Consider the following 57,475-nt stretch of genomic DNA (forward strand, 5'->3'; position numbering starts at 1 on the left):
GCGATCCCCAGCCGCACGTCGGGTTCGGCCACGGGCCGCACCACTGCCTCGGGGCGTCCCTGGCCCGGGTCGAACTGCGCGCGGTCTTCGGCTCACTCTTCACGCGCTTCCCCGCGCTGGCGCTCGCGGTGCCGTACGAGGAGCTGAAGGCGCACACCGACAGGCTGGCCGGAGGGCTCCAGGCGCTGCCCGTCACCTGGTGAACGTCAGGAGGTGACAGCGGTCCGCCTCCCCGGCCGGTCGACGTGGAACGGGATGCTCGTGTCCCCGTCTCGCGCCCGGCCCCGGTATCGGGCGAAGCCCGATGAACCGGAAGACGGCCGCGCGCAGCCGGGGGCGCGGGCGAAGCCCCGTGAGCCGGACGACGGCCGCGCGCGGCCGGGGGCGCGGGTAACCGCACGTCGACAGCGACGGCGAGCAGGGCCGGGCCGCCCATCAAGCGGGCTCGGCCACGCGCCCAGCGGTTCGGCGCCGGCTTCCGTGCCGGCTTCCGTGTCGACTCCAGTGTCAGCGTCGCTGGCGGCGTCGGCTTCAGCTCCGATTTCCGTGCAAGGGTTCGGTGCCGGCTCCAGCGTCGGTTTCGCCGCCGGTTTCGGTGTCGGCTGCCAGCCGGTACGCGCGATCGCGCAGCCGCAGCACCACCGTCGCCAGCAGCGCCGCGACCAGCGAGCCGGTCAGGACCGCCAGCTTCACCTGGGCGTCGCGGGCCGTGCCGAGGCCGAACGCCAGCTCGCCGATGAGCAGGGCCACCGTGAACCCGATGCCGGACAGGATCGCCAGCCCGCCGACGTCCACCCACGCCAGCCCCTCGTTGATGTCCGCACGGGTGAAGCGGGCGGTCAGCCAGGTGGCCGCCATGATCCCCAGCGGCTTGCCCACGACGAGCCCGACGACGACGCCCAACGACACCGGGTCGGCGAGCAGGTTCGTCACACCGTCCAGCCCTCCGAGCGGCACCCCCGCGGACAGGAACGCGAACAGCGGCACGGCCACCCCGGCCGAGATCGGGCGGAACCGGTGCTCGAAGTGCTCGGCGAGCCCAGGCCCCGCCTCCGGACCACCCGCCTTCTCACTGCGCAGGACCGGGACGGCGAAGCCGAGCAGCACCCCGGCCACCGTCGCGTGCACACCCGAGGCGTGGACCAGTCCCCAGGTCAGCGTGGCCAGCGGGAGCAGCAGCCACCACGAGCGCACCCGCCGCTGCACCAGCACGGCGAAGACACCCAGCGGCACCAGCGCCGCCAGGAGCGGCAGCACCGACAGATGCGACGTGTAGAACACCGCGATGATCACAATGGCCAGCAGGTCGTCCACGACGGCCAGCGTGAGCAGGAACGTGCGCAGCGTGGCGGGCAGCCGCCGCCCCACCACGGCGAGCACCGCCAGTGCGAACGCGATGTCGGTGGCCGTCGGAGTCGCCCACCCCCGCGCCTCGCCGTCCATGAGGGAGTTGACCAGCAGATAGAGCAGCGCCGGGACGATCACACCACCGACGGCCGCCGCGACGGGAACGACGGCCCGACGAGGATCGCGCAGGTCCCCGGCCACGAACTCGCGCTTGAGTTCCAGGCCGGCGACGAAGAAGAAGATCGCCAGCAGCCCGTCCGAGGCCCACTTGGCGAGGCTGAGGTCCAAATGCCATGCGGCCGGCCCGATCGTCGCCGAGCGCAGCCCCTCGTACGCCTCCGACCAGGGCGAGTTGGCGCAGACGAGCGCCGCGACGGCGGCGATCAGGAGCAGTGCGCCGCCGATCGTCTCCTTGCGCAGGATGTCGGCGATGCGACGGGTCTCAGCCCGGGAAGCGGGACCAAGGACAGACAGGCGGCGGGTCGGGGCCATGACGCTCCGTTTCCGGGTTCGATTCGACGACCGCCGACCAGACTTCCCGGCACCCCACACCCATCCTACGAGCGCATCGGACCGAGTCATCAGCCGCGCCATTAGCGCGCACCCCTGCTGCGGCTTCCGTCCCTGGCCCTAAGCCGTCCCAGGTATTCTTCTCGGCCGTTCCCACAGATCTCCTCGGCCGTTCCCACAGATCTCCTCGGTCGTCCCACGGGTTCGCCCTCGGTGAGCGCCTGCTCATCGGTGCCGGAGACGAAGGTTCTCGATCTACGCCTTGTTTCTACCGGCCGCTCCGTGTCCGGCCACTCCCTGTCCAAGCCCTCTCGGTGTCCGGCCACTCCCCGTCCAAGCCCTCTCCTCCCTATCCGTATCCGCCCTCCGTGTCTGCCCCCTCCAACTCCAGGCCCTCTCTGTGTCCGGCCCTCTCTGTGTCCGGCCCTCCATGTCCAGGACCTCCGTGTCCGGCCACTCCCCGTCCAAGCCTTCTCCGCCCTCTCTGTGTCCGACCTTTCCTGTCAGGCGCGGGAGGCGTCAGAAGGGTGGTTCGTCACGTTCGCCTCCGAGCAGCGATCCGTACGCCCCGGCCTTGGGAGCGGGCGTCCCCGTCCCGCCGGCCGGCTTCGGCGGCGTGGCTGCTCCCGTCTCCCGCTGGGGAGACTCCTGCGGAAGTGGCGGCTCGGTGGCCGGGGCCATGGTGGGGGTCTCGGGGAGGTCGTCGAGGTACCGGTAGGACGTCGGGCTGGGCTGACTGCGGGGATGCGGACTACAGGCGGGGATGATGATCTTCGGAAGAGGACTCGGGTACCGGTGCCCCAGCGGGCTGGTCCAGACGACCATGTGAGGGCCCGCAGTGCTGACGCGCCAGCCGCCGTGGTGCCGGGCGCGATGGTCGTGGCGGCAGGCCAGGTGCAGGTTCTCCGCGTTCGTAGGCCCCTGCTCCGCCCACGGGAGGATGTGGTCCTGGTCGGTTCGGGTGGCAGGCGTGCGGCAGCCGGGCCAGGAGCAGACCCGGCCCCGTATCTGCACATAGCGTCGTAAGGCCGCTCCGGCTTGACGCCGGCGCTCCGAATCGGCCCCGCCGCCCGCCGTCCCCTCGGCTCGCCTGTCCGCCATACCGTTCATGTGCCGGCCCGCGGTGACCCCCTCGCCAGTGGCCAGGAGGGAGGCGGCGTGGGCGGACAACTCGGCGACCACCGGCGCCCACGCTCCGAGGACGCGGGCGGGCCGGGCGGCCAGCATCCGCAGGTGACTGAGGGTGATCTGTAGTTCGACGAGGCCGCCACGCCGCCGGTCACGGGCGGGGCGGTTCCGGCCCGGGGCGTGAGGACGGGCCCGGACGAGCCCGGTCAACGCCAGGTGGCCGTTGTCGTAGCAGATGGCGTACCGCCACTGCCCACCGAGCATGCCCTCGACGATGCACCGGGCCAAACCAGGGTGGACGACTCCCCAGCCGGGCAGATGGGCGGGATGCTCATCCAGGCTGAGCAGCGTGGTGAGCTCCAGCCGGATCTCCCGCACCGTCCACCCTCCGGTGCCCATCCGGACATCGGCATCCCCCTGTACCTGAGCGTGGGCATGCTGGAGCCCCACCCGGTCGGCCCCAGCTTCACCGGGCGCTGGCCTGGCAGGTCCAGCTTCATCGGGCGTCGGCCTGTCGGGTCCAACCTTGTCGGGTGCTGACCTGCAGGGCCCGGCCCTACCAGTCCCAGCTTGACCCGGCCCTGACCCGTTGGGCCCCACCTTGTCGGGCACGAGCGTGTCGGGCACGAGCGTGTCGGGTGCTGACCTGTCCAGCTCAGCTTGGTCGGGCACGAGCGCGTCGAGCTCAGCCTCGTCGGGCACGAGCGTGTCGAACGCCGGCCCGTCGGGCGCTGGCTTGCCGGGCGCTGACCTGTCCAGCTCAGCCTTGTCAGGCCCAACCTTGTCGAGTGCTGACCTGTCCAGCTCAACTTGGTCGGGCACGAGCGTGTCGAGCTCAGCCTCGTCGGGCACGAGCGCGTCGAACGCCGGCCCGTCGGGCGCTGGCTTGCCGGGCACTCGCTTGTCGGATTCGGCCTCACCTTGCCCGGTTTCATGATCGGGCGTACAAGGCGCTGTTTCCTCCGACCCTGCCGAGTGCGGCTCCATGGAGTGCGAGCCGCTCGCGGACGACAGTCCGCCGGGCCCATTCCCCGGGTGGCTACACGGCTCCGTGTCTTGGTCTCGCTCGGCCGCGCCGCTATCGGCCTCGGCCGAACCGTCAGCACCATTAGCACCACCACCATCAGCGCCGCCTGTGCTGTCGGCACCGCCGGTGCCGCCGGCGCCGTCCGCGCCGCTGGCCCCGCTGATGCGACGGCCATCCCGCTGATCGAGGTCAGCGTCAGGACGCATGCCATCACCGGGGTGGTCAAGGTCGTCACCGCTGCTCCTGGTGCCCCCGTTACCCCTGGTGCCCTCGCTGCTACCGGCCCCGTCATGGCCATCGACGTGGTTGTCATCGCCAGGAAGGTCGGGATCAGCACCCGGGCGCACTCCGCCACCGTCTCCGGGGCGGTCAGGGCCGTCACCGCCGCCATCGCTGCCGCGCTCGCCGCTGTTGTCACCACCGGAGCCGTTGTCGTCATCGCCTTCCCGGGAGGGAAGGGTGTCGTGGAAGGGATGGCAGAGGACATGGGTGACGATCTCCTCATCCGACATCCCCTCGAACGTGCCGTCCAGGCTTCCGAGGAAGAGGTCCACCCGGATGTGATCGATCGGACGGCGGTCACCGGCCCGCTTGCACGCTCGGGCCAATTCGTCGATTCGGTCGCACCCGGCCGCCGCCCGGTCCAGCGGCAGGTCCAGCCCGGACACGGTCGCGGTGCCGTCCTCGTTGCGGGTCCCCACCACTCGGCGGCGGCGTACCGCCTCGGTGTACCGGCGTTCGGCCCAGGCGGGGTCGATCGCCAACGCAAGGCGCTGGATCCGCTCGATCAACTCTCCCACCGTCCAGGACGACGCCTGGGGCACCAGCTGGTCGCATACCAGAGCGGCCTGCTCGTCGGTCAACCCGACGGTCCAGCGGACGAACGCCACCGCGCGGGGTTCGTCGAGGGTCCCGGCCAGCATCGCCTCGCCCAGGATCGGCAACCGCCGATGAATGTTCCAAGCAAGCTCGAAGGTTGAATCGGCGCGGCGGCGTGACCACACCAGCGCCGCCCGCGCCTCATCCGGGCCGAACTCATCCGGCACCTCCAGCCTCACCACGTCGTCGCCCGAGAACGAGTCCCGCAGTCCCACCTCCAGCAAGGCCCGCAAGAACCACGCCCGGTCATGGCAGACCTGCCGGTAGGCCGCCTTGAGCACCTCCACCGTGTCGAACCCGGACACACGCTCCACGTTCACCTCGGCGAGCAGCCCGGCCAGCTCGGCACCCGGAGGTGTCATCGTGAGCCCGTCCGGTATCGGAATCGCAGCTCGCCTCGGCGCGAACGAGCCGACCCCGCTCACCCCGTGAGAAGAGGAGGAACGGGCACGATCAGAAGCAGACGGCACACGCGGCGACGAGGGCGCACCAGGCATCCGAGCCGCGGACGGCATGGACTGCCCAGGCCGTCCCTGAGTCCTGGATGACGCGGAGTGCGCCCGGAACAAGGCGGACGCGGACGGGCCTGGCATTGCCGGGAACCTCCTTCGCAGGCCGGAGACGAAAGCACTATGGGCTCCCGGTCGCCCGGACCGGGACTTACTCACACAGACTCGGCTACTTCATCAACCGGCACAGAGGCCACAGACCAGAACGCCAACCAAGCTCATCCGTAACAACTACTTCAGAGATTAACCGAACACGCTCTCGAAAACAAGCCTGACCAGCGCAAATGTGGAGTCACAACCTAACGCGCTGCCTCCAGAATCGTGAGAGCGGAGCACTGGCTGCGTACAGGTCGCCCCCGGCGGCGTGCCACTCGGCGGCACAGGTCGTGCACTATGGCGAGCGACTCGGCGGCACAGGTCGTGCGCTACCGCGAGCGACTCGGCGACCGGCATGTACAACCGGCGGGCATGCTGGGGCACCGACGCCCACACCGGCAGCGCCACCGAGAACGACACCGGACAGCAGGCGGCCGGCAACGGGCAGCGCTGGCACCCTGGCAGCGGGACAGTACAAACAACGGCTCTGTCCCGTAATCATTCGCGCTGGGCAGGCCCCTGGCAGCGGCGGACAGGCGGCTCCGGCCGGGCTTTTCAGCACGACGTTCGCCTTGGACGGCCCGGGCGAGCCCCGAAATTGCCCATCTCGGGCTGGCGAACGGGAGGCTGGGGCGCAGAGCACCACAGAAGACCGGGGGAAGATGCCGCAGAGATGAAGAAAGCCCAGATCGGCTGTGCCGACCTGGGCTTTCATCTGGTGCGCCGCCAGGGACTCGAACCCCGGACCCGCTGATTAAGAGTCAGCTGCTCTAACCAACTGAGCTAGCGGCGCCCGCGATGTCCGTAACCTTAGCAGTCCCGCGAAGGTCGCGCACATCGCTCGAACGATGATCGGGATGTCGTGGCTCAGCTTCGCCAGGCGCCACTGGAGAAGGGCACCGGCTCGCCGCGCAGACCCGGCCCGTCGCCCCACTTGGTGACGACGTACTGGATCGGGATGTGACCCTGGTCGCCGCTGATGGTCAGCGTGTCCTGGTTCCAGGTGGTGCCGGTGAGCTCGGCGAAGGTCTTGCCGTCGATGTCGAGCATGACGCCGCTGTCCGACGGAACGCCCGGGCCCCGGTCGCCGATGAAGAACTTGGCCATCTTGCCCTTGTAGAAGATGTAGCCCTCGGTGCCGAGCGGCCAGCTCGGGCTGGCGAACAACCCCTGCTGCATGGGCTTGCCAATGGCCGGCAGACCGGTGTCGCCCTGGCGACCCGAGCAGTCGTCCCAGAAGTAGGAGCCGGTGGTGCTGCCCTGGAGCAGGACCTCTTCGTTCGCCGGGATGGCGAGGGCGAGGGAGGGCTGGCCCGCCGGCAGGGCGGCGGTCACGTTCGCGGCCTCCTTGACCGGCTGCTCGACGGGCGCGGGCACGGCGGCCACAAGGGACGCGGTGACGGCCACCGCACCGACGAGCGTCGCCGCGGTGGTGAGGCGTCGGTTGCCCGGCAGGTCAAACAGAGTCTTCATCAGGGCTGGGGATCTTTCGTGAGACGACAGAAAATGGCCATGCGTCATCTAGGGACCTGCATGCGGCAGACCGCGAAGACGGGCCACGTGTCCGGGCAAGAGAAGTCGATCACCCGGAGGCGTGTGCGCTGAAGCTATGGCGATCGGCCGGAAGGCCGTCGTGAGTCAGACGTGTGATCCGAGATGCCTTGGCTCGGAGGTCGGTGTGGGATCACCCACGGTGATCTCCTCTCCAAGTCCAATCCAGCCACCGGTCGGCGGCAAATAGGACACTACAGGACGAGTCAGGACAGAGCAAAGCATGAGTCGCATAGCGCCCAGAAGATCTACCTCTGACCCCGTTTACCCCAAGAGCGTCTACGGCTCGCCGCCCCACCTTTGTGATGTTGACGGTGCGTAACGAAGGTGCGCCATCCGCGCACGGCAAAGCGCGGGGGCCGTACGGCAAGAGACCACAAAGAAAATCACCAGGGACGGCGCGGTAGAGCAACCCACCTCAAAAGCGGAACCGCCGAGCGAGGTGAAGACCGCCGGTTTACCAAAGCAAAGGCTGTTTGCCAGGGACGACCAGGACGAGGCCCGGCGCCCTGACCGCTGCGGTGTCCATCAGTGTCCGCAACGTTCACCGGCGTGGAGAGAGCGGAGCGGAAGGGAACAAGGACCGCAGCGAAGGTCCAGCCGAGGGACTTCACCAGGGAGGGCCGGAGGTTCCTTACGGCGCAGTGGCCCACCCGGCCAAGGACACCCTACGAGCGAGGGACGGCAAAGACGACTCCGGACTCGGTGAGCAGCACGATGCCGGGATGGTCCGGCACCTGCGCGGTGTACCGCTGGACCGGGACGAGGCCCGCTGTCCAGCCTGTACGGCTCACGACCCGGCTGGCGCGCTATCCATTGACGTTCCTGCCCCACACGCGAGGGACGGCAAGGGGGTCCGGACTCGCCCAGCGCGGCCGGGCCAAAGGCCCGCTCGCGGCGACGCGACAACGATGGCGGGAGGGCGGGACGGCGACGGCGGGAGGGAGTGGCAAGGGAACGGCCAAAGCCACGGCAGCAACGGCGACGGCGGCAAGGGGACCGCGGGACGACGGCCACGGCGGGGGCAAGGGGAGGGAGGGATGGCAAGGGGGATGGTGGGAGGGCGGCAACGGCGACGACGGCAAAGGGACGGCGACGGCGGGAGGGAGTGGCAAGGGGACGGCCACGTCCATGGCGCGAGGGCGGGTGGGAGTGGCAAGGGGACGGCCACGTCCACAGCGGCGATGGCCGGCGAGGGGACGGACGGGAGGAGAACGGGTAGAGAACACTGGAAATGCCGGAGCCGGGCAGTCCCCCAACTGCCCGGCTCCGGATTAAAGCGGTTCCGCCAGGAATGCCCTCCCCAAAGGCACCGGCGGGTCCCCCGCTTTCCGGACACGGTTCCCCCATCCGCGTCCTTTATCGAGAAAGTCTGTCGTCCTCTCCCTGAGGACTTGCTTCAACACTACAAGGGGCCCTGTCATGAACTCGTCATAGGCAGGTTGATTTCCGGCCTACATCCGGGCAGGCCTTGGCCGCCCGTGCTACCTCCCGAGGTCCAGTTTGACCTCGGTGCCTTTCTGCAGCGACCGGCTCACCGTGCAGTGGCGCTCGTGGACCCGCCGGGCGACGGCCTCGAAGACCTCGCCGGAGTCCCCCGGGGGCAGCTCCACGTCGTACGTCACGGTGACCGAGCGCAGCAGCGTCGGGCTCTCCTTCTCGGCGGAGACCTCGACGGCCAGCCGTACGAGCCGGTGGCCGCGCTTGGCGGTGAGCGGCTCGACGGTCATGATGTTGCACCCGCCGACGGCGGCCAGCAGCAGCTCCACCGGGCTGAACAGGCCGTCACCGGAGCCCATCGTGATCTCGGCGCCGCGCTCGTTGCGGGCGACGAACCCGTTGTCGGTCCGCTCGACGCGTACAGAGCCCATGACCTCACCCTACTGGCAGCGCCAGCCGTACGAGCGTCCCGCCGCCGGGGGCGGCACTGGCCGACACGCTGCCGCCGTGGCTGTCCACGACCTGGCCCACGATGGCCAGGCCCAGCCCCGATCCGGGCAGCGCCCGCGCGGAGGGCGCGCGGTAGAAGCGGTCGAAGATGTGCGGCAGGTCATCCGGGGAGATGCCGGGGCCGTGGTCGCGCACCGTCAGCACGCCGCCCCGCAGCGACACCTCGACCAGGCCGCCGGACGGGCTGTACTTGGCCGCGTTGTCGAGCAGGTTGGCGACGGCCCGGGCGAGCCGGTCGGGCACGCCCCGCACCACCGTCGGCTCCGCCGAGACCGAGTATGCGGTCGACGGCCAGTGCCTGGCCGCCCTGGCGACCTCCCGCTCCACGAGCTCGTCGAGGCGGACGTTCTCCACGAGTACGGCGGGCTCCTCGTCGCGGGCCAGCTCGACCACGTTGGAGACGAGCGCCGTGAGCTCCTCCAGGCCGCTCATCACGGCCCGGCTCACCTCGTCGTGTACCTCCTGCGGCAGGTCGCCTCTCATCAGCAGCTCGATGTTGGTCCGCAGCGCGGTGAGCGGGGTGCGCAGCTCGTGGGAGGCGTCGGCGACGAGGCGCTTCTGCGACTTCGCGGAGCGTTCCAGGGCGTCGAGCATGGTGTTGAAGCTGCGGGCGAGGCTGCTGAGCTCGTCGTCCCCCGTCACGTCGATCCTGGTGGTCAGGTCGCGGGTGGTCGCCACCCGTCCCGCCGCGTCCTTGAGCGCGTTGACCGGACGCAGTGCCGCGCGGGCGGCCAGCCAGCCGAGCGCCCCCGACAGCACCAGGCCGCCGAGTGCCACGGCGAAGAACGGCCAGCCCAGGTCGTCCACGTCGGCGAGGGCGGCAAGCACGCCGTTGGGAGGCGGGTCGCCGTAGCCTCCGTAGCTCTCGTACGTCCCGTAATGGTCGATCGCCCAGTCGACCCGGCGGCAGGTGATGACGTAGGCGGCCACGATCACGACGATCACGCTCACCGCGCCGGCCAGCGCGGAGGCCATCGCGAGCCGCCAGCCAAGCTTCATGGAGCCTCCCCGGCGGCGGGCTCCCTGAGCGCGTACCCGAGGCCGTGGACGGTGTGGATCAGCCGCGGCTCGCCCCCCGCCTCGGTCTTCTTACGCAGGTAACCGATGTAGACCTCCAGCGGGTTGGACCCGGGCCGGAAGTTGTAGCCCCAGATGCGTTCGAGGATGAGCTGCCGGGTCAGCACCTGGCCGCCGTTGCGGATCAGGAGGTCGAGCAGGGCATATTCGGTCCTGGTCAGGTCGATGAGCCGCCGGCCGCGGCGGGCCTGCCTGCTGTCGGGCAGCAGGACCAGGTCGGCGAACCCGGCCTCCGGGGGTGGTGCGGTGCGGCGCAGCAGGGCGCGCACCCGGGCGAACAGCTCCTCCAGCGCGAACGGCTTCACCAGGTAGTCGTCGGCGCCCGCGTCGAGACCGGCCACCTTGTCGCCGATGCCGTCCAGGGCCGTCAGCATGAGGACGGGCAGCCGGTTGCCGTCGCCGCGGAGGGCGCGGCAGACCTCGATGCCGTTCATGCCCGGCATGAGCACGTCGAGCACCACGAGGTCGGGCGCCGCTCCGTCGATGGCGTCGAGGGCGCCCATACCGTCCCCGGCGGTCGCCACGCCGTACCCCTCCACGCGCAGCGCTCGCGCGATCGCGTCACGGACCTCGGGTTCGTCATCGACGACCAGCACCTGTGTCTTGACCACGCCATCATTGTGACGTGCGGAGATGAGAAGTTGCTTAGCGTTTGTCCTGATACTCAGGCGTCGGGGTGTTTGGACAGATACTCGACGTACACCGGCCGGAGCGCGTCGCCGAGCTCGCCCTCACCCGCCCCGATCGCGTCGCTGAGCAACGCCGAGACTCTGCTGAGGTCGTTCGCGGTCTCGTCACTGTTGCCGCTGGCGGCCTCGGCCGCCGGGATGACCTTCAGCAGATCCCACAGGAATCCCAGGTCGCCGTGCCGTACGGCGTAGCGCACGGCACGGTCGTGAAGCTCCTTCGCGGGGAGCGACTCGAGCTCTTCCACGTCCATCCGACCTCACCCCCAACTCGTCGGTTTCCCCCAGGTTTGCCGCTCATACCCCCGAAGTGGAAGAAAGACCGCCAAACCCGGACAGGCTTTTTGCCACCTCCCGGCATCGGCGCAGCTCCTTCCCGCCATCGGCGCGGATCGCCCATTCCGGCCACACGTGAACCGCGCACTCTTTGCCGCGCCGTGGAAGGATTCTTGAGGTGAAGGTCCTACTCAAGATCATCGTGGTGGCCGCGGCCCTGTGGGCGTCCACCAAGCTGGTGGACGGCATCACCGTCAGCGCCGGCTCCACCGCCAAGCAGATCGGCACCCTCCTCGCGGTCGCGCTGATCTTCGGCCTCGTCAACGCCGTCATCAAGCCGATCATCAAGACGATCGGCTGCGCGTTCTACGTGCTCACGCTCGGCCTGTTCGCCCTGGTGGTGAACGCCGCCCTGCTGCTGCTCACGAGCTGGCTCGCCGAGCAGCTCCACCTCCCCTTCAATGTCGACGGGTTCCTGGCCGCCTTCTGGGGCGCCATCGTCGTCGGCGTGATCAGTTGGGTCCTCAACATGATCCTCGGCGACGACTGACCAGCTCAGGGGCGGGTGCGTCACCCGCCCCTGGGTCACATCCATGCGCAAAGCATGTATTCTGAGTAGGGAATTGGTACTTCCCGAAAGGACCGGCCGATGAGCGTGGACGTGCACCAGCACCTGTGGACGCCGTCCCTGGTGGACGCGCTGCGCCGCCGCACCCGCCCGCCGTTCCTGGACGGATGGACGCTCGTCCTCGACGGCGAGCCGCCGTACGAGGTGGATCCGGCCGACCACGACGTGGAGCTCCGGCGCAAGCGCAACGCCCACCTCGATCTGGCCCTCGTCTCCCTGTCGAGCCCGCTCGGGATCGAGCACCTGCCGCCCGAGGAGGCGTGGCCGCTCATCGACGCCTACCACGCCGACGCCCGCGCGCTGCCCGCGCCGTTCGGGGCCTGGGCCGCCGCCCCGGTGACCGACCCCGATCCTTTACGGCTCTCGCACACCCTCGACCTCGATGACGCCATGGCCGGGCTGCAGCTTCCGGCGACCGCGCTCGGCGACGCCCGGGGGCTGGCCCAGGTCGCCCCGCTGCTCGACGTGCTGGAAGAGCGCGGCCTGCCGTTGTTCGTCCACCCCGGCCCCGCCACCGCCGCGTCCGGCCCCGCCTGGTGGGCCGCCGTCGTGCCGTACGTGCAGCAGATGCACGCCGCCTGGTACGCGTTCGAGGCGTTCGGCCGGCCCCGGCATCCCCGGCTGAAGGTGTGCTTCGCGCTGCTGGCCGGGCTGGCCCCGCTGCATCGGGAGCGCCAGCTGGCCCGGGGCGCCGCCGGTCGCGGCCTGGTGGACCCCGATCTGTTCCTCGAGACGTCGTCCTACGGCCCCCGGGCCGCCGACGCGGTCATCCGCGAGCTCGGGATCGACGTCCTCGTCGCCGGAAGCGACCAGCCGTACGCCGAATCGGCGTGGCCGGACCCCGGCGACCCCGCACAACGAGCCATCGATCATGCCGTACGCGTGGCCAACCCCGGCCGCCTGCTGTCCCGGAAGGAGTCGCACCAATGAGCACGCCCACGATCCAGGAAGGCGCACTGTGCGCCTCCCCCGCCGATCCCGCAGCCCCCTTCGACGACCTGCCCGCCCGCGCGCTCGACCGCCACGAGCTGCTCGCCCTGGTCGAGGACCTGGCCACCCGGCCCGAGCTGTGGCGTCACCACCTCAGCTTCGAAGGCGCGGAGGACGGGGGACGCCACTACGTCTCGCTGCACCGTGACTCGTACGTGGACGTGTGGCTGCTGTGCTGGCGGCCCGGGGACGACACCGGCTGGCACGACCACGACGTCTCCTCCGGCGCGGTCAAGGTGGTGGCCGGCGAGCTGAAGGAGTGCAACCCGCGCATCGGCGGCGTCCACCTGGAGACGCGGGTCGTGGAGGGCGACGCCTTCTCGTTCGGGCCCGACCACATCCACCGGCTGACCGGTGAGGCGCCGGGCTCCGTCTCGATCCACGCGTACTCGCCACCACTGTGGCGCATGGGGCAGTACTCCATCACCGAGGACGGGACCATGCGGCGTCTTTCGGTCGGGTACGCCGACGAATTGCGCCCGCTCGACCCGGCTTAGTGTCACGCGAGTAATTCGTTCATCACAGACGGTGACGCTAGGCTTCTGCCATGACCAGCGTGCTCGATGACTGGCTCCAGCCCCGCCCGGGAGGCGGGGCCGGAGGCGTCTCCGATCGGCTCTCCCGGCTCCGCCCCCTCGCCGACGAGCGGCGGGCCGGCGAGGACGACACCGGCCACCCCGACGCCGATCGTCCTGATGCCGATCACTCTGGCGCCGGCCTCCTCTCCTCGGGCCCCCAGACCCGGTTCCGCGAGCGCATGACGTACGGCCTGCGCACGGCGCTGAACGCGCAGGTCCCGGGTGACCTGGTGGCGGTCAGCCGGATGGACGTCCTGCTGGGGCCCGATCGGCGCGCCCGTCCCGACGTGTCGCTGGTGGACGACCTCGCCGCCTCCGACGACCGGCGGACCTGTTACCTCGCCGAAGAGGTGCGCCTGGTCATCGAGGTCGTCGGCCCCGACGCGGCCGGATCCGACCGCGACATGCGGCCGCGGCACTACGCGGCCGCCGGCATCCCCCACTTCTGGCGGGTCGAGAGCACCGGCTTCCGGCCGTTCGTCTACTCCTTCGAGCTCGACGCCGACCGCACCGGATATCAGATGACCGGGGTCCACCACGGCCGCCTCTCGGTGGACTCCCCCTTCCCCATCGCCATCGACCTCGAACGGCTGCCGCGCTGACTACGCCGCCCGTTCCGGCTGCCCCGTCTGCAGAGGCACAGGGCGGGCGGCGAGCACACCCGACGCCAACTGGAGGACGCAGGCCCCCAGCCCGGCGAGCAGGGGCACGGTCCAGCCACGGGACAGCTCGTGCAGCAGGCCGAACGCGAGCGGCCCGACCGCGGCCAGCACATAGCCGCTCGACTGGGCGACCGCCGACAGCGCGGTCACCGAGGCCGGGTCGGGCGCCCGCAACGTGATGATCAGCAGGGCGAGCGCGATCGACGCCCCCTGGCCGAGCCCGAGGACGACCATCCACAGCCACGGCGTGGTGGTGGGCGCGAGCAGCACGCCCAGATATCCGCCGACGGTCAGCAGCGCGGCCACGGCCACGTGCGGCGCCTGGGATCGGGCCCGGCCCGCGTGCAGGGGGACGAGCAGCGCGGCGGCGATCTGCACGAGGTTCGTCAGGCCCAGCAGATATCCCGCCTCGTCCGCGGGCAGGCCGGCGGCCTGGAACACGGTGGGCAGCCAGGCCAGCACGATGTAGAAGGTCAGCGACTGAAGGCCCATGAACGCCATCACCGCCCACGTCGCCGGCGCCCGGAGCAGGGTCGCGTACGGCCGATGGCCGGGGCCGCCCGGACGAGGATGGGCGGTCACCGCCGTCGTCGTCGCCGGGTCCTGGCCGGCCGCGCTCGCCGGGTTCTGGCCGGGCTCGCCCGCCGGGTTCTGCCGGGCCGTCCTCCCGCGTGCCACCCACCACAGAGCCGCCGCCACCAGCGCGAGCAGGGCCGGCGACCCCGCCGCCACCCGCCAGCCGACCTGTCCAGCGAGCGGGACCATCGCCGCCGAGGCCATCGCGGCCCCACTGACCATGACCGAGACGTACAGGCCGGTGAAGAGCCCGACCCTGCCGGGGAAGTGCTGCTTGACGAGGCCGGGCATGACGACGTTCATGACGGCGATGGCCGTGCCCGCCAGGGCGGCACCGCAATACAGGGCGGGCACACCGTCCGCGCTGCGCAGCGCGACACCGGCGGCGAGGACGAGCAGACCGGCCAGCAGCGTGCGGTCCAGCCCGATACGGGTGGCCAGCGCGGGCGCGACCGGGGCGAGCAGACCGAGGCATACGACCATCACCGTGGTGATGGCGCCGCCACCTGCGGGGCTGAGACCGAGGTCCCGCATGATGGCAGGGAGGAGCGGCGACACACCCGCGAGAGCGGGCCTCAGGTTGAGCGCCGCCAGGACGAAACCGCCTACCAGCAGCAGATTGCCCCGATTGGCCTTGATCCCGCTCATCATTCGCCAAACCCTACCGGCCGGTGTCGCGCCCCACCCGCTTTCCGCCCGTCCCACACCTGTCCCACGGCTCGTCCCCCGGGCTCGTCCCCGGGCTCATCCCCCGGGTCCATCCCGCGACCCGTTATCCCGGCCGCCGTCGGCCGGCGCTAGGGTGCGGTCGGGAGGTGGGCGGTCATGGCGGAGGAGCACGTCCAGTCGCTGGCCCGGGGTCTGGCCGTGATCCGGGCGTTCGACGCCGCGAGCCCGGAGCTGACGCTCAGCGACGTGGCCCGCAAGACCGGTCTCACCCGCGCCGCCGCGCGCAGGTTCCTGCTGACGCTCGCGGACCTGGGCTACGTGCGCACCGACGGGCGGCTCTTCTCGCTGTCGCCCCGGGTGCTTGAGCTGGGCTACGCCTACCTGTCGAGCCTCTCCCTGCCCGAGGTCGCGCTGCCGCACCTGGAACGGCTCGTCGCCGAGGTGCACGAGTCGGCCTCGGTCTCCGTGCTGGACGACACCGACATCGTCTATGTGGCCCGCGTGCCGACGGCCCGGATCATGCGGGTGACGATCGCGATCGGCACCCGCTTCCCCGCCTACTGCACCTCGATGGGCCGGGTGCTGCTCGCGGGGCTCCCCCCTGAGGAGCTCGACGCCTATTTCACCCGCGCCGGGCTGGAACGGCTGACCTCCCACACCACCACCTCGCCGGTCGCCCTGCGCGCGGCGCTCGACCTCGTACGGACCCAGGGCTGGGCGATGGTGGACCAGGAACTGGAAGAAGGGCTGCGCTCCATCGCCGCGCCGATCAGGGACCACGGCGGCCGGGTGGTGGCGGCGGTCAACATCTCCTCGCACGCCAGCCGCACCACCGTGGAGTCCGCCCGCCGCGACCTGCTCCCCCCGCTGCTCGCCACCGCCGCCAGGATCGAGGCCGACCTGCGCGCCACCGGAGGCGCACGCAGCCCGGCAGCCCATGGCAGGGCACACCAGGAGCACAGCACGGCACTGCCCGGCAGCCCATGACAGGGCACACCAGGGGCACGGCAAGGGCACAGCCCAGCAGCAGTCCAACGGGGCATCCCGGGGACACATCAGGTGAACACACCTCCGCGCGCCCAAGACACCCCGCAAAGCGCCCTCAGATCTCCACAAAAGCGACCAACTCTCACCAGAACACTGACAACGTTGTCTAGTGCCGTGAAATGGGAGATGATCCCTCCGTGGTAGAGACGAGACGCGGCCGTCCGACCATGAACGACGTGGCCGCCGCGGCCGGCGTGGCGCTCAAGACCGTCTCCCGCGTCGTCAACAACGAGCCCGGCGTCAACGCCGTTACCGCGAGCCGCGTGCTGGCGGCGATCGAGCGCCTCGGCTACCGCCGCAACGACAGCGCGCGCATCCTGCGCCGGGGCCGTACGGCGAGCATCGGCCTGGTCATCGAAGACGTGGCCGACGCCTTCTATTCCAGCCTCAACCGCGCCGTCGAGGACGCCGCGCTGCACCACGGCTATCTGCTGTTCACCGGCTCGTCCCAGGAGGACGCGGACCGGGAGCGCGATCTCGTGCTCGCCTTCTGCGCCCGCCGCGTGGACGGGCTGATCATCGTGCCTGCGGGGAACGACCACGGCTACCTGGCACCCGAGTTCGACGCCGGGATCAAGGCGGTCTTCGCCGATCGGCCGCCGGGCGCGGGATGCGAGGCGGACACCGTCCTGTGCGACAACGTGGGCGGTGCCCGTACGGGCACGGCGCATCTGATCGCGCACGGCCACCGCCGCATCGCCTTCCTCGGCGACGCCCCCGGGATCTTCACCGCCGTCGAACGGCTGCGCGGCTACCGGCAGGCGCTGGCCGCCGCAGGCCTGCCGTACGACGAGGGACTGGTGGTCATGGGGCCGCCGGACCCGGCGCGGATGCGGGCCGACCTGACGCGGCTGCTCACGGCGTCCGACCCGCCGACCGCGTTGTTCGCCGGCAACGGCCGGACCACGGTGGCGATCCTGCGTGCGCTGGCGGCGCTCACCGAAGCCGCCGACGCGGGCGCCGCGGGCGGCCTCGCCCTGGTGGGGTTCGACGACTTCGAACTGGCCGACCTGCTCGGCATCACCGTGGTGGCCCAGGATCCCGCCCGGCTCGGCCGTACGGCCGCCGACCTGCTGTTCATGCGCCTGGCCGGGAACGAGGAGCCGACCAGCAGGATCGAGCTGGCTACGCGGCTGGTTCCGCGGGGCTCGGGCGAGCGCCCCCCTCTCCGGGCGGCGGGCTGACCCGCCCCGACGGACCACCACGCGGATCACCGCCCGGATCACCCCGCCGATCACCACGCAGGGAGCCGCGCAAGTCGCCCCGTAGATCGCCCCGCCGATCACCACGCAGGTCGCCGGCGCTGAGCACCAGACACGTGGCACCCTCAGGAGGTCGCCTGCGACCATGAGGGCCCGCGGTCGCCACCGGTCGGCGAGCGGCAGCAGGAGCATCCCGCCCGCCACCAGGCCGGTCGCCGGCGCCCGGGTCGGGCGGCAGGTCCTCTATCGGCGCACCCCTCTCGGGGCGCGCTGGTGGCCGGCCGCCTCGACCCGTGAATCCGTACCCTTGGGACTCAGCCCTTGAGCGCGCCCGCCATGAGGCCGCGCATGAAGAACCTGCCGAGCAGCACGTAGATGATCATCGTGGGGATGGACGCCAGGATCGCCGCCGCCATCTGCTGGCTGTACGGCGTGGTCACCGCGCCCGCGATGTTGTTGAGCATGACCGTGGTCGGCCAGGAGCTCGGCCCGGTGAGGAAGACCGCGAACAGGAAGTCGTTCCACATCGAGGTGAACTGCCAGATGATCACCACGGCGAACGCCGGGCCGGAGACCGGCAGCACGATCGACCAGAGCGTCCGCAGCATCCCCGCGCCGTCGACGCGGGACGCCTCGATGAGCTCATCCGGGATCGTGACGTAGTAGTTGCGGAAGATCAGCGTGCAGATCGGGATGCCGTACACCACGTGGGCGAGGACCAGGCCCGGGATGCCGCCGTACAACTGGATGCCGAGGGCGTCGCCCACGTTCACCATGAGCTGCACCAGCGGGATCATCACGCCCTGGTAGGGGATGAACATGCCGAACAGGAACAGCGTGAACAGCACGTCGGCGCCGGGGAAGCGCCATTTCGACAGCACATACCCGTTCAGCGCCCCGAGGGCGGCGGAGATCAGCGAACCGGGCACCGCGAGCAGGAAGCTGTTGACGATGCCGGGTTCGAGCTTCTCCCAGGCGACGCTCCACGCCTCGGTCGTCCACACCTTGGGGAGGTTCCACGCCTGGGTGGGGTCGGCCTCGGTCAGCGGCTTGAAGCTCGTGACCAGCAGCACGTAGACCGGGATCAGGAAGACCAGGACGAACAACAGGAGCAGGACGAGCCGCACCCATCTGCCCGCCCGGCCCTTGTCGCGGGCCGGGGCGGCGGGCGCCGTACGCGGGGCCCTCTCGGCGACGTGCGCGGTCATGAGCGCTTCCCCTTACGCGCGTCCCAGATCAGGTAGGGAACGACGAAGACGGCGACGGACAGCACGATGTAGGACGCGATCGTCGCACCCTTGGCCGGGTCGTGCGAGTCGTAGACGGCCGTCCACATGAACGTCGCGGGCACGTCGGTGATGATCTGCTTGCCCGACACCGCGACGACGAGGTCGAAGACCTTCAGCGAGATGTGTCCGAGGATGATCAGCGCGGACAGCGTCACCGGGCGCAGCATCGGCAGCACCACGTGGCGGTAGACCCCCCACTCACTGCAGCCGTCCACCCGGGCGGCCTCGCGCAGTTCTTCCGGCACGCCCCGGAATCCGGCGAGGAACAAAGCCATGATGTATCCGGACATCTGCCAGATCGCCGGAATCGCCATGGCGGCCATTCCCCAGTCGGGATCACGGAACCACTGCCATTGCAGGAAATCGAGCCCCACATAGTGGAACAGCCGGTTGAGCCCGACCGCATGCTCACCCGTCGCGCTGTTCATCAGCCACCGCCAGACCACGCCGGTGGCGATGAAGGAAACGGCCATCGGGAACAGGTAGACGGCGCGGAAGCCGCTCTCCGCCCGGATGCCCTTCTCCATCAGGAAGGCGAGGAACCAGCCGAGGACAAGGGCGCCGCCGACGAAGACCAGGGTGAAGACGATCGCGTGCCGGACCGAAAGGGCCCAGCGCTCCTCGCTCCAGATGCCGGTGAAGTTCTCCAGCCCGACGAAGTTGCCGGGAATCTCCGCGATCTCGTCGTGCTTGTCGGTCATGGCGAGCTTGAAGTTCCAGCCCAGCAGGCCGTACACGAAGACCGCGATGAGGATGATCGACGGCGACACCAGGAGTAGCCCGGGCAGCCATCTGCGCACCCGCGTCACTTGTACCTCTCAGAAGTCAAGTACGGCCCACGCCGATGTGGACCCAGCGTGGGCCGTACGAGGAGATCAGCTCACTGGCCGCTGTTCTTGGCCGCCGCGACCAGCGCCTGCTGGAACTTGGCGACGTCGTTGTCCTGCTGGAACAGGCCGACCGCGTCGGTGATGGCCTGCCGCCACTGGTCGTTGGCGACCACGCCGTGCTGGATCGAGCCGGCCAGCTTGTCGTTCGCCCACTGCTCCAGGTCCCACGACAGGTAGTCCTTGTAGAGGGACTGGTCGGCGTCCTTGCGGGCCGGGATCGAGCCCTTCAGCGGGTTGAAGGCATCCTGGCCCTCCTTGCTTGCGGCCACCTTCAGCCACGCGATAGCGCCGTCGCGGTTGGGCGCGCCCTTCGGCAGGGTGAAGCTGTCGGACAGCCACATGAAGGTGCCGTCCGTGCCCGGCGACGCGGCCCAGTCGAAGTCCTTGTGCGACTCCTTGCCGAGGCCGCCCTCCGGCGGGTTGTGGAAGTAGCCGTAGGCCCAGTCGCCCATGATGTTGAAGGCCGCCTCGCCGTCGGCGACCTGCTTGGCCGCCGGCTGCCAGTCGTCCTGCGGGCTGCCCGCGTACGACAGGATGGTCTTGAAGTTCTCCAGCGCCTTGGTCACGTTCGCGTTGGACCAGTCGGCGTTGGCGGTCCACAGCGCGTTGTAGGCGTCGGTGCCGAGCGAGCCGAGCAACACGGACTCGAGCAGGTGCACCAGGGTCCACTGCGAGCCGATCGACAGCGGGATCTTCCCGGCCTTCTTGACCTTGTCGAGGTCGGTGATGAACTCCTCGATGGTCTTCGGCGCGCCGTCGATGCCGGCGTCCTTGAGGACCGAGGGGTTGAACCACAGCACGTTCGACCGGTGGATGTTCACCGGCACGGAGTAGACCTGGCCCTGCACCGAGATCTGGTCGATGAGCTGCTGCGGGAAGACTTCCTTGAGCTTCAGCTCGTCGTACAGGAAGTTCAGCGACTCAAGCTTGCCGCTCTTGATGTAGCCCTGGAGCTCGGCGCCGGCGTGGCCCTGGAAGGTGTCCGGGGGCTGGTTGGCCTGCAGCTTGCTCGACAGCAGCGCACGAGCCTGGTCGCCCGAGCCACCCGCCACGGCGGCGTCGAAGAACTCGAAGTTCGGGTTCTGCTTGGCGAAGATCTCACGCATCGCCTTGAGGCCGTCGGCCTCACCGGGACCCGTCCACCACGAGAAGACCTCGACCTTCTTCGCGGCCTGGCCGCCTCCGCCCTCCTGCTTGTCACCGCCGCCACAGGCGGAAAGAGTGAGCAGACCTGCAACAGAGACCGCGACGGCCGCCATCCACCGTCGTCTCATCGCAACATTCCCTTCAGCCTATTCACGAGGATTTCGGGCCCCCGAAGACACATATGGCTGACAACGTTGTCAGCAGGCCCCAATCAACCCACTTTCACCGGCACGTCGTCAAGTTTGTGCAGATAACGTCTCTGCATACCGGGCCATGGCGTGGTGTTAGGGACGTGCGTCAAAGCGATCGGCGCGACCGTGGCCCGCGAAATTGTCGGCTCGCGCGCTCACACTGCAGGCATGACGGTCACACACCAGGGGGGATCTGATCATCTGTCGGAGGACGACCTGCCGGACATGGCGGACGTCGAATCTCCGCAATGGGCGCGACACTACGGCACGATGGCGGGGCTCGGCTTCCTCACGGTCGCCCGGCGGCTGCCCCGGCTGATCCGGCAGGCGCTGGGCATCGCCTGGGAGGCGAGTCCCCGCGACACCGTGGCCACGGTCACGCTGAGCACACTCGGCGGCGTCTTCACCGCCTTCGGCCTGCTCGCCACGACGGGCGTGCTGACCGCGCTCTTCCAGTCGGGCCCGACTCCGGACCGGATCCGGGCCGCGCTGCCCAGCCTGCTGCTCGTGGGCCTGGCTGCCGTCGCGCGCACGACCCTGCAGGCCGCCGCGGGCTGGGCCCAGTCCCGGCTCGAACCGCAGGTCAGCAGGATCACCGAAGAGCGCCTCTACACGCTGACCAGCCAGGTCGACCTCGTCTGCTTCGACGATCCCGAGTTCCACGACGCGCTGCAGCGGGCCCGCATGCGCGGCATGCAGGTGGCCGAGGTGGTCGTGAGCACCGCGATCGACACGCTGACGGGACTGGTCGGCATCGTGGCCGCGGCGGGCGTGCTGGGCGTGCTGCACCCCGTGCTGCTGCCGCTGCTCCTGCTCGCCGTCGTCCCCGACGCCTGGGCGGCCGTACGGGCCGCGCGGATGCGCTACACGACCGCCCTGGTGCTCGTCCCGGCCAGGCGACGCAAGTGGATCATCGAGGAACTGCTGGCGGACAAGGACACCGCGGCCGAGGTCCGCACGTTCACCATGCGCGGCTTCCTGCTGCGGATGTTCGACGCGGTCGCCCGGGGCGAGCAGCGGGTCATGCTCGACCTCGCGCGGCGGCAGACCGTCGCCCGCGTCCTCGGGGAGGCGCTGGGCGGTCTCGGGCAGGGCCTGGTCTACGTCGCGCTCGGCCTGCTGCTCGCGGCGGGAGCGGTGCCCCTCGCGGTGGCCGGCACGGCGGTGCTGGCCATCAGGTCCGGGCAGACCTCGCTGTCGAACTTCATGTACGCGACGAACCGGCTCTACGAGGAGGGCCTCTACTTCACCGACTTCCTGGACTTCGCCGCACACGCCGAGCGCCGCATCCGGCCGCTCCGCGACGGAACGGCCCCCGAAGACTTCGGCCGCATCACGGTCGAGGAGGTCACCTTCTCCTATCCCGCCGCGCCGGCCCCCGCCCTGCGCGGGGTGTCGGTCCGCATCGAGCGCGGGGAGGTCGTGGCCCTCGTCGGCGAGAACGGCTCGGGCAAGACGACCCTCGCCAAGATCCTCGCGGGCCTCTACGAGCCGGACGGCGGGCGCGTCCGGTGGGACGACGTCGACCTCGCCGAGGTCGATCCCGACAGCCTGCGCCGCAGGATCGCGGTCATCGCCCAGGACCACACCCGGTGGCCGCTGACCGCCCGCCACAACATCACGATGGGCATGGAGAAGGGCGAGGCCGAGGTGACCCGCGCCGCCGAGGTCGCCGGCGCCGACCAGGTCATCGCCGAGCTCCCGTACGGCTATCGCACGCTGCTCGACCGGCGGTTCAAGAACGGCCACGAGCTGTCGGGCGGGCAGTGGCAGCGGATCGCGGTGGCCCGCGGGTTCTACCGGGACGCGCCCCTGCTGATCTGCGACGAGCCGACGGCCGCCCTCGACGCCAGGGCGGAGCACGCGCTGTTCGAGCGGATCAGGCAGCACGCCGACGGCCGGACCGTGCTGCTCATCACCCACCGCCTCGCCAGCGTCCGCTACGCCGACCGCATCTACGTGCTCGACCACGGCAAGGTCCGCGAACACGGCACGCATGAGGAGCTGATGGCCCTCGACGGCCTTTACGCCGACCTCTACAACCTCCAGGCCGAGGCCTACCGCTCGGCCTGAGCCACCAGGCCCGAGCCACCGGCCCGAACCACCGGCTCGGGCCACCGGCTCGGGCCACCAGCCCGAGTCACCAGCTCGAGTCACCTGCTCGATCCGCCCTGCCGGGCCCGCTCACGACGAGCAGACCCGGCAGACGCGGGCCGAGCGGGCGCGGGCGGTGGCGCGGGGGTCGTCAGGAGGCCCGTTCGCGGTCGGGGAGCATGTCACGCATGGTGAGCACGTCCTTGTAGTACTGGATCTTCCGCTGGATCGCGCCCTGCTTCTGGCTCAGGTCGGCGATCTGGGCCTCGACCTTCCGGTCGTGCTCCTCCAGCAGTGCGATCCGGTCCGCGATGGTGTGCTCGCCCTGCCGTACGAGCTGGGCGAAGCGCAGCATCTCGGCGATCGGCATGCCGGTGTCGCGCAGACAGCGGACCATGCCGAGCCAGCTCACGTCGTCGTCGCTGAACCGCCGCTGGCCCGCCGCGTTACGGCCGATCGGCTCCAGCAGCCCGATCCGCTCGTAGTAACGAAGGGTGTCGAGGCTGAAACCGGTCTCCTCGACGACCTGTCCAGGTGTGTACTCGGCCACGCCTTTGATCCTGGCACATCGCGTGTTCTGTAGGCGCTTCGCAAGTGGATCGCAAGCCGGGGATTTATAACGGGTCGTGCCACCTACGATCCGGTGCCCGCGTCTCCCCGGGGAGCGTCCGGGCGGCGTCCCCGATGGAGCCAGTGAGAAATGCCCGGCATCCCCCGCTCGATCGCCGCTTCGGTGTCCCTCTCCGCCGCGGTTCTGCTGTCGGTCCCGGCGGTCCCGGCCGCCGCGGCGACGCCCGCAGACCGCCTCCCCTGCCGTCCGGGCAGCGGCCCGCATCTCGCCGGCCGGGACCTCACCCGGATGACGCTGCCCGCCGACCTGTCCTGCGCGGACCTGCGGGGCGCCAGGCTCGACGGCCTGACCGTCCGGGTCCCGCTCGTCGGGGCCGATCTGACCGGTGCCTCGCTCAAGGGGGCCCACCTCGGGTACGCGCAGATGGCCGGGGCCAGGCTGCGCAAGGCCGACCTGTCCGAGGCCGAGCTCTACTACGCGGACCTGCGCGGCAGCGACCTGCGCGGGGCGACGATGGACGACTCCTCGCCCTACTACGCGCACTTCGAGGGGGCCGACCTGAGCGGGGCCACGATGGCGCGAGCCAAGACGTACGACGCGCAGTTCGACGACGCGAAGCTGGTCGGCGTCGATCTGACCGACGCCGCCGCCTACGGCGCGGACATGCGCCGGGCCGACCTCACCCGGGTCAAGGCGCCGAAGGCCAGGCTCTACGGCGCCACCTTCATCAGGACCGTCCTGCGGCAGGCGGATCTCAGCGGCGCGCAGTTGTACGAGTCGGTGATGACCGGGGCGGACTTCCGGGGGGCCGACCTCACCGGGGCCGACCTGCGGGACGTCAGGGACGCCCGGCTCACCGGGAGCAAGGGAGTCCCCCGGTTCCTGCCGGCGCCGGACCGGGCGTGCAAGCCCGGCAGCGGGCAGGACTACCGTGGCTGGGACCTGACCTCGGTGGCGGACTTCCCCGACGACCTGAGCTGCGCCGACCTGACCGGCGCCAAGCTCGACGGCGTCGACCTGACGGGGGTCACGCTCGACCGGGCGATCCTCCGTGACGTCTCCGCCGCCGGGGCGAGCCTCCGCTCCGCGAAGGGCGCGGACCTGCGGGGTGCGCGGCTGTGGCGGGCCAAGCTGAGCAGCGCCGACCTCGCGGGGGCGAACCTGTCGGGGGCCGACCTGTCGGGCGCGGCGCTCGGCAGCGCCACCCTGACCCAGGCCAGGCTGGCCGGCGCCGACCTCCGTGACACGGAGATGACCAGCGTCACGGCCGACCAGGCCGACTTCACCGGCGCCAGGATGGACCGGGCATACCTCCACCACGGCACATATCGGGACGCGGTCTTCCGCAATGCCGTGTTGACCGACGCCGATCTCAGCGACGCTGAGCTGCGGGGCGCCACCTTCGAGGGCGCCGAGGTCACCGGGCTGAACCAGGACTTCGCCGAGGACATCGACCTGTCAGGGTCCTCCAGCCGCATGTCCGTCGGCTGGCTGATCTTCTTCGGCATCGCCGGACTGACCGTCTTCTGGATCGCCGCCGGGGTGACCACGGCGAAGGTGCGGCGGAGGAGAGCGGCCAGGGAGCAGGCCGCCGAGAGAGCGGTCCGGTTCGAGGAGGCCAGGCGCGTCCAGGAGGAGAACGTCACCCGGCTGGGCGAGGAGATCGACAGCGTGTCGGACCGGACCGGCGAAGTGGACTGGAACGCGGTCCTCGACGCCTACGACGCCGCGAAGGAGGCGCTGGCCAGGGCCCACGACATGAGCGACCTGACGGACGTCGAGACGATCGTGGCGCGCGGTCGCAAGGCCCTCACCCGCCGCCGGTGAAAGCCGCTTGTGCTGGAGTGCGCTCCAGGCGGCAAGGTGGTCGGCATGAGAATCGCTCTGGGGACGATCCCCTTCGGGACCACCGTGGACGAGGCGACGTCGTTCGCCATCCTCGACCGCTTCGTCGAAGGCGGCGGAACGATCCTCGACACGGCCAACAACTACCCGTTCTGGCTTGAGGGCGCGACCGGTGACGAGAGCGAGACCACCATCGGCCGGTGGCTCGCCTCCCGGCGCAACCGGGACCAGGTGGTGATCAGCACCAAGTGCGGCGCCCGCCCGTCCGTGCCAGGCGCCCGTACGCTCGACGCCGCCGAGGGCCTGTCCGCCGGCGTGATCCGGGCCGCGATCGACGGCAGCCTGCGACGTCTCGGCATCGATCACGTCGATGTTTACTGGGCCCACATCGACGACAGGTCCGCGCCGCTTGAGGAGACTATCGCCGCCTTCGACGAGCTCGTGCTCGCCGGCAAGGCCAAGGAGGTGGGCGCGAGCAACCACGCGGTGTGGCGGCTGGAGCGGGCCCGCTCACTGGCGGCGGCCCGTGGGGCCACGCGTTACAGCCACGTGCAGCTGCGCCACTCCTACCTCCGTCCCCGGCCCGGGGTGCGGCTGCCCGAGGGCGGGCACACCCAGGTCACCGAGGAGCTGCTCGACTACGTGCGCTCCGAGGGCGACCTGACGCTGTGGGTCTACACCTCACTGCTCGCGGGCGCGTACGCCGGCAAGCCGCTGCCCGAGCACTACGACCACCCGGGCACCACGCGGCGGCTGGCCGTGCTGGACGAGGTGGCCGGGGAGCTCGGCGCGACGCGCAACCAGGTCGTGCTGGCCTGGCTGCGGGCGCAGGGCATCATCCCGATCGTCGGCGTCAGCTCGGTCGCCCAGCTTGAGGAGCTGCTCGCCGACGTCAAGCTCGACGACGAGCAGATCGCCCGCCTCGACGCCCCCGCCTGACGCCGGGCCCGCGTACGCCTGCCCCCGGATGCCTGCGAGAGGCACCCACGAAGGGCGCCTCCGAAGGGCATGCATGCCTGCTCCGGATGCCTGCGAGTCACACCCGCGAAAGGGTCCGCGAAGCGCCCCTGTGAAGGGCACCCGCGAAGCGCCCGCGAAGGGCGCCTGCGAAGGCGCCTGCGGTGGGAAGCCGAACCCGGCCCCGCCGCAGGCGCCCGCGTACAAGCGGCCCGGGCCGCGCTATCCGGTGGCCGCCTATATGCCGCCCGGGCCGCGCTATCCGGTGGCCGCCGCCTTCATCGTGCTCGGGCCGGCCATGTACGGCACGGGCCTCTGGTTCGTCACGCCTCGGTCGTCTCGACAGCGCGGGCGGCAGTCCTCTGCGGCCCCAGATCGAGCAGGCTGTCGATGCCGGCCTTGATCTGTTCCTTCGCCACTCCGAGCTCCGTGGTGAGGTGCGCGAACAGGCTCGGTGCGAACGGCGCGAGCAGCAGATGGGCAAGGACCGCGGGGTCCGCCTCGGGTTTCATCTCGCGCAGCAGCATGGACACGTGCGTGTGCATGGTGCGGTAGGCGCCGCTCTGATAGCGGGCCCCTGGTGAGGCTTTCTCCGCGGCCGCCATGATCTCGCCCTGCTCGATGATCCGGTCGGCAGCCGTGTGGAGGAATGCGCGGAGCCGCTCGGCGGGCGGGGCGCCGGGGCCGAGAGGCGGCGGACCGGTCATGAACGCCTGCTGGAAGCGCTGCTCGCCGTCGTCGAGCACGGCGAACAGGAGGCTGCTGACGTCGCCGAACCGGCGATAGACGGTGCCGACGCCCATGCCCGCGGCGTGCGCCACGGCGTTCATGGTGACGGCCGCCGGACCCTGCTCCGCGATCAGGCGAGCGGTCGCGTCGAGGATCTTCCGCCGGTTCCGGGCGGCGTCCGCGCGCTCCGGCGCGACCTGTCCGGTGACGGGAAGCTCGATGCGGGGCATGTCCCGAGGCTACCGGACGGGAGATCCAATCCCCGGGTTGCGAACCGGATTGTTATCCGATTTACTGCCATGGAACCGGATAGCTATCCGTTTGATCGTCGCTTCGAAGATACGTCACCATGAGTGTCAAGATCGCCGTCATCTACTACTCGGCCACCGGCAACGTCCACCAGCTCGCCACGGCGATCGCCGAGGGTGCGGAGAAGGCCGGCGCCGAGGTCCGGTTGCGCCGGGTCCCCGAGCTGGCCCCCGACGCCGCCATCGACGCCAACCCGGCCTGGCGCGAACACGTCGAGGCCACCAAGCACGTGGAGGTCGCCACGCTGGACGATCTGGTCTGGGCGGACGCCTACGCCTTGGGCTCGCCGACCCGTTATGGCAACATCGCCGCGCAGCTCAAGCAGTTCATCGACACCACGGGCCCGATCTGGCAGCAGGGCGTCATGGCCAACAAGCCCGCCACCGGGTTCGCCAGCGCCCACAACGCCAACGGCGGCAACGAGTCGACGATCCTCGCCCTCTACAACACCTTCCACCACTGGGGTTCGATCATCGTCTCGCCCGGTTACACCGACCCGGTGGTCTACCCCGCGGGCGGCAACCCGTACGGCACCGCCCACCCGGGCGGCGCGGGCGCTCCCTCGGAGGAGACCCTCGCGGCCGCCCGCTACCAGGGCGAGCGCCTGACGACCATCACCGCCCACCTCCTGGCCGGCCGGGCTGCTTGAATGACGGCATGCCGCACGTGGTGATCGTCTCCTACACCGGCTCCGAGGAAGACGCCGCTCCCTTCGTTCGCGATCACGTCGCATATCTCGAACGGCACCACGCGGACGGCGTCTTCCTCGTCTCGGGGCCGACGGTGCCGTCCTCGCAGGGCGGAGCCATCCTGGCGCACGGCGTGGACCGCGAGACCATCGAGCGAATCAGCGCCGAGGACCCCGTTCGTCGAGAACGGCGTCGCGACCCACACGATCACCACAATCGAGCCAGGGCGGGTTCACCCGGCCCTGGCAGCACCGCTGACCGCCGCACCGGTGTCGCAAAACTGACCGGCTAGGAGTCATGCCCATCCCTGCCGTCACGGTCATCCTCAAGGGCTCACCTATCTCCTGACGCCGCTGGGGGATCCGGCGACCGCGGCCGGAGCACGGGCTTGATCCCGCTGCAGTGAGACATCGCCTTGGCTCTGAATGACGGATCGCGACTTGGCAGGCAGCCAACATCGCATACGATGAGTAATGCGCAATCCACTTGGGGTTACGTAGTGAAGCCGGGTCAACCTCCGCAGGTGGTGGCCCGGCTTTCGCGTATCCAGACGTCATGCGGGCTCGCAGCCCACATGTGAGAGGACCACTCCCAGGCCGACAGCCCAGGGGTCCTCGTCTCGCGCGAGCGCTCTCGCCACACCACTCACCACTACGTCCGCCACCCAGAGAAGAGGCTCCTTCGCGACTGCGGCATGTCCGTATTCAAACCGCGGCGGTCGGCGCGCCAGACCGCCCAGAACCCGACGATCATGCCAGTCCTGGTTTGCCTCGCGCTCGGCGAGCACGACAGAGCGAACCTCATACGGCAGTTCCCGCACCAGCCAAGTGAGAGCCCTGGCACGTGCCGCCTCTTTGCGCTTGGGTCGATCAAAGCGACAGCCGTACACCCTCGCCTCGACGGGTGACGTCTGCCGTGGGCAACCCAGCGCCGGGCGCTCCGCATGGGGAGCAGCTAAGACGAATGGTCATCCGGCGGGCACCGTCGTGACACCCGCCGGTACGCCGAACGCGTTCAGCCGGACGAAGCTCGCCCGACCGTGCTCTCCCGCACGACCAGCGTGGACCCGGTGACAGTGTCGTTGACGGGCAGGTCGGTCTTGCTCTGCGCCCGAGCCAGCAGCCGATCCACCGCGGTCTCGGCGATCTGGCGTTTGTCAGGGGAGATGGTGGTCAGGGTGGGGGTGCTGTAGCGGCCTTCGTCGATGTCGTCGAAGCCGACGACGGCCACATCCTCAGGTACGCGCAGCCCGTGTTCGAGGAGGGCCCGGATGGCGCCCTGGGCGAGGAGGTCGGTGGCGCAGAAGAGGGCGTCCGGGAGCGGGCCGGTCCGCTGCAGAAGCTTGCGGGTGGCGAGCATGCCGTCTTTGCGGTGGTATCCGGCAGTGGGCACGATGAGGCGGGATTCGACCTTGAGGCCGGCGGCCTCCAAAGCCTGGCGGTAGCCGGCGGTGCGGAGCTGGGCGATTTCGGAGGTGGCCGCGCGCTGGGAGCCGATGAAGGCGATGCGGCGGCGGCCGATCTCGATGAGGTGTTCGGTGGCGGTGCGGGCGGCGGCGACGTTGTCGATGCCGACGTGGTCGACGAGGCCCTGGCTTGAACGTTCGCCGAGCAGCACGATCGGGGTGCGGTCGCGGCGGCCTTCGAGGTCGGCGCCGCCGAGGGCGACGGGGCTGTAGATGAGGCCTTCCACGAACTGGGTGGAGGTGCCGTTGACGACGGCGAGTTCGCGGTCGCGGTCGCCGAGCGTCTGCATGATCATCACGGTGAGGCCGCGTTTCTGGGCCACCTCGACGACGAGACGGGCCAGCTCGGAGAAGTAGGCGACGTCGAGCTCGGGGACGGCCAGGCCGATGATGCGGCTGTGTCCGCTGCGCAGGCTGCGGGCCGCGTGGTTGGGGCGATAGTCGAGCTCCTCGATGGCGGCGAGGACGCGGGCCCGCACGTCGTCGCTGACGTGAGGGTAGTTGTTGATCACGTTGGAGACCGTCTTGCGGGCGACTCCCGCTCGGGCCGCCACGTCCGCTTGGGTGACCGTCATCCCCGCCTCTGTCCGCTTCCGATGTTACGTAACGGCACAAGTGTAGCCTTTACCACGTGGCAGGCCACGTGGTAAAAACGCTCGCAATAGCCGCGAAACACTTCAGAAACCCCGATCGCGGCCTCCCGGAGGGCTCCATGCGCATCTCTCGACGGCTGATACCGATCTGCCTGACCATGTCGGCGATAACCGCCGTGACCGCCTGCTCCAACACCGCGGCGTCCTCGGGGGAGAAGTCCAACACGCTGACCATCGCGGTGTGGGGCGTCAACGAGGACATCGACAGCATCAAGGCCGCCGCCAAGGGCTTCGAGCAGACCAACCCGGGCATCTCGCTGAAGTTCAACAGGACCGACTGCGGCGCCGACTACGCCGTGTGCAAGACGCTCATCGCCGGCCGCAACATGGCGGACGTGCTCGTCACCGGCACCTGGAACTTCAACCAGATGGCCAACGACGGCGTGCTCGCCGACCTGACCGACCGCATGGCCGCCGACGGCGTGAAGGAGGAGGACTTCGTCCCCGTCGTCATCCAGTCGGACAAGGCCGCGAAGGACGGGCGCTTCTACGGCCTGCCGATGGGCTACAACGTCCAGTCGCTGTTCTACAACAAGGAGATGTTCGCCAAGGCAGGGCTGAAAGAGCCGCCGGCCGACGGCGACTACACCTACGACGACCTGCGCGAATGGTCGCGCAAGCTCACCCTGGACGCCAACGGCAACAACGCCGACAGCCCGGACTTCGATCCCAAGAACGTCGTCCAGTGGGGCTACTACAACCGCTTCGCCATCCCGTCCGAGCCGGGCTACTGGCCGGTGCTGTGGGCGTACGGCGGCGGCGTGCTCGGCGGCGACAAGCGGGACCAGTGCGACCTGGAGAAGCCCGGCACCGCGCAGGCCATGCAGCTGCTGCAGGACATGATGTGGAAGGACCACAGCTCCGTCACCCCGCAGATGGAGCAGGAGACGCCCGGCTACCTGCGCTGGATCCAGGGGCACGTGGCGATGCAGCAGGGCTCGCACGAGCAGGTCACGATCGCCGCGCAGCAGAACCCGTCGCTCAAGTACGACATGGCCGCCCTGCCGAAGGGCCCCGAGGGCAACGCGACGATGATCCAGGTGCACAGCTGGGCCGCGTACGCCAAGTCCCCGAACCTGGACAACGCCTGGAAGTTCATCAAGTACATGGCGACCGAGGGTGCCGGCAAGCAGATGGGGCTGATCCCGGCGTACAAGAAGGTCGCCGAGGGGCCCGCGTTCCTGAAGGCGCCCGGCGAGCCCGAGCACCTCAAGGAGGCGCAGCTCGACCCCGCGGCCTGGCCGCTGGCCCGTACGAACATCGACCCGCAGGGCGTGCTCGCCACGGTGCTCGGTCAGGACGGGCTCGGCCCGGCGCTGAACGACATCATCACCGGCAAGAAGCCCGCGGCCGAGGCGCTCAAGGGCACCTGCGCCAAGATCGACAAGATCCTCGCCTCCTGACGACGGGACGACCGTGATGGGCGAAACCGCACCATCGTCCGCACAGGCGCCGCGCTCCCGGGCGCGGCGCCGTGAGGCGGGCACCGCGCTGCTGTTCCTGCTGCCCCAGATCTTCGGTCTGGTGGCCTTCGTCGGCGTCCCGCTCGGCGTGTCGCTGTACTACTCGTTCACCCACTGGGACCTGGTCGCCCCCGAGCCCACCTGGATCGGGCTGGAGAACTGGACGCACCTGCTCGAGGACGAGCGCGTGCCGAAGGTGCTGTGGAACACGATCAAGTTCATCTTCACCGGCACCCTCAGCTTCCTGCTGATGTCGCTGGTGGCCGCGCTGCTCACCTACCGGCCGCGGCGCGGGGTGGCGTTCTACCGGGCGCTGCTGTTCCTGCCGTACGTGCTGTCGCAGATCGCGGTCGGCATCGTCTGGCGCTGGATGTTCAACACCGAGTCCGGGCCGATCAACGCCGCGATCGAGCTGTTCGGCGTGGACGGGCCGCAGTGGCTGCTCGACCCGGCGACGGCGATGCCCGCCATCGCGCTGGTCACCACCTGGCAGGGGCTCGGCTACGGCATGACGCTCTACATCGCCTCCCTGCACGGGGTGCCCGAGGCCCTGCCGGAGGCGGCGAAGATCGACGGCGCGAACGCCTGGCAGCGCTTCCGCCACGTGATGCTGCCGATGATCTCACCGACGGTGCTGTTCCTCGTGGTCACCTCGCTGATCGGCGCCCTGCAGCTGTTCGACCCGGTGGTCGCCATGACCACCTCGGGCGGCAGCATCGGCATGGCCGGCGGGCCCGACGACTCCACGCGCACGGTGGTGCTCTACATGTACAACCAGATGTTCAACTACAACGAGCGCCTGTCCGGGCTCGGTTACGCCGCGGCGATCGCCTGGGTGCTGGCCCTGCTGACCTTCGTGCTCACGCTCGTCCAGTGGGCGTTCAGCAAGCGGTGGGTCTTCTACGCCGGTGAGGGCGCCGCCAAGAAGGGCGGCCAGGGATGACGGTCACCGACACGATCAACGTGGGCGCGCCGAGCCCGGCCGCGCAGCCCGCGCCCGGCTTCCACCAGGCGCGCAAGCGGGCCAGGACCGGCTTCTACCACGTCGGAATGACGGTGCTGGTGGTGCTCTACATCCTGCCGGTGCTGTGGGCGGCGTCGATGTCGCTGCGTACGGACGCCCACATGTTCGACGCCGACCAGCTCATCCCGCACCCGATCACCTTCGAGCACTACGTGAACCTGTTCACGATCCTGCCGGACTTCGGGCGGTACGTCGGCAACACGGTGCTGATCGCCGTGGTCGGCACGGCCGGCACGCTGCTGTCGAGTTCGCTCGCCGGGTACGCGCTGGCCCGCTTCACCTTCCCGGGCCAGCGGGCGCTGCTGATGGTGATCCTGCTGACGCTGATGGTGCCGCCGCAGGTGACGCTCATCCCGCAGTACGTCATCTTCCGCAACCTGAACTGGCTCGACACCCCGCTGCCGATCATCGTGCCGATGCTGTTCGGCGGCGCGCTGCCCACGTTCTTCTTCCGGCAGTTCTTCCTCACGCTGCCGCGCGAGCTGGAGGACGCCGCCGCGATCGACGGCGCGGGCCGCTGGCGCACGTTCTTCTCGGTGATGGCGCCGCTGGCCGGGCCGGCGTACCTGGCGATGGGGCTGCTGACGTTCGTCCAGCTCTGGAACAGCTTCTTCGTCAACAGCATCTACCTGCAGGACCAGAACCAGTGGGTGCTCACCCAGGCGCTGCAGAGCCTCATCGGCCGCTACAACAGCCAGTACGGCGAGATCATGGCCGGCGTCACCCTCGTCTCCCTGCCGATCGTCATCGGCTACGTCTTCGTCCAGCGCTGGGTGGTGCGCGGCATCGCCTTCAGCGGCATGGCCAACTGACTCTCGCTCTTCTCCCGGAAAGGGACCCCCGTACGTGAAGATCCCCGCCACGACCGCGACCGTCCGCGTGCACCCGGCCCGCCGCGCCGACCACCCGCTGTCGAAGTCGAAGTTCGCCGTCTTCAACAGCGGCATCGTGCACGCCCCGACCTACCGCCGCGACGAGGCCGCGCTGCGCGCCGCGCATCCCGAGTCGGTCCGCATCGACATCGGCTGGGGCGCCCAATGGATCGGCTACGAGCGCCCGATCAGCACGCCCACGCCGGACGGCTTCGTCTACGACTTCTCCGAGCTGGACGAGATCGGAACGTTCCTCAACGGCCTCGGCATCCGCCCCTACTGGTCGTACTGCTACGTGCCGGCCCCCTACCAGCCCGAGGGCGGCGACTGGCGCGACCTCGCCGACGACGCCGGCTGGGCGGAGATGGTCCGCGCCTACGTCGCCGGCGCCCGCGAGCGCGGCGTCAAGGTCGGCTACCACGAGGTCTACAACGAGCCCGACCTGCGCGACGAGAAGACCGGCGAGGCCGTCTTCTACGGCGGCGACCTGGACGACTACCTGCAGCTCTACCGCACGGCCGCGCCCGCGATCCGCGAAGCCGACCCCGACACCCCGGTGGGCGGCCCGGCCCTGGCCATGGTGCTGCCGAACGAGCACTGGATCCCGGCCTTCCTCGACACCGTACGGTCGGAGAAGCTGCCGCTGGACTTCTTCTCCTTCCACCACTACGGCACCCACAGCGTGCATGTGGCCCTGGAGAAGGTGCTGCGCCACCTGGAGGAGCGCCCCGATCTGGCGGACGTGGAGGTGCACCTCAACGAGTACAACTCCTACCCGGTGCACTATCCGCGCGGCGGCACCCAGGACGGCCACCACATGGCGGCGGCCCTGCTCGCCGACTTCGCCACGCTCCTCGCCGCACCGGGGCTGACGAAGGTGAACTGGGCGCAGTTCCTCGACAGCGGCCAGGACAACTACTCGGGCATGGTCACCATCGACGGCGAGCGCAAGCCGGTGCTCAGCGCGTACGAGTTCTACCAGAACATGCCGACCGATCGCTGTGTGATCGAGATCGACGGCCCGCCCGAGGTCGGCGGGCTGGCCGGCGTCGAGCCCGGCCGGCTGAGCGTGGCCGTGTGGAACCGCTCGCCCCGCGCCGTGCGGGTCCGCCTCGACCTGGGCGAGGGCACGTACGAGAGCGTCGCGCTGCGCAGGATCGACGACGGCAACGACGGCGCCGAGGCCGAGCACCTGCCCGCCGAGCGCTTCTGGGATCTGGAGCTGCCCCGCGGCGGCGTCGCCCTGCTGGAGGCGACCGACACCGCCGCGCGGACCGCCCCGCCCGCCCCCGCAGGCGCCGTCCGCCGGGTCCGCCACCGCTACACCGCCCGCACCACGAGCGCGTGGGCCGACCTGGACGAGGCCACCACCACCTTCCGCCTCGGCACCGCGACCGACCCGCACGCCGTGCCCGTCATCACCGCCGACCTGGAGGGCTGCGGCGAGACGATCACCGTCACCGGGCGGCTCACCGACGCGTCCGGCGCGCCCCTCACCGGCGGACGGCTCGTCGTCCGCATCGACGGCGGCCTCGGGCAGAGCCGCGAGGTCTACCTGGACGAGCAGGCCCCGCAGACGGTGGACCTCACCGGCCTCGCCGCCGAGCTCGGCCGGGCGCGCGTCACGGTCGCGCTGCGCGGCGCGCCCGAGCACGCCTTCGCCACCGTCACCCTCACCTGACCACCCTCACCAGCGCATCATCGGGGACCTTAAGGAGTACCGTGCCCACGCCCTTGCACGACCAGCATCCGCGCCCGCTGCTGGCCCGCGCCGACTGGCAGGACCTCGGCGGCGACTGGCGGTTCGCCTACGACGACGGCGACGTCGGCCTCGCCGAACACTGGCAGCGCCGCGATGACGTGTTCGACCAGACGATCACGGTGCCCTTCCCGCCGGAGTCCCCGGCCAGCGGCATCGGCGACACCGGCTACCACCCGGTGCTGTGGTACCGCCGCACCGTCGAGGTGGCACCGCCGGAGGCGGGCCGGCGGGTGGTGCTGCGCTTCGGCGCGGTCGACTACCGCGCCGACGTGTGGGTGAACGGCGAGCACGTCGCCTTCCACGAAGGCGGCCAGACCCCGTTCGGCGCCGACATCACCGACGCGCTGTCCGCCGACGGCCGGCAGGTGATCGTCGTACGCGCCTTCGACGACCCGCACGACCTGGAGCAGCCGCGCGGCAAGCAGGACTGGCAGGAGCGCCCGCACGTCATCTGGTACGAGCGCACCACCGGCATCTGGCAGCCCGTCTGGCTGGAGGAGGTGCCCGCCGACCACGTCGAGCACCTGCGCTGGACGCCCGGCGGCACCCCCGGCGAGGTCGATCTGGATCTGCGGCTGGCCCGCCGCACCACCGGACCTGTCCAGGTGACGGTACGGCTGGAGCTCGACGGCCGCGTGCTGGCCGAGGAGACGTCCACCGTCACCGGCTACCGGCTGCGTACGCGCCTGGTCGTGCAGGACGGCGACCACGACGCCGAACCGCACCACCTGCAGTGGACGCCCGAGCGGCCGACCCTGTGCCAGGCGACGATCACCGTCCACGGCGAATCCTCCGAGGACGTCGTGCACAGCTACGTCGGGTTCAGGACGGTCGGCACCGACGCCCGGTCGTTCCTGCTGAACGGCCTGCCGTACAAGCTGCGCATGGCCCTGTCGCAGGGGTACTGGCCGCAGTCGCACCTGGCCGCCCCGGACGCGGCGGCGCTGCGCACCGAGGTCGAGCTGATCAAGCAGCTCGGCTTCAACGGCATCCGCGTCCACCAGAAGGCCGAGGACCCGCGCTTCCTGTACTGGTGCGACCGGCTCGGCGTGCTGGTGTGGGCCGACGCGGCGGCCTCGTACTCGTTCAGCCCGCGCTCGCTGGCCCGCATCACGCGCGAGTGGATCGAGATCGTCGAACGGGACGCCGGCCACCCGTGCGTCGTGGCCTGGGTCGCGTTCAACGAGAGCTGGGGCGTGCCGCAGGTGGCGCATTCGGCCGCGCAGCGCGACGCCGTACGCGGCCTGTACCACCTGCTCAAAGCGCTCGACCCGAGCCGGCCGGTGATCGGCAACGACGGCTGGGAGTACGTCAGCGGCGACCTGCTCGGCGTCCACGACTACACCCACGACCCCGAGACCATCCGCGACCGCTACGCCGCCCGCCTGGAGGACACCGTCGCCACCGGACGGCCGGGCGGCCGCGCGCTCACCCTCACCGGCGACGCGCCCGCCGTGCCGGTGGTGCTCAGCGAGTTCGGCGGCTTCACCCACGCCCCCGACGACCCCACCACCTGGACCGGCTACGGCGTCGCCGACACGCCCGAGCAGCTCCTCGAACGGCTCGGCACGCTGCTGGACGCCGTGCACGAGGCCGGCGACCTGGCGGGGTTCTGCTTCACCCAGCTCACCGACACCGGACAGGAACGCAACGGACTGCTGACCGAGGACCGCAAGCCCAAGGCCGACCCCGAGTCCATCGCCCGCATCATCCGCGGCCGGAGGTGACCGCACCCATGAAAAGACCGTTGAGAACCCTCGCCACCGTCGCGACCACCCTGCTGATCAGCACGGCGCTCGCCGCCCGGCCCGTCCACGCAGCCGACGCCACCGTCACCGCCGACTTCGCCACCCCGTCGACTACCCCCTCGTCAAGAGCAAGTTCGGCCTGTTCAACAGCGGGTACGTGTCGCCGGCCCGCTGGAAGCGCGACGCCGCCAAGATGGCGGCGCTGCGGCCGGCGCGGGTGCGCTGGGAGACCATGTGGGGCAACGAGCAGCACGGCTGGACCCCCTTGGTCACCGGCTCGCCCTCCCACCCGCGCTACCACTTCGCGCAGATCGACCGGCTCGCCGACCTCATCAAGACCGCCGGCGCGCAGCCGGTGCCCGCGCTCACGTACACGCCCGGCATCCTCAAACCGCCCGGCGGCAACTGGAACGACCCGCCCAAGGACCCCTCCGTGTGGGCTACGAAGATCGTCCCCGCCCTCGTCGCCCACTGGAAGAAGACCGGGCGGCGCGCCGGCTCGTACGAGATCTGGAACGAACCCGACCTGCCCGGCGTGTTCTGGACCGGCACCCAGCAGCAGTACCTCGACCTGTACCGCGACGCCTCCCGCGCCATACGCGCCGCCGACCCGGACGCCTACGTCGAGGGCCCGGCGCTGTGCTGCGTGGGGTGGAAGACCGAGTTCGTCAACCGCGTCCTCGCCGACAACCTGCCCTTGGACGGCTTCTCCTTCCACGCCTACACCGACGCCACCGACGGCAGCCTGGAGAACAACTACCAGGGAGCCACCGACTCCGGCCTGACCGCATACCGGATGGCCACCGTCGACGACAACCTCAACGAGTACAACTGGTCACACGACTTCACCGTGCCCACCGACGTCATCACCCACCGCGGGGCCGCCGAGCTGCTGAAGAGCTTCAAGGCGCTGCTGGCCAAGCCGTGGATCACGCACGTCGAATGGGCGCAGTTCCAGGACCCGGTCTGCCCCACGACCTGCGACGTCATCGGGCTGCTCGACCGCGAGGGGCACGTGCGGGCCTCGTACAACGCTTTCAAGCTGTACGCCGGCATGCCCGTGGCCCGCAAGCAGCTCACCATCGACGGCGCGGTCGACGGCCTGGCCTCCTCCGACTCCCACAAGTCCGGCGTGCTGCTCTGGAACACCTCCGGCATCACCCAGGACGTCACCGCCTCGTTGACCAACATCCCCTTCGCTGAGGGCGACTTCCGCGTCTACCGCATCGACGCCGACCACGCGAGCTACGAGGACAACCCCGCCAGCGAGACCCTCACCCCCGTCGAGCAGCAGCTCGGCGTCTCCACCGCCGGCCTGACCTGGACGGGCACCATCCCCGACCACGGCATCGTCTACCTGGAGGCCGAGGACGGCACCGGCACCTCGTCCCTCGACCCGGTTGACGTCGGCACCGTCATCCGCGACCTGCAGTACATGCCGAACCACGGCAAGAAGAGCTACGCGAGCTTCGACCGCCGCACCTGGACCGCCGAGATCGGCATGGGCACCGAGACCTGGGCCGACACCGCCGCCGGCGTCGTGGCGACCGACCTCCCCGGCACGTTGCGCATCCGCGCGGAGAGCACCGGCACCTTCCAGAACCTCGACGCCAACAGCCTGCACGGCGTGCGCATCGACTTCGAGACCGCCTCCGGCTACACCAAGGGGGTGCTGCTGCACGGCGGCCTCTACAACAGCACCCGATCCGCTCCCATGCCCTGGGGCACCAAGCGGCAGGCCGACCAGGTCATCCACGTCACCGACTTCTCCGACTTCACCGTCAACCTGCCCGACCTCGCCCCGCCCGGCTGGACCGGACGCGTCACCATGAGCTTCCACCAGCAGAACACCGGCCCCGGCACCCGCACCACCTTCACCGTCCGGCCCGCCTGACACCCCGGCCTGTGCGTCCTTCCCGCCGTACCGGGTTGCGGCGGGGAGGACGCACACATTCGGACGACGCGCGCAGCGGGCACCGGCATACCGGCGATACAGGCGAAGGCCGAAGCGTCTCAGGCCAGGTGGTCGGAGAGGTAGCGGCGGACGAGGCGTTTGCACTCGGCGATGAGGTCGGGGTCGCCGTCGGGGTGGACGCGGAAGGCCAGTTTGAGCACGGCGTCGGCCGCCTCCACGGCGACGACGAAGGCGCGCGACAGGCCGTCGCCCGGCGCCACGCCGAGCCGGTCGACGATGAGGGAGCGCAGCCGGTCGGCCACGATCACGTTGTTCTCCAGCGCCTCGTCGAGCATCCGCTGGGTGCCGGGCAGGGCGGGGCCGCCGGGAGCGGCGAGCACCTCGCCGAAGTCCACCACCCCGAAGCCCGGCGTGGTCCGCTTCATGCGGACGAACTCGTCCACGACCAGGTCAACGGTGTCGGTCCAGTCGGACAGCGGCACGGCGGCCAGCCGGGACGCGATCCGGTCGAGGTACGCCTCAAGGTTCCGCAGCGCGAGCGCGCGGACCAGGCTCTGCTTGTCGGTGAAGAACTGGTAGAAGGTCCCGATCGGCACCTCGGCCCGGCGGGCGACCTCCTTGGTGGTCAGGGCGGCGTACCCCACCTCGTCGAGCAGCAGGGCGCACTCGTCCAGCATGCGCTCGACCCGCTCCTGACTGCGGCGCTGCGCGGGCCGTCGGCGTAGCGCTCCCCCTGTCGTCATTCCGCCATTCTCTCCCGCTTTTCGACCAACCGAGCTAACATGAGTTTCCCTCATATTAGCTGAGAGAGGCGGCACTATGTTCCTCTGGGGCACGGCCACCGCGTCCTACCAGATCGAAGGCGCGGTGAACGAGGACGGCAGAGGGCCCTCCGTCTGGGACACCTTCTCGCACACGCCGGGAAAGGTCCGCGACGGGCACACGGGAGACGTGGCCTGCGACCACTATCACCGCTACGCCGAGGACGTGGCGCTGATGGCCGGCCTCGGCGTCAACGCCTACCGCTTCTCCATCGCCTGGCCGCGGGTGATGCCCACCGGCGCCGGGCCGGTCAACCAGGCCGGTCTCGACTTCTACGACCGCCTGGTCGACGCGCTGTGCGAGCGCGGCATCACCCCCGTGCCGACGCTCTTCCACTGGGACCTGCCGCAGGCGCTGGAGGACGAGGGCGGCTGGCTCAGCCGTGACACCTCCCGCCGTTTCGCCGACTACGCCGCCGTCGTGGCCGAACGGCTGACCGACCGCGTACGGATGTGGATCACGCTCAACGAGCCGTTCGTCCACATGGTGGAGGGATACGGCCTGGGCATCCACGCCCCGGGCAGGGCGCTCATGTTCGACGCGCTGCCGGTGGCCCACCACCAGTTGCTCGGGCACGGCCTGGCCACGCAGGCCCTGCGGGCGGCCGGGGCGGAGCAGGTGCTGATCACCAACAACTGCACCCCGGTCTGGCCCGCCTCGGACTCACCGGAGGACCTCGCCGCCGCCGAGACGTACGACATCCTGCACAACCGGCTGTTCAACGACCCGGTCCTCAGCGGCGCCTACCCCGACCTGACGGCGTTCGGCGTCGAGATCCCCGTACGGCCCGGCGACCTGGAGACGATCGGCCAGCCCCTCGACGGGCTGGGGATCAACTACTACAACCCCACCCGGATCGGCGGCCCGGGCGGCGACGGCCTGCCGTTCCGGTTCGAGGAGATCTCCGGCGTTCCCACCACCGCGTTCGGCTGGCCCGTCGTCCCCGACGGCCTGCGCGAACTGCTCGACTCCCTCAAGGCCAGGTACGGCGAAGCGCTGCCGCCCGTCTACATCACCGAGAACGGCTGCTCGTACGACGGCCTGGACGACCAGGAGCGGATCGCCTACCTCGACGGCCACATCACGGCCATGCGCCGGGCGGACGTGGACCTGCGGGGCTACTTCGTCTGGTCGCTGCTGGACAACTTCGAGTGGGCCGAGGGCTATCACCAGCGGTTCGGGCTGGTCCACGTCGACTTCGAGACCCAGGAGCGCACCCCGAAGGCGTCCTACCACTGGCTGCGGAAGTTCCTGGAGGCTCAGAGCACCGACACGTGAACGTGGTCGTAGTGGTTGGCGGTGATGCCGCCGCGGTCGGACATCATCCGCCAGCCGGTCCGCGTGCGCATGTCGTAGTAGCGCTGCTGCCAGATGATGTACATGATCCCGTACTCGCTCGCGTGCTGGATGCACCACTGGGCGAGGGCGTCGCCGCGCTCCTTGGCCACGGCGTCGGGCATGCGGCCGCCGCTGCTCATCATGAAGTCGCAGGCCCTGCCCTTGCCGTGCTCTCCCGGGTCGCCGGCCCGCAGGCAGCCGACGCCGAACGGCATCGGGAACTGGGACATGATCGCGTTGCGCGTCGAGATCATGCGCTGCGTCAGGCCGGTGCCGGCGTCGGGCGTCTGGAAGCCGTACTTCAGCAACATCCGCTCGATCTCGCCGCGCTTCGCCTTGAGCTCCTTGATGTGGTCCTGCAGCTTGTCGATCTCCTTGGCGGCCGCGGCGGCGGCCTTCTTCTGCTTGGCGACGAGATCCTTGACGCCGTTGAGCCGCTCGGTCCTGGCGGTGCCCAGATAGGCCAGCGTCGCCAGCGAGCTGGGGTCGGCCGACAGGGAGAAGATCCGGGAGGCGTCCGCGCCCCCGCTCATGTACGAGGTCTGGGCGAACGCGGCCACCTGCCGCTGGGCCGCGAGCAGGTCCGACTTCAGCTTCTTGACGTTGCTGGACGCCTTCTGCGCGGCCCTCTTCGCGTCGTCCAGGCTGAGGATCTCGCCGCGATACTCCTTCTGGAGCGCGGCGGCCTCCTGGGTGAGCTTGCGGAGCTTGGCCTGCTGATCCGGCTCGGCCTCGGCGGTGAGCTCACCCGAGATGGCGCCCGAGACGGACGGTGCGATGAGCAACGCGGTGGCGACCACCGCAAGCCTGGCCCAGCGCCGCACGCGACCTCCACTCGGATTCGGCCTGAAACTATAGGAGACGATCTTTACGTCTGCTACCGGAACAGGTGAAACTCTTGGGCCCAAAGCGGACACTCGCCAAGTTTCTCGTTTTGCGACAAACGGCTGGCAGCAGTGGCCGGTCGGCCTGACGGCGTACGCGGGCGGGACGGAGCCCGCGCTGAACGACTGGGCGCGCAGCGACAGCATGCTCGACGACGGTGCCGGCATCACCACGAAGGACCACGAAGGACCACGAAGGACCACGAAGGACACGGTCTACTTCGGCTTCGGCGCGGAGGGTGCGACGACCCAGGCGATGCGGACGGACCTGGTCCGCCGCGCCCTGACGCACCTGCTCGGCAAGCCGCATCGGCAGGACCCGCGGCCCGGCCCGTGCCACCCGGCGCGGGCCGGGCCCCGGCGGCTCTTGCCAAGGCCGAGCAGAACATGGTTCGGTCTCACTGAGTGCGCGAAGACGCGCCCGAGCAGGAGGCAGGCCATGCTGCAGCACGACACGCTGTTCATCGGGGGCGACTGGGTGGCCCCCGCGGGCACCGACACGATCGAGGTGATCTCCCCGCACACCGAGGAGGTCGTCGGCCGGGTCCCGGACGGCGCCGCCGCCGACATGGACCGGGCCGTCGCGGCCGCCAGGGACGCCTTCGACAACGGGCCCTGGCCGCGGATGACGATGGCCGAGCGTGCGGCGGTCGTGGGCCGGCTGGCGGAGATCTACGAGGCCCGCCAGGCCGAGATGGCCGGGATCATCACCACCGAGATGGGCTCCCCCATCACGTTCTCCCAGCTCGCCCAGGCCCCGCAGCCGCTGGGCATGCTCAAGTATTACGCCGGTCTCGGCGCGACGTTCCCCGTAGAGGAGGAGCGGCCCGGCCTGTTCGGCCCGATCGTCGTCCGCCGCGAGCCGGTCGGCGTGGTGGCGGCCGTCGTTCCCTGGAACGTGCCCCAGTTCGTGCTCATGACCAAGCTGGCCCCGGCCCTCGTCGCGGGCTGCACCGTGGTGGTCAAACCGGCCCCCGAGACGCCGCTCGACTCCTACCTGCTCGCCGAGATGATCCAGGAGTCCGGCATCCCCGCCGGGGTCGTCAACATCGTCGCGGCCGGTCGCGAGGCGGGCGAGCACCTGGTCTCCCACCCCGGCGTCGACAAGGTCGCCTTCACCGGCTCGACCGCCGCGGGTCGCAGGATCGCGTCGATCTGCGGCGAGCAGCTCAAGCGCTGCACGCTCGAACTCGGCGGCAAGTCGGCGGCGATCATCCTGGACGACTGCGACCTGCCCTCGGCCATGGGCTTCCTGTCGATGGCCTCACTCATGAACAACGGCCAGGCGTGCGTCGCGCAGACCCGCATCCTCGCCTCCCGCAACCGGTACGACGAGGTGGTCCAGGCCGTCGCCGAGATGGTCACGGGCCAGCCGGTGGGCGACCCCGCCGACCCTGCCACCGGGATCGGGCCGCTGGTGGCCAGGCGGCAGCAGGAACGGGTCGAGGGCTACATCAGGGCGGGCATCGAGGAGGGCGCCAAGCCCGTCGTCGGCGGCCTCGACCGGCCGTACGACCGGGGCTGGTACGTCGCCCCGACCGTCTTCGCCGGGGCCACCAACGACATGCGCATCGCCCGCGAGGAGATCTTCGGCCCGGTGCTCACGGTGATCCCGTACGAGGACGAGGCGGACGCCGTGCGGATCGCCAACGACAGCGACTACGGCCTGTCGGGCTCGGTCTGGACCGCCGACACCGAGCACGGCATGGACGTCGCCCGCCGGGTGCGCACCGGCACCTACGGCGTCAACATGATGCACACGCTCGACCCGAACACGCCGTTCGGCGGCTTCAAGGCCAGCGGCCTCGGCCGGGAGCTCGGCCCCGAGGGCCTGGCCGCCTACCTGGAGACCAAGTCCATCGCCCGCCTGGGCTGACGCGTCCCTCCGGCCCGGCGCGGCGTGCGTGCCGCACCGGGCCGGTGAAACCGCCCAGCGCGCCCCCGCGACGCTGGGCCACACCGTGTGAGGGTGTGCGCCGATCCCCCAATCGGCGGTGCGGGCGGAGACGACCCAGGACCCGCACACCCCCTATAGACGCCCCTTATGGGGATTTGGTTCTAGAAATCCACTGACCAATTTTCCGTACGAGGTCAGGGGTGGCCGCGGCCTCCGCGTGGCCGTAGCCGGGCTCGATCCACAGCTCCTTCGGCTCGGCCGCGTGCTCGTACAGCTGGTAGGCGTGCTCGGTGGGGAAGAACGGGTCGCTGTCGCCGTGCACGATCAGCAGCGGCGTGGGCGCGATGAGGGCCGCCGCCTCGTACGGCGGAAGCGGCACGGGGTCCCACCCGCCGCCGGCGATCCTGGTGCGCTTGACCAGCCGGGCCGCCAGCCGGCCGTGCCAGCGTTCGATCGCCCAGTGGACCTGCCGCATGGGCTTGGTGCCGCGGTAGTACCAGCGGGCCGGGCCGCTCACCGACACCACCCCGTCCACGCCGCCGTGCAGCGCGGCATGCCGTACGACCACGGCGGCGCCCATGGAGAAGCCGACGGTCGCGACGCGCTTGTAGCCGATCGCGCGGGCGTGCTTGACCGCCGCGTCCACGTCGAGGACCTCCAGGTCACCCACGGTCGACTGGCCGCCGGAGCGGCCGTGCCCCCGGAAGTCGAACGACACCACGCCGCCGAACCGCGACAGCACGTGCACGATGCGCCGGGTGTCCGGCCCCCTCCAGGTGCCGGTGAAGCCGTGCGCGACGACGATGCCGAGATCGAGTGAACTGTTGGGCGTGTGCGCCGCGTCGATGCGGACACCGTCCGCCGTGCGCAGCATCGCTCCGAAAGCAGCAGCGAGAGCCATGCCCCCGACCTTATTTCCCACCACTTCACCCCCTGTGCGACGGGGATCTCGTCCAGCCACGCTGAGGAACAGCACCATCTAGAAAGTTCCCAGGGCGTTGCCGATGGAATGCGGCTCGCGGCGGCGGTGTTGCCATCCAGGGTCCCGTACGGCGGCGGCGTGTGGCGGCGACGGGGATCAACTAAAATGGGTAGGCCGTGTATGCGGCGGATGTGCGTCTCGCTTCGGTCCCGGGACGCGGACGACACCCCGACGAACCAGAGCGAGAACTTCACTATGCCTATGAACACCCGCGACGACCTGCGGAACATCGCGATCATCGCGCACGTCGACCACGGCAAGACCACGCTGGTCGACGCGATGCTGTGGCAGTCCGGAGCGTTCCGGGCCAACCAGGACGTCGACGAGCGGGTCATGGACTCCAACGACCTGGAGCGCGAGAAGGGGATCACCATTCTCGCGAAGAACACCGCGGTCAGGCACGGCGGCATGACCCTGAACATCATCGACACGCCCGGCCACGCCGACTTCGGCGGCGAGGTCGAGCGCGGCCTGTCGATGGTGGACGGCGTGGTCCTGCTGGTGGACGCCTCCGAGGGCCCGCTGCCGCAGACCCGCTTCGTGCTGCGCAAGGCGCTCGCCGCGAAGATGCCGGTGATCCTGTGCATCAACAAGGTCGACCGGCCGGACGCCCGCATCGCCGAGGTCGTCGACGAGGTCTACGAGCTGTTCATCGACCTCGACGCGACCGAGGAGCAGATCGACTTCCCGATCGTGTACGCCTCGGCCAAGGCCGGGCGCGCCTCGCTGGAGCGCCCCGCCGACGGCGGGATGCCCGACTCCCCCGACCTGGAGCCGCTGTTCGAGACGATCAAGAACACGATCCCGGCGCCGGTCTACGACCCGTCCGCGCCGCTCCAGGCCCACGTCACCAACCTCGACGCCTCCAGTTACCTGGGCCGGATCGCGCTGTGCCGCGTCCACCAGGGCACGATCCGCAAGGGCCAGCAGGTCGCGTGGTGCCGCACCGACGGCAGCGTGCAGCGCGTCAAGATCTCCGAGCTGCTGATGACCGAGGCGCTGGAGCGCAAGCCCGCCGAGGAGGCCGGGCCCGGCGACATCATCGCGATCGCCGGCATCCCGGACATCATGATCGGCGAGACGCTGGCCGACCCCGACGACCCCCGCCCGCTGCCGCTGATCACGGTCGACGAGCCGGCGATCTCCATGACGATCGGCACCAACACCAGCCCGCTGGTCGGCAAGGTCAAGGGCGCAAAGGTCACCGCCCGCCTCGTGAAGGACCGCCTCGACAAGGAGCTGGTCGGCAACGTCTCGCTACGCGTCCTGCCCACCGAGAGCCCGGACTCCTGGGAGGTGCAGGGCCGCGGCGAGCTGGCCCTGGCGATCCTCGTGGAGCAGATGCGCCGCGAGGGCTACGAACTGACGGTCGGCAAGCCGCAGGTCGTGACCAAGGTCATCGACGGCAAGGTGCACGAGCCGGTCGAGCGCCTCACGGTCGACTGCCCGGAGGAATACCTGGGCGCCGTCACCCAGCTCCTGGCCGTACGCAAGGGCCGCATGGAGCACATGACCAACCACGGCACCGGCTGGATCCGCATGGAGTTCCTGGTGCCGGCGCGCGGCCTGATCGGCTTCCGCACCGAGTTCCTCACCGAGACCCGCGGCACCGGTCTCGTGCACCACGTGTTCGAGACGTACGAGCCGTGGTTCGGCGAGCTGCGCACCCGCAACAACGGCTCGCTGGTGGCCGACCGCGCGGGCCAGGTCACCGCCTTCGCCATGATCAACCTGCAGGAGCGCGGCACGCTGTTCGTCTCCCCCGGCACCGAGGTGTACGAGGGCATGATCATCGGGGAGAACTCCCGCTCCGACGACATGGACGTGAACATCACCAAGGAGAAGAAGCTCACCAACATGCGCTCCTCCACCAGTGAGGAGACCGAGAAGGTGATCCCGCCGCGCGTCCTGTCCCTGGAGCAGGCCCTGGAGTTCATCCGCGACGACGAGTGCGTCGAGATCACCTCGGAGACCGTGCGCATCCGCAAGGTCGTCCTCGACGCGGCCAGCCGTGGCCGCGCCGCCGCCCGCGCCAAGCGCGGCAACTGAGCTCCACCATCCGAAGCCCCCGCCGGCCCGATCGGCGGGGGCTTCGGCTTTCCCACCCGCCCCCACCCGCACCCGCGCCGCCCCACGCCCGGCCTGGCCTATCTCACGCCGCCCCGCACCGGCCTGGCCCGGCGCGTCCGGGCCCCGCTCGCGGCCGGCTCACGGGACCTGCCGGGACGAGCGGTCAGGAGTCTCCGGTGGGCCAGGTCAGCCGGCCCGCGCGCAGGTCGTCCACGATCGACCGCAGCCAGCGCTCCTCCGCCTCGGTGACCGCGAGCAGATACTCGCTCTCGATGGCGGTCACCCTGGGCAGGTCGTCCGTCTGCGCCGCCAGGGCGGCCTCCAGGCCCGCCCTCGTCTCCGCCAGCCGCTCGGCACGGCGTTCCAGCAGCCGCAGCGCGTCCGCGGGCGGGATCATCATCAGGTGTGACAGTGCCGCGGGGAACTGCGGGAACTCCTGCTTCGGCACGGCCAGCATCTGGTCCAGCCACTCGCGGGCGACGCGCCGTCCCGCATCGGTGAGTTCATAGACGGTCCGCTCCGGATAGGCCGGGTCACGGGTGGTCTCGCGGACCGCGATCAGCCCCTCGGCGTGCAACCGCTCGATCGTGCGGTAGAGCCCGGCCCGCTGGCTCACGTTGACGACCTGGTCCTTGCCCCACTGCTTGATCAGCCGCTGCACGGCGTACGGGTGCATCGGCTCGTGGTGCAGCAGCGCCAGCACGGTCAGGGCGAGCGGGGAACTGCGAAGGGAAGCGCTCATGACCCACATACTAGCTTCAAACGAACTAGTTGACGAGTAACTAGTTTCAATGCAACTATCTCCTTGCGAGCGATCAACGGCTCGCTAAGGACGAGGAGTGGTGAGCATGAGCAAGGTGACCAGCGCGTTGGTGATCGGCGGCGGCATCGCCGGGCCGGTGACGGCGCTCGCTCTGGCCAAGGCGGGCATCCGGGCGACGGTGTACGAAGCCCACGACAGCGCAGCGGACGGCGTCGGGGCGATGCTCAGCCTGGCCCCGAACGGGATCGACGCGCTGCGGATCGTGGGAGCGGACGAGGCCGTACGGGCCGTGGGACAGCCGGTCCCCGGCGTCGTGATGGCCGACGGCGCCGGGAACCGGCTCGCCGAGTTCGGCGGGTTCCCCGGCCTGCCGCCCACGCTGGCGATGCCGCGCGCCGCCCTCTTCCGCGCCCTGGCCGATCACGCGGTGACGGCGGGCGTGCGGATCGAGTACGGCAAGCCGCTCGTCTCCGCCGAGGAGACCCCTGAGGGGGTGACCGCCATGTTCGCGGACGGCACCACCGCCACCGCCGACGTGCTGATCGGCGCCGACGGCATCCGGTCCACGGTCCGCACGCTGATCGACCCCGGCGCTCCCGGCCCCGAGTATGGCGGGGTCCTCAGCTTCGGCGGCTACGCCGGTGACGGCGGTGTCCGGGCCGATGAGGGCGTCATGCACTTCGCCTTCGGCCGCACCTTCATCGGCTACTGGCGGCTGCCCGACGGCCGCATCTGCTGGTTCGCGAGCCTGCCCCGCACCGAGCCCCTCACCTACGCCGAGGTCGTCCGCACGCCCGCCGCGGACTGGCTGGCCCGCCTGCGCGACCTCTACGCCGGTCACGTCCCGGGCGAGAAGCTGCTGGCGGGCACCGACCCGGCGGACCTCATGATCACCGGCCCGATGGAGCGCATGCCGTCACTGCCGCGCTGGCACCGCGGCCGCATGGTCCTCGTCGGCGACGCGGCCCACGCCCCGTCGTCCAGCTCAGGCCAGGGCGCCTCGCTGGCTGCGGAGAGCGCCGTCGAACTGGCCCGCTGCCTGCGCGACCTGCCGCCGGCCGAGGCGTTCGCGGCGTTCGAGCGCCTCCGGCGCCCCCGGGTGGAGATGATCGGCGGCGACGCCGCGGCCAAGAACAAGGCCAAGGCCGGGCAGGCCGGCGACAGGCCCGCCATGCCGACCCCCGAGCAGATGTTCGCCCCCGTCCACCGGCACCACATCGACTGGGACGCGCCCGTCACCGCCTGACCGGCGGGGCGGCACCGGCAAGAGGCGTGAACGGCCGGTGAGGATGGCCTCGTGCACCGACTCGGTCAGCCGGCGAGACGCTCCCGGGCGGCCTCCCGCACCTCGCTCGGAGTGCGCCCGAAACGGTTGCGGAAGACCCGGGCGAAGTGGGCCTGGCTGGAGAACCCCCACCGGTAGGCGACGTCGGCGATCCGCGTCTCCCCCGCCCGGGGCTCTCCGAGCTCGACACTGGCCCGCTGCAGCCGACGTTCCAGGATGTAACGGGCCGGGGTCGTGCCGGCCGCATCGAAGATCCGGGCGAGCTGCCGCACCGAGATCCCGAGGACGCGAGCGACCTCCGCGGCGTTCAGCCGCGGGTCGTGCAGGTGTCGCTCGATGTGCTCCTTGGCGATGACGAGCTGGGCCGCGGAGGGAGTCGATCCACCGGAACGCTCCAGCGTGAGCAGGCGGATCAGCCCGAGCACGGCGCGCTGCGTCTCCTCCGGGCCGTCGCCGCCGCGCATCCCGACGAGCTCGCCGAGCAGCGAGCGCAGGCTCGACACGAGCGCGCCCTCGTGCGCGCCGCCCCGGCCGAAGAGCATCGGCACCGGAACGCCGTCGGGCCGGCATGCCTCGGCGAACAGGTCGTGCGGGATGTCCACCAGGATCTGCCGCATCGACGAGGAGAAGCCGAAGAGGTACGGCTTGCGCGTGTCGTAGACCAGTAGGTCGCCGGCCGACGCGGACACGCAGCCGTTCTCGTGCAGGAAGACCGCCTCGCCCCTGAGCAGCAGGCTGGCGAAGACCGAGTCCTTCGGCGTGGACCTCGCCATCTGCGGGGTCCGCTCGATCACGTGCGCGTTGCCCGCGATGTCCGCGAGCCGTACGTCGCCGAGCCGCATGTTGATCTGCCTGGCCAGCAGGCCCCGGTCGGAGTAGGACCGGCAGGAAAGGCCCACCAGCGTCTTGCGGTTGTACTCTTCCCAGTAGTCGATCCGCTCCGCGGGCGCGACGTTCTCCGTCGTCGCCCGGGAGATCACGGAGACCGCGTTCGCGGGCATCACAGATCTCCTCACCGCTTCATGCCCTGGATTGCCTGACAGACCAAGCCCTGCTGCACGTGGCCCGGCTGGCGTCGGCATTTGCCGGGCCCGCCTTCCTTAGCGCAGCAGTATGTCCGGAATCAGACGCAAAGGTAACCCCCGTCCACCGGAAGCACCGCCCCTGTGATGTACGACGCGGCGGGCGAGCACAGGAACGCGATCACCTGGGCGACGTCGCCCGGCCTGCCGTACCGTCCCAGAGGGATGCGGGCCAGGACCTCCGCCGCGGCCCGCGGGTCGTCGAGCAGGCCCCGGGCGAGCGGGGTCTCCACGAACCCCGGCGCGACCGCGTTCACGCGGACGCCCTCGGCCGCGTACTCCGCCGCGAGCGACCGGGTGAGCTGGGAGACGCCTCCCTTGCTCGCGCTGTACGCCGGCCTGTCCCTGCTGCCGAAGAAGGCGAACATGGAGGAGACGTTCACGACACAACCGCCCGTCTTCGCCAGGTGCGGCCGGGCGGCCTCGCAGGCGACCATGGTGGCGGTCAGGTTGACGTCGATCACGCGCCGCCACCGGTCCAGGTCATACTCCCCGCGGTCGTGGCTGACGCCCGCGCAGTTCACCAGCATTCCGATCTCCGGCTCCGCACGGACGAGCCGGGCCAGACCATCCCGGTCGAGGACGTCGTGCTCGATCACGCGGACGCGCGGATGGGCCGGCCGCTCGCCGGCGACCTCGGGCGCCAGGCCGAGGGCCACGACGTCGGCGCCGAGCTCGGCGAGCAGGGTGGCCGTCGCCGCCCCGATCCCCGACGTCCCGCCGGTGACGAACGCCGTACGGCCGGCGAACAGGTCACCGCGGAATCCGCTGGACGTGGACTGATCGGTCATGTGCGTGCGCTCCCTTCGCCTGGCCGCACCAGAACCTTGATCTGATCGCCGCCGCCCAGCAGGGCCTCGAACCCGTCACTGACGACGTCTCGGAGGGGGATGGTGGAGGTGACGATCGCCGTGAGGTCCACGCCCTCCTCGACCAACCGGATCAGGTCGGGATAGACGTCCCGATAACCGACCGTGGCGATGATCGACTGCTCCCTGTTGACCAGCGCGAACGCGTCGATGCTCACCGTCCCGGCGAGCCCGGCCAGCACGACCCTGCCACCGCTCCTGGTCGCCTCCAGGCAGGTGCGCAGGGTGCCTTCGGAGCCGACCACCTCGAACGCCACGTCCGCGCCCTCGCCTCCGGCCGCCCGCCGCATCAGGCCGGGCAGGGCATCGCGGTCGGCCACTCGCACCAGGTCGGTCGCGCCGAGCCGGCGGGCCAGGTCGAGCCGCGCGGGGGAGAGATCGGCGACGATCACCCGGCCGGCGCCCTCCCGCACCGCCAGCATCACGATGAGCAGGCCGATCGGGCCGAGGCCGACCACCGCGACCGTCTCGCCCGCCCGCAGTCCCGACCGGCGCAGCGCGTGCAGGGCGACGGCCGCCGGTTCGAACACGGCCGCCTGCTCCAGAGGGACCGTGTCGGGCAGGCGGTGCAGCATGTAGGCGGGTACGGTCGCCCGCTCCGCCATTCCGCCGTGGCCCATGAGCCCGGCGAAGCCGAAGTGGCGGCAGATGTTGTACTCGCCGTTCCGGCAGCGAGGGCAGGTGCCGCAGCGGTAGTGCGGCTCCACCGCGACCCGGTCGCCGGGCGCCAGGCCCCGCACTTCCGGGCCGACCTCGGTGATCGTGCCGCAGAACTCGTGGCCGAGGACGAGCGGCGCGGTCACCCCCGACTCGGGATGGGGGTGGGTCACCGGGATGGCGTGCGGCCCGTCGGCGTACTCGTGCAGGTCACTACCGCAGATGCCGCAGTAGGCGACCGCGAGGGTGACCTCCCCGGTGCCGGGGGCGCGGACGGCGACGTCGACGACCCGGACGTCCCGCGCCCCATACCAGACGGCAGCCCGCACGAGGCCGTCCAGCGGGCCGTTCACCGGGCCGTTCACCGGGTCACCTCCGCCGCCTGCGGCGCAGCACGGCCGGAGCCGTCTCCCGCAGGGCGAACGAGAGCAGGACGACGATCAGCGCGCCGCCTGCCGCGATGAACATCGCGGTCTGCAGGCCCCACAGGTCGGAGGCCCACCCGGAGATCATCGGGCCGAGGAACCCACCGGCCAGCTCGCCCACGCCCATGATCAGGCCGAGGGCCGTGGCCAGCGTGCCGGGCGGCACGGTCTCTGCCGGGATCGTGGCCATGAACAGTGTGAAGCACCCCAGCCCGGTGTAGGTGAAGATCATGATCAGGCCGAGCAGCGCCGGGCTGGAGACGTAGACGATCGCGATGGGGCAGAGCACCGCGAGGGCGGTGAAGCCGATGAGTGCCGGCTTGCGGCCGATCCGGTCGGAGATGCCGGGAGTGGCGAAGCCCCAGAGCACCCAGGCCACGCCCAGGCAGGTCATGACGCCGCTCATGGTGCCCGGCGTGAACCCCTTGACCTCCGTCAGGTACGTGGGGGTGAACGTGATGAGGGTGACGAACCACGTCAGGTAGCAGCAGGCGATCAGCATGCAGATCACCACGTTGCGCAGCCTCAGCACGTCCTTCAGCGCAAGCTTGGACTGTCCGGCGGCGCCGTCCCGTGCGGTCTCCGACGCGGTCCTGATGAGCGGCGGCCGCTCCCGGACGAACCTGGCGATCAGCGCGGCGATCACCAACCCGGGGATGATGGTGACGTAGAACGCGATGCGCCAGCCGTAGGACTCGGCGATCCACACCACGACGCCCGGGGCCACGATCCCACCGAGCAGACCGGCGGACGAGCCCTGCAGCAGGCCCATGTTCAACCCGCGCCGGCTTTCCCGGGACGCCTCCACCATCAGGGACTGCGCCATCGGGAGCACCGCCCCCTCGGCCGTCCCCATGAGGGCACGCGCGGCGAGCAACCCGGCGAAGCCCGCCATCAGACCCGACGCCGACGAGAAGAGCGAGAAGAGCACCACAGCGGCGATGAGGATCGGCTTGCGCCGGCCGAGCCTGTCGGACAACCGGCCGGCCACCATCCCGGCCAGCGCCCAGGTGAGTGCCAGCACGCCGGACAACGTGCCCAGCTCGCCGTTGGACAGCCCGAAGTCCGCGTCCATGTACGGGGCGAGGAAGGACAGGGCCTGCCGGTCGAAGAAGACGAACCCGAAGGCCAGGAAGAGAAGGAGGAGAAGGCGGTTCTCGTACCGCCTCGCTTCGCGTTCCACTCCGTGGGGGGTGGACGTCGTGATGTGGGTCATCGCGTTCCTCGTTGGGGGGCAGGCCGGTGATCAGCGGAACAGCGAGTTGACGTAGTCGGCGCCGATGCCCACCTTCTCGTAGTGCTCACGGCACATCGCGATGTAGTCGTGGACGTCGAAGATGCCCTGGGCTTCGCCGTTCTCGTCGAGCCACACGAGGGGCCCCTTGACGATGAAGAACGTCTTCATCGGCTCGCCGCTGTCGTAGGCCACCAGCGTGTGGCCCTCGCCCGGAGCCTCGTAGACGAAATCGCCCGCCGTGGCGGTCCAGGGGCGCTCCAGATAGCCCCACTTTCCGGAGATGGTGTAGGCGAACACCTCGTGCGGGTGGTAGTGCCGGTTGACCAGCCCCGCCTCCTTCGCCCGGAGGATGTCGGCCCAGCTGTTGTCCTTGACGTTGATCCAGAGAGGACGCGACCCGACGGTCTCGCTGAACGGCACGTAGTAACGGTCGTCATCGGTGGCGACCTTGGAAAGGTAGACCTCCGGCAGCGCGTCCGGCTTCTGCGAGTTCTCGATCGGCTTGAGGTTCTTCCAGAACTCCGACGTGGGGGTTTCGGGCATGTTTCCCTCTCCTTACGTGTGTTGTTGGAGAGTGAACCCTTCGCGGCGTCGGTCGTCTTTCCTGTCTCGGACATCGCCGCTTGCCTATTCCGGACGTGCCGCAGCGCTTGTGCCCGCACGGCTCACAGGCCCGTCGCCCTTTCGGCGACGGCGCGCCCTCGAGGCGGGCGACGGGGCACGGGGCTCTGACGGCAAGAGCGGGTAAACGGCCGGTACGGATGACGTCGTGTGCCGCTCCCCGATCAGCCGGGGCGTGCTCTGCTGTCGCAGGCAACGAGTGTCTGAGGAGGAGCGACCATGCCCCGCACAACCCGTATAGCCCTGGCCGCCGGGCTCGCCCTGGGACTCACCGCCGCTGCCGCCCCTGCCGTACCGGTGCTGGCCGCCGGGATGACGGCGGCCTCGGCCCCGCAGGCCGGCCCCGGTGACTCGGCGGGCGCGTCGGCGAACGAGCCGGTGGTCGAGTCGGCGGGCGGGTCCGCGACCGCCGTCATCAAGAACGTCACCGGGCGGACCCTCGGCACCGTCCGGGTCGAGCGATACGACGCGAAGAAGTCGCGGGTCAGCGTCAGCGTGCGGGGGCTCACTCCCGGGTTCCACGGCTTCCACGTCCACTCCACCGGGGTGTGCGACGCGCACTCCGTCGACCGGGCGACGGGCAGCGCCTTCTCCAGCGCCGGAAGCCACCTCGGCCCGGGGCAGCACGGCGGCGGAGCCGGCGACATGCCCCCGCTGCTGGCGGCCGCGGACGGCACCGCCTCCGCGTCGTTCGTGACCGACCGGTTCACCCTGGAGCAGCTGGGCGACGCCAACGGCAGCGCGTTCGTGGTGCACGCCGCGCCGGACAACTTCGCGCACATCCCGGACCGGTACTTCCACCGCCCCGATGCCGGCGGCGCCGTGGGCCCGGACGCGACCACGCGCAAGACCGGCGACGCCGGTGCCCGGATCGGCTGCGGCGTCGTCAAGGTCCACGCCTGATCCGGGTCCGCCGCCTCGCGGGCAGCCTCACTCGCGGGCAGCCTCACTCGCGGGCAGCCTCAGGAGATGTGGCGGCGCAGCCAGTCGACCAGCGGGACCAGCGCTCGCCAGGTCGAACGGACCCGGTCGAGGGTCTCGGGGGTGTGCAGCCATGGCTCCGGCTCGAACCGCCGCCCGGCGTGCAGCGTCTTGTGCCGGAGAAGGTCGAGCCGGGGATGGTCCTCCGGCGCGCCGCGGGGACGGGTCTTGAGCCGGTCGCCGCCGACCTCGATATCGCCGGGCAGGGCCCCGAGGATCTCCTCCAGCAGGGGCCCGGCGGTGTCGTCGTCCACGGCCTCGCGGAAACGTGCGACCTGGTCGCCCGACCCCCACCAGCCCGCCGCCACGTAGAGACCGTCGGCGTCCACCTGGACGTAGTAGCCCACGCCCTCCACGCCCACGCCGCAGTAGGCCCCCTGATGCGTCTTGTATGGCGACTTGTCCTTGGAGAACCGGACGTCGCGGTACGGCCGGAACAGGTGGGCCGGTCCGAACTCCGGCTCCAGCTCGTCCATGAGCGCGAGCATCGGCCCGCGCACACCCGTCTCGTAGAACCCCTTGTGGGCCGTCCAGTACGCCTTCGAATTGTCGGCGACGAGGCCCTCGTAGAAGATGAGCGCCTCGTCAGGGAACCCGCTGAAACCCATGCCACCCACCTTCGCACGCCCCACCGACAGTCCCGGGACCGGGACCGGGACCGGCACAGGCACCGGGGCCGGGGCCGGGATCACGATCGAGACCGGCACAGGGGCAAGCACCGAGAGAGCGACCAGCACAAGCACCGGGACCACGGCCATGACCGGGACAGGGACCGGGACAGGGACCGGGACAGGGACCGCGACCAGCACAAGCACCGGGACCGAGACCGGCACAGGCACCGGGACCACGGCCATGACCGGGACCACGGCCATGACCGGGGCCACGACCACGACCGAGTCGGGGATCAGGACCCGTACAGCGCGGACGCGTTCAGCGCCGCCGTCTCGCGGTGCCGAAGATCGTCCTGGTGATCTCCCGGCCGAGCGCGGTCGCGGCGGTGCGGGCCAGCGACCGGAACTCCTTCGAGGCGAGCATCCCTTCGAGCACCGACTGCCGGCGCGCCTCGGAGGGCCTGTCAACCGGCCGGTCCGCCGACCGGTCCGCCGGTCTCTCGGCCGGCGCCTCCCGCTCGGGCTCCCGCTGGGAGGCCAGTCGCGCGGTGAGGATCTCGTACGCCGACTGCCGGTCCACGGCGGTGCCGTACTTGGCCAGGAGCGGGGACGCGGCGATCACCCGTTGGACGACCGCCGGGTCGGACGGCGCCATGAGCGACTGCGGCGCCCGCAGCCGGGTCCAGGCGACCGGCGTCGGGGCACCCGTCTCGGACAGGACCGTGACGACCGCCTCCCCGATGCCGAGCTCGGTGAGCAGCCGTTCGAGGTCGTAGGAGGACTCGGGGAACGTCGAGACGGTCGCCTTCAGCGCCTTGGCGTCCTGCGGGGTGAAGGCGCGCAGGGCGTGCTGCACGCGCGAGCCGAGCTGGGCGAGGACGTCGGCCGGCACGTCCTTGGGCGTCTGGGTGACGAAGAAGACCCCGACTCCCTTCGACCGGATCAGCCGCACGGTCTGGGTGATCGATCGGAGGAACGCCTTGGACGCGCCCTCGAACAGCAGGTGCGCCTCGTCGAAGAAGAACACGAGCGACGGCTTGTCGGGGTCGCCCACCTCGGGCAGCGTCTCGAACAGGTCCGCGAGCAGCCACATCAGGAACGTGGAGAACAGCTGCGGCCGCTCCTGCACCGCCGGCAGCTCCAGGATGGAGATCACGCCGCGGCCGTCCGGCGTGGTCCGCAGCAGGTCGCGTACGTCGAACTCGGGTTCGCCGAAGAACGCCTCCGCCCCCTGGGCATGGAAGTTCACCAGGGCGCGGAGGATGACGCCCGCGGTGGACGCCGACAGCCCGCCGATGCCGCTCAACGCCTCCGGCGTCTCAGTCAGATAGCGGATGACCGCGATCAGGTCCTTGAGGTCCAGCAGCGGCAGCCCGTGCTTGTCGGCGAAGTAGAAGATCAGCCCGAGCGACGACTCCTGGGTCTCGTTGAGTTCGAGCACCCGCGACAGCAGCGTCGGCCCGAACGCGCTCATGGTGGCGCGCAGCGGGATGCCTTCCCCCACGCCGCCGAGGGAGAAGAACTCCGTCACGCAGCCCTGGGGTGTCCAGTCCTGGCCCACCTCGGCGGCCCGGCGGGCGATGCGGTCGCCCGGCTTGCCGGGCGAGGCCAGACCGGACAGGTCGCCCTTGATGTCCGCGAGGAACACCGGCACGCCGTGACCGGCGAGCTGCTCGGCCATGAGCTGCAGCGTCTTGGTCTTCCCCGTGCCGGTCGCCCCGGCCACCAGGCCGTGCCGGTTCATCATGCACACCGGGATGCGGATGCGCTCGGAGGCGTCGGCGGTCCCGTCCCCGCGAACGAGCGCGCCCAGCTCCAGGGCCGGTCCCTCGAAGTCGTAGCCCTTCATCGGTTCGTGTACTTCTTTCCGGGCGTGGTGCCGCCGAGCAGCTCCGAGACGGTCACGTACGTGAAGCCCTTGCGGTCGAGCTCGTCGAGCAGCCGGGGCACT

49 protein-coding genes and 1 tRNA gene (2 of these 50 cut by a window edge) are annotated in these 57,475 nt (G+C 70.4%); 23 read left to right on the plus strand and 27 right to left on the minus strand.

Going from position 1 to position 57,475, the window contains the following annotated elements; all coding sequences use genetic code 11:
* Positions 1–203: the end of a cytochrome P450 gene (locus HCK04_RS06560; RefSeq protein ID WP_142645979.1), read on the plus strand. It extends 973 nt beyond the left edge of the window; 203 of the gene's 1,176 nt are visible here — the last part of the coding sequence; the start codon falls outside the window, past its left edge; its stop codon occupies positions 201–203.
* Positions 204–531: 328 nt separating this feature from the next.
* Here HCK04_RS06560 and nhaA read toward each other — a convergent pair whose 3' ends face one another.
* From nhaA to HCK04_RS06600, 8 genes are all read right to left on the minus strand, one after another.
* Positions 532–1,839, minus strand: a complete 1,308-nt coding sequence (gene nhaA / locus HCK04_RS06565; protein WP_142645980.1) for a Na+/H+ antiporter NhaA — start codon at positions 1,837–1,839, stop codon at positions 532–534.
* Positions 1,840–2,376: 537 nt separating this feature from the next.
* Positions 2,377–5,253 carry an HNH endonuclease signature motif containing protein gene (locus HCK04_RS06570; RefSeq protein WP_168065702.1) on the minus strand — a complete coding sequence of 959 codons (2,877 nt, stop codon included), beginning with the start codon at positions 5,251–5,253 and terminating at the stop codon, positions 2,377–2,379.
* A 959-nt stretch (positions 5,254–6,212) separates the two neighbouring features.
* Positions 6,213–6,289: transfer RNA gene (locus tag HCK04_RS06575), tRNA-Lys, on the minus strand.
* A 74-nt stretch (positions 6,290–6,363) separates the two neighbouring features.
* The gene (locus tag HCK04_RS06580; RefSeq protein ID WP_142645982.1) at positions 6,364–6,969 is read right to left on the minus strand and encodes a hypothetical protein; all 606 of its coding nucleotides are present in this window, start codon (positions 6,967–6,969) and stop codon (positions 6,364–6,366) included.
* Between the two features lie 1,562 nt (positions 6,970–8,531).
* Positions 8,532–8,918: an OsmC family protein gene (locus tag HCK04_RS06585; protein ID WP_142645983.1), complete on the minus strand. Its 387-nt coding sequence runs from the start codon at positions 8,916–8,918 to the stop codon at positions 8,532–8,534.
* Positions 8,919–8,922: 4 nt separating this feature from the next.
* Positions 8,923–9,996: a HAMP domain-containing sensor histidine kinase gene (locus tag HCK04_RS06590; protein WP_142645984.1), complete on the minus strand. Its 1,074-nt coding sequence runs from the start codon at positions 9,994–9,996 to the stop codon at positions 8,923–8,925.
* On the minus strand, positions 9,993–10,685 hold the full coding sequence (locus tag HCK04_RS06595; protein WP_142645985.1) for a response regulator transcription factor: 693 nt from the start codon (positions 10,683–10,685) through the stop codon (positions 9,993–9,995). The genes HCK04_RS06590 and HCK04_RS06595 overlap by 4 nt, the downstream gene beginning before the upstream one ends.
* Positions 10,686–10,738: 53 nt before the next feature.
* Positions 10,739–11,014, minus strand: a complete 276-nt coding sequence (locus tag HCK04_RS06600) for a hypothetical protein (protein ID WP_030505988.1) — start codon at positions 11,012–11,014, stop codon at positions 10,739–10,741.
* Between the two features lie 200 nt (positions 11,015–11,214).
* Here HCK04_RS06600 and HCK04_RS06605 point away from each other — a divergent pair, with 200 nt between their 5' ends.
* The 4 genes from HCK04_RS06605 to HCK04_RS06620 all read left to right on the plus strand — a co-directional run bounded on the left by HCK04_RS06605 (position 11,215) and on the right by HCK04_RS06620 (position 13,834).
* Complete coding sequence (locus HCK04_RS06605; protein WP_142645986.1) at positions 11,215–11,586, plus strand: phage holin family protein; 372 nt, start codon at positions 11,215–11,217, stop codon at positions 11,584–11,586.
* Between the two features lie 99 nt (positions 11,587–11,685).
* A complete protein-coding gene (locus HCK04_RS06610; RefSeq protein ID WP_142645987.1) occupies positions 11,686–12,594 on the plus strand; it encodes an amidohydrolase family protein in 909 nt (302 codons plus the stop codon).
* Positions 12,591–13,151, plus strand: coding sequence for a cysteine dioxygenase family protein (locus HCK04_RS06615; RefSeq protein WP_142645988.1), 561 nt, complete (start codon positions 12,591–12,593; stop codon positions 13,149–13,151). The genes HCK04_RS06610 and HCK04_RS06615 overlap by 4 nt, the downstream gene beginning before the upstream one ends.
* Positions 13,152–13,201: 50 nt before the next feature.
* Positions 13,202–13,834: a Uma2 family endonuclease gene (locus HCK04_RS06620; RefSeq protein WP_142645989.1), complete on the plus strand. Its 633-nt coding sequence runs from the start codon at positions 13,202–13,204 to the stop codon at positions 13,832–13,834.
* Here HCK04_RS06620 and HCK04_RS06625 read toward each other — a convergent pair whose 3' ends face one another.
* Positions 13,835–15,121 (minus strand): MFS transporter, encoded by a 1,287-nt coding sequence (locus tag HCK04_RS06625; protein ID WP_240971078.1) that lies wholly within the window; start codon positions 15,119–15,121, stop codon positions 13,835–13,837.
* A 174-nt stretch (positions 15,122–15,295) separates the two neighbouring features.
* Between HCK04_RS06625 and HCK04_RS06630 the strand changes: the two genes are divergently transcribed.
* Positions 15,296–16,126 (plus strand): IclR family transcriptional regulator, encoded by an 831-nt coding sequence (locus HCK04_RS06630; protein WP_142645990.1) that lies wholly within the window; start codon positions 15,296–15,298, stop codon positions 16,124–16,126.
* Positions 16,127–16,323: 197 nt separating this feature from the next.
* Positions 16,324–17,370, plus strand: coding sequence for a LacI family DNA-binding transcriptional regulator (locus tag HCK04_RS06635; protein ID WP_260617144.1), 1,047 nt, complete (start codon positions 16,324–16,326; stop codon positions 17,368–17,370).
* Between the two features lie 332 nt (positions 17,371–17,702).
* Here HCK04_RS06635 and HCK04_RS06640 read toward each other — a convergent pair whose 3' ends face one another.
* The 3 genes from HCK04_RS06640 to HCK04_RS06650 form a co-directional block, all read right to left on the minus strand.
* Positions 17,703–18,596, minus strand: coding sequence for a carbohydrate ABC transporter permease (locus tag HCK04_RS06640; RefSeq protein ID WP_142645992.1), 894 nt, complete (start codon positions 18,594–18,596; stop codon positions 17,703–17,705).
* A complete protein-coding gene (locus tag HCK04_RS06645) occupies positions 18,593–19,477 on the minus strand; it encodes a sugar ABC transporter permease (RefSeq protein ID WP_312845722.1) in 885 nt (294 codons plus the stop codon). The genes HCK04_RS06640 and HCK04_RS06645 overlap by 4 nt, the downstream gene beginning before the upstream one ends.
* An 80-nt stretch (positions 19,478–19,557) precedes the next feature.
* The gene (locus HCK04_RS06650; RefSeq protein WP_142645994.1) at positions 19,558–20,841 is read right to left on the minus strand and encodes an ABC transporter substrate-binding protein; all 1,284 of its coding nucleotides are present in this window, start codon (positions 20,839–20,841) and stop codon (positions 19,558–19,560) included.
* 231 nt (positions 20,842–21,072) lie between these two features.
* On the opposite strand from HCK04_RS06650, the gene HCK04_RS06655 reads away from it, so the two are divergent.
* Positions 21,073–22,977: an ABC transporter ATP-binding protein gene (locus tag HCK04_RS06655; protein WP_142645995.1), complete on the plus strand. Its 1,905-nt coding sequence runs from the start codon at positions 21,073–21,075 to the stop codon at positions 22,975–22,977.
* Positions 22,978–23,149: 172 nt separating this feature from the next.
* Here the strand turns inward: HCK04_RS06655 and HCK04_RS42060 are convergent, their stop codons facing one another.
* On the minus strand, positions 23,150–23,548 hold the full coding sequence (locus tag HCK04_RS42060; RefSeq protein WP_260617145.1) for a MerR family transcriptional regulator: 399 nt from the start codon (positions 23,546–23,548) through the stop codon (positions 23,150–23,152).
* A gap of 150 nt (positions 23,549–23,698) precedes the next feature.
* On the opposite strand from HCK04_RS42060, the gene HCK04_RS06665 reads away from it, so the two are divergent.
* Together HCK04_RS06665 and HCK04_RS06670 are read left to right on the plus strand one after the other, a co-directional pair.
* Positions 23,699–25,396: a pentapeptide repeat-containing protein gene (locus HCK04_RS06665; protein WP_240971079.1), complete on the plus strand. Its 1,698-nt coding sequence runs from the start codon at positions 23,699–23,701 to the stop codon at positions 25,394–25,396.
* Between the two features lie 45 nt (positions 25,397–25,441).
* The gene (locus tag HCK04_RS06670; protein ID WP_142645998.1) at positions 25,442–26,353 is read left to right on the plus strand and encodes an aldo/keto reductase; all 912 of its coding nucleotides are present in this window, start codon (positions 25,442–25,444) and stop codon (positions 26,351–26,353) included.
* 341 nt (positions 26,354–26,694) lie between these two features.
* On the opposite strand, the gene HCK04_RS06675 is transcribed toward HCK04_RS06670, so the two are convergent.
* Positions 26,695–27,330, minus strand: coding sequence for a TetR/AcrR family transcriptional regulator (locus HCK04_RS06675; RefSeq protein WP_142645999.1), 636 nt, complete (start codon positions 27,328–27,330; stop codon positions 26,695–26,697).
* Between the two features lie 119 nt (positions 27,331–27,449).
* Here HCK04_RS06675 and wrbA point away from each other — a divergent pair, with 119 nt between their 5' ends.
* Both wrbA and HCK04_RS06685 read left to right on the plus strand, forming a co-directional pair.
* Positions 27,450–28,058 (plus strand): NAD(P)H:quinone oxidoreductase, encoded by a 609-nt coding sequence (gene wrbA, locus HCK04_RS06680; RefSeq protein WP_142646000.1) that lies wholly within the window; start codon positions 27,450–27,452, stop codon positions 28,056–28,058.
* A gap of 8 nt (positions 28,059–28,066) precedes the next feature.
* The gene (locus HCK04_RS06685; RefSeq protein ID WP_205829936.1) at positions 28,067–28,390 is read left to right on the plus strand and encodes a YciI family protein; all 324 of its coding nucleotides are present in this window, start codon (positions 28,067–28,069) and stop codon (positions 28,388–28,390) included.
* Positions 28,391–29,112: 722 nt separating this feature from the next.
* On the opposite strand, the gene HCK04_RS06690 is transcribed toward HCK04_RS06685, so the two are convergent.
* Positions 29,113–30,138 (minus strand): LacI family DNA-binding transcriptional regulator, encoded by a 1,026-nt coding sequence (locus HCK04_RS06690; protein WP_142646001.1) that lies wholly within the window; start codon positions 30,136–30,138, stop codon positions 29,113–29,115.
* 137 nt (positions 30,139–30,275) lie between these two features.
* Between HCK04_RS06690 and HCK04_RS06695 the strand changes: the two genes are divergently transcribed.
* The 6 genes from HCK04_RS06695 (at position 30,276) to HCK04_RS06720 (ending at position 38,979) form a co-directional block, all read left to right on the plus strand.
* Positions 30,276–31,619, plus strand: a complete 1,344-nt coding sequence (locus HCK04_RS06695) for a sugar ABC transporter substrate-binding protein (protein WP_142646002.1) — start codon at positions 30,276–30,278, stop codon at positions 31,617–31,619.
* Between the two features lie 16 nt (positions 31,620–31,635).
* A complete protein-coding gene (locus tag HCK04_RS06700; RefSeq protein WP_142646003.1) occupies positions 31,636–32,622 on the plus strand; it encodes a sugar ABC transporter permease in 987 nt (328 codons plus the stop codon).
* Positions 32,619–33,515, plus strand: coding sequence for a carbohydrate ABC transporter permease (locus HCK04_RS06705; protein ID WP_142646004.1), 897 nt, complete (start codon positions 32,619–32,621; stop codon positions 33,513–33,515). The genes HCK04_RS06700 and HCK04_RS06705 overlap by 4 nt, the downstream gene beginning before the upstream one ends.
* A 34-nt stretch (positions 33,516–33,549) precedes the next feature.
* On the plus strand, positions 33,550–35,256 hold the full coding sequence (locus HCK04_RS06710) for a hypothetical protein (protein WP_142646005.1): 1,707 nt from the start codon (positions 33,550–33,552) through the stop codon (positions 35,254–35,256).
* Positions 35,257–35,297: 41 nt separating this feature from the next.
* On the plus strand, positions 35,298–37,064 hold the full coding sequence (locus HCK04_RS06715) for a sugar-binding domain-containing protein (RefSeq protein WP_142646006.1): 1,767 nt from the start codon (positions 35,298–35,300) through the stop codon (positions 37,062–37,064).
* A 178-nt stretch (positions 37,065–37,242) separates the two neighbouring features.
* Positions 37,243–38,979, plus strand: coding sequence for a hypothetical protein (locus HCK04_RS06720; protein WP_142646007.1), 1,737 nt, complete (start codon positions 37,243–37,245; stop codon positions 38,977–38,979).
* Between the two features lie 119 nt (positions 38,980–39,098).
* Here HCK04_RS06720 and HCK04_RS06725 read toward each other — a convergent pair whose 3' ends face one another.
* Positions 39,099–39,743, minus strand: coding sequence for a TetR family transcriptional regulator (locus HCK04_RS06725; protein WP_142646008.1), 645 nt, complete (start codon positions 39,741–39,743; stop codon positions 39,099–39,101).
* Between the two features lie 76 nt (positions 39,744–39,819).
* Between HCK04_RS06725 and HCK04_RS06730 the strand changes: the two genes are divergently transcribed.
* Complete coding sequence (locus HCK04_RS06730; RefSeq protein ID WP_142646009.1) at positions 39,820–41,100, plus strand: GH1 family beta-glucosidase; 1,281 nt, start codon at positions 39,820–39,822, stop codon at positions 41,098–41,100.
* On the opposite strand, the gene HCK04_RS06735 is transcribed toward HCK04_RS06730, so the two are convergent.
* Positions 41,082–41,984, minus strand: a complete 903-nt coding sequence (locus HCK04_RS06735; protein WP_142646010.1) for a hypothetical protein — start codon at positions 41,982–41,984, stop codon at positions 41,082–41,084. The genes HCK04_RS06730 and HCK04_RS06735 overlap by 19 nt on opposite strands.
* Before the next feature lie 499 nt (positions 41,985–42,483).
* On the opposite strand from HCK04_RS06735, the gene HCK04_RS06740 reads away from it, so the two are divergent.
* The gene (locus HCK04_RS06740) at positions 42,484–43,920 is read left to right on the plus strand and encodes an aldehyde dehydrogenase (RefSeq protein WP_142646322.1); all 1,437 of its coding nucleotides are present in this window, start codon (positions 42,484–42,486) and stop codon (positions 43,918–43,920) included.
* A 166-nt stretch (positions 43,921–44,086) separates the two neighbouring features.
* Here the strand turns inward: HCK04_RS06740 and HCK04_RS06745 are convergent, their stop codons facing one another.
* Entirely contained in the window at positions 44,087–44,842 is a 756-nt protein-coding gene (locus tag HCK04_RS06745; RefSeq protein ID WP_240971081.1) for an alpha/beta fold hydrolase, read from the minus strand.
* A 276-nt stretch (positions 44,843–45,118) separates the two neighbouring features.
* Here HCK04_RS06745 and typA point away from each other — a divergent pair, with 276 nt between their 5' ends.
* Positions 45,119–46,972, plus strand: coding sequence for a translational GTPase TypA (typA, locus tag HCK04_RS06750; protein WP_142646011.1), 1,854 nt, complete (start codon positions 45,119–45,121; stop codon positions 46,970–46,972).
* Between the two features lie 184 nt (positions 46,973–47,156).
* Here the strand turns inward: typA and HCK04_RS06755 are convergent, their stop codons facing one another.
* Positions 47,157–47,735 (minus strand): PadR family transcriptional regulator, encoded by a 579-nt coding sequence (locus HCK04_RS06755; protein WP_142646012.1) that lies wholly within the window; start codon positions 47,733–47,735, stop codon positions 47,157–47,159.
* Positions 47,736–47,841: 106 nt separating this feature from the next.
* On the opposite strand from HCK04_RS06755, the gene HCK04_RS06760 reads away from it, so the two are divergent.
* On the plus strand, positions 47,842–49,002 hold the full coding sequence (locus HCK04_RS06760; protein ID WP_142646013.1) for an FAD-dependent monooxygenase: 1,161 nt from the start codon (positions 47,842–47,844) through the stop codon (positions 49,000–49,002).
* 65 nt (positions 49,003–49,067) lie between these two features.
* On the opposite strand, the gene HCK04_RS06765 is transcribed toward HCK04_RS06760, so the two are convergent.
* From HCK04_RS06765 to HCK04_RS06785, 5 genes are all read right to left on the minus strand, one after another.
* Positions 49,068–50,042, minus strand: a complete 975-nt coding sequence (locus HCK04_RS06765) for a helix-turn-helix domain-containing protein (RefSeq protein WP_142646014.1) — start codon at positions 50,040–50,042, stop codon at positions 49,068–49,070.
* A 122-nt stretch (positions 50,043–50,164) separates the two neighbouring features.
* Complete coding sequence (locus tag HCK04_RS06770) at positions 50,165–50,914, minus strand: SDR family NAD(P)-dependent oxidoreductase (protein WP_142646015.1); 750 nt, start codon at positions 50,912–50,914, stop codon at positions 50,165–50,167.
* Entirely contained in the window at positions 50,911–52,014 is a 1,104-nt protein-coding gene (locus HCK04_RS06775) for a 2,3-butanediol dehydrogenase (RefSeq protein WP_205829937.1), read from the minus strand. Before HCK04_RS06775 ends, HCK04_RS06770 begins: the two co-directional genes overlap by 4 nt.
* Before the next feature lie 4 nt (positions 52,015–52,018).
* The gene (locus HCK04_RS06780; protein WP_142646016.1) at positions 52,019–53,290 is read right to left on the minus strand and encodes an MFS transporter; all 1,272 of its coding nucleotides are present in this window, start codon (positions 53,288–53,290) and stop codon (positions 52,019–52,021) included.
* A gap of 30 nt (positions 53,291–53,320) precedes the next feature.
* Positions 53,321–53,854 carry a 2,4'-dihydroxyacetophenone dioxygenase family protein gene (locus tag HCK04_RS06785; protein ID WP_142646017.1) on the minus strand — a complete coding sequence of 178 codons (534 nt, stop codon included), beginning with the start codon at positions 53,852–53,854 and terminating at the stop codon, positions 53,321–53,323.
* Positions 53,855–54,151: 297 nt separating this feature from the next.
* Here HCK04_RS06785 and HCK04_RS06790 point away from each other — a divergent pair, with 297 nt between their 5' ends.
* Positions 54,152–54,835, plus strand: coding sequence for a superoxide dismutase family protein (locus tag HCK04_RS06790; protein ID WP_142646018.1), 684 nt, complete (start codon positions 54,152–54,154; stop codon positions 54,833–54,835).
* A 59-nt stretch (positions 54,836–54,894) separates the two neighbouring features.
* On the opposite strand, the gene HCK04_RS06795 is transcribed toward HCK04_RS06790, so the two are convergent.
* The 3 genes from HCK04_RS06795 to HCK04_RS06805 form a co-directional block, all read right to left on the minus strand.
* Complete coding sequence (locus HCK04_RS06795; protein WP_142646019.1) at positions 54,895–55,521, minus strand: DUF2461 domain-containing protein; 627 nt, start codon at positions 55,519–55,521, stop codon at positions 54,895–54,897.
* Positions 55,522–55,843: 322 nt separating this feature from the next.
* Positions 55,844–57,373 (minus strand): helicase HerA-like domain-containing protein, encoded by a 1,530-nt coding sequence (locus HCK04_RS06800; protein WP_142646021.1) that lies wholly within the window; start codon positions 57,371–57,373, stop codon positions 55,844–55,846.
* On the minus strand, positions 57,370–57,475 hold the 3' end of the coding sequence (locus HCK04_RS06805; RefSeq protein WP_142646023.1) for a polysaccharide deacetylase family protein. It continues 719 nt past the right edge of the window; the window shows 106 of its 825 coding nt (coding positions 720–825); its start codon lies beyond the right edge, outside the window; it ends in the stop codon at positions 57,370–57,372. Before HCK04_RS06805 ends, HCK04_RS06800 begins: the two co-directional genes overlap by 4 nt.

Source organism: Microbispora sp. CL1-1, assembly GCF_012034195.1.
Lineage (GTDB): Bacteria > Actinomycetota > Actinomycetes > Streptosporangiales > Streptosporangiaceae > Microbispora.

Excerpts from the sequence above, each read along its gene's own strand:
- nhaA (WP_142645980.1), bottom strand. The coding sequence starts at position 1,839 with ATGGCCCCGACCCGCCGCCTGTCTGTCCTTGGTCCCGCTTCCCGGGCT.
- HCK04_RS06570 (WP_168065702.1), bottom strand. The coding sequence starts at position 5,253 with ATGACACCTCCGGGTGCCGAGCTGGCCGGGCTGCTCGCCGAGGTGAAC.
- HCK04_RS06580 (WP_142645982.1), bottom strand. The coding sequence starts at position 6,969 with ATGAAGACTCTGTTTGACCTGCCGGGCAACCGACGCCTCACCACCGCG.
- HCK04_RS06585 (WP_142645983.1), bottom strand. The coding sequence starts at position 8,918 with ATGGGCTCTGTACGCGTCGAGCGGACCGACAACGGGTTCGTCGCCCGC.
- HCK04_RS06590 (WP_142645984.1), bottom strand. The coding sequence starts at position 9,996 with ATGAAGCTTGGCTGGCGGCTCGCGATGGCCTCCGCGCTGGCCGGCGCG.
- HCK04_RS06600 (WP_030505988.1), bottom strand. The coding sequence starts at position 11,014 with ATGGACGTGGAAGAGCTCGAGTCGCTCCCCGCGAAGGAGCTTCACGAC.
- HCK04_RS06610 (WP_142645987.1), top strand. The coding sequence starts at position 11,686 with ATGAGCGTGGACGTGCACCAGCACCTGTGGACGCCGTCCCTGGTGGAC.
- HCK04_RS06615 (WP_142645988.1), top strand. The coding sequence starts at position 12,591 with ATGAGCACGCCCACGATCCAGGAAGGCGCACTGTGCGCCTCCCCCGCC.
- HCK04_RS06620 (WP_142645989.1), top strand. The coding sequence starts at position 13,202 with ATGACCAGCGTGCTCGATGACTGGCTCCAGCCCCGCCCGGGAGGCGGG.
- HCK04_RS06625 (WP_240971078.1), bottom strand. The coding sequence starts at position 15,121 with ATGATGAGCGGGATCAAGGCCAATCGGGGCAATCTGCTGCTGGTAGGC.
- HCK04_RS06630 (WP_142645990.1), top strand. The coding sequence starts at position 15,296 with ATGGCGGAGGAGCACGTCCAGTCGCTGGCCCGGGGTCTGGCCGTGATC.
- HCK04_RS06640 (WP_142645992.1), bottom strand. The coding sequence starts at position 18,596 with ATGACCGCGCACGTCGCCGAGAGGGCCCCGCGTACGGCGCCCGCCGCC.
- HCK04_RS06650 (WP_142645994.1), bottom strand. The coding sequence starts at position 20,841 with ATGAGACGACGGTGGATGGCGGCCGTCGCGGTCTCTGTTGCAGGTCTG.
- HCK04_RS06655 (WP_142645995.1), top strand. The coding sequence starts at position 21,073 with ATGACGGTCACACACCAGGGGGGATCTGATCATCTGTCGGAGGACGAC.
- HCK04_RS06665 (WP_240971079.1), top strand. The coding sequence starts at position 23,699 with ATGCCCGGCATCCCCCGCTCGATCGCCGCTTCGGTGTCCCTCTCCGCC.
- HCK04_RS06670 (WP_142645998.1), top strand. The coding sequence starts at position 25,442 with ATGAGAATCGCTCTGGGGACGATCCCCTTCGGGACCACCGTGGACGAG.
- HCK04_RS06675 (WP_142645999.1), bottom strand. The coding sequence starts at position 27,330 with ATGCCCCGCATCGAGCTTCCCGTCACCGGACAGGTCGCGCCGGAGCGC.
- wrbA (WP_142646000.1), top strand. The coding sequence starts at position 27,450 with ATGAGTGTCAAGATCGCCGTCATCTACTACTCGGCCACCGGCAACGTC.
- HCK04_RS06685 (WP_205829936.1), top strand. The coding sequence starts at position 28,067 with ATGCCGCACGTGGTGATCGTCTCCTACACCGGCTCCGAGGAAGACGCC.
- HCK04_RS06690 (WP_142646001.1), bottom strand. The coding sequence starts at position 30,138 with ATGACGGTCACCCAAGCGGACGTGGCGGCCCGAGCGGGAGTCGCCCGC.
- HCK04_RS06695 (WP_142646002.1), top strand. The coding sequence starts at position 30,276 with ATGCGCATCTCTCGACGGCTGATACCGATCTGCCTGACCATGTCGGCG.
- HCK04_RS06700 (WP_142646003.1), top strand. The coding sequence starts at position 31,636 with ATGGGCGAAACCGCACCATCGTCCGCACAGGCGCCGCGCTCCCGGGCG.
- HCK04_RS06705 (WP_142646004.1), top strand. The coding sequence starts at position 32,619 with ATGACGGTCACCGACACGATCAACGTGGGCGCGCCGAGCCCGGCCGCG.
- HCK04_RS06725 (WP_142646008.1), bottom strand. The coding sequence starts at position 39,743 with ATGACGACAGGGGGAGCGCTACGCCGACGGCCCGCGCAGCGCCGCAGT.
- HCK04_RS06730 (WP_142646009.1), top strand. The coding sequence starts at position 39,820 with ATGTTCCTCTGGGGCACGGCCACCGCGTCCTACCAGATCGAAGGCGCG.
- HCK04_RS06740 (WP_142646322.1), top strand. The coding sequence starts at position 42,484 with ATGCTGCAGCACGACACGCTGTTCATCGGGGGCGACTGGGTGGCCCCC.
- HCK04_RS06745 (WP_240971081.1), bottom strand. The coding sequence starts at position 44,842 with ATGGCTCTCGCTGCTGCTTTCGGAGCGATGCTGCGCACGGCGGACGGT.
- typA (WP_142646011.1), top strand. The coding sequence starts at position 45,119 with ATGCCTATGAACACCCGCGACGACCTGCGGAACATCGCGATCATCGCG.
- HCK04_RS06755 (WP_142646012.1), bottom strand. The coding sequence starts at position 47,735 with ATGAGCGCTTCCCTTCGCAGTTCCCCGCTCGCCCTGACCGTGCTGGCG.
- HCK04_RS06760 (WP_142646013.1), top strand. The coding sequence starts at position 47,842 with ATGAGCAAGGTGACCAGCGCGTTGGTGATCGGCGGCGGCATCGCCGGG.
- HCK04_RS06765 (WP_142646014.1), bottom strand. The coding sequence starts at position 50,042 with ATGCCCGCGAACGCGGTCTCCGTGATCTCCCGGGCGACGACGGAGAAC.
- HCK04_RS06770 (WP_142646015.1), bottom strand. The coding sequence starts at position 50,914 with ATGACCGATCAGTCCACGTCCAGCGGATTCCGCGGTGACCTGTTCGCC.
- HCK04_RS06780 (WP_142646016.1), bottom strand. The coding sequence starts at position 53,290 with ATGACCCACATCACGACGTCCACCCCCCACGGAGTGGAACGCGAAGCG.
- HCK04_RS06785 (WP_142646017.1), bottom strand. The coding sequence starts at position 53,854 with ATGCCCGAAACCCCCACGTCGGAGTTCTGGAAGAACCTCAAGCCGATC.
- HCK04_RS06790 (WP_142646018.1), top strand. The coding sequence starts at position 54,152 with ATGCCCCGCACAACCCGTATAGCCCTGGCCGCCGGGCTCGCCCTGGGA.
- HCK04_RS06795 (WP_142646019.1), bottom strand. The coding sequence starts at position 55,521 with ATGGGTTTCAGCGGGTTCCCTGACGAGGCGCTCATCTTCTACGAGGGC.
- HCK04_RS06800 (WP_142646021.1), bottom strand. The coding sequence starts at position 57,373 with ATGAAGGGCTACGACTTCGAGGGACCGGCCCTGGAGCTGGGCGCGCTC.